Consider the following 56,523-nt stretch of genomic DNA (forward strand, 5'->3'; position numbering starts at 1 on the left):
CGCTGACCGCCTATGCCCGCCTGTCACCCATGGTCCGGCAATCGGGTGTCTCGCTCGACAAGCGGCGAGGCACCAGCCCGCAAGGGCACAGCGCCCTCAAACATTGCCTGTACTTCCCAGCCATGGTGGCAGGGAAGCACAACCCGTTGATTGCGAGGTTCTGGCAGCGTCTAAAGGCTCAGAACAAACCCGGTAAGCTGATCGTCGAGGCCTGCATGCACAAGCTGCTGGCCATCGTCTACGGCGTGCTCAAGTCCAAGCAGCCCTTCAACCCCCACCAAATCTCGATCGAAGAGACTTGACGCTTAGAACGGTGTCTTGACTTCCGCAAATACCCCCCGGACCGTCACTTTCCGCACCGATGACCATCCCGGAACCACGCCTGCAACGTGGCAGGACGATCAACGGGGGCGCCGCGGATTGCAGCGCGCCCTGCATTGCAACGATCGAATCGTCTCAGCCCAGGCCGGTAACGAACTGACAGGGCAGTGCGCTGGCTGCAACGTGCAGGGGTCACACCGCCTGCGTCTCCCGCGCAAGGTACTGGTGAATGCTCGCCACCACCTGGGCGCCCTCGCCAATCGCACCCCCCACACGCTTGACGGATCCCGCTCGTACGTCACCCACCGCAAATACGCCTGGGACGCTGGATTCCAGCAAGGTGGGTTCATAAGTGGTTAGCGAACATTCGCAGGCGCGGCCGGTGATGATGAAGCCGGACTTGTCCAGCTCCAGCCCGCAATCCACCACACAGTCCGTCTCGGGTTCGGCACCAATGAAGAGGAAAAGGTGCTGGGTGGCCAGGCGGCGTTCCTGACCACTGCGGCGGTCGCGCCAGGTGACCGCCTCCAGGGTGCTGCCCCCTTCAAGCCGGCAGATTTCCTGGTGAGGAATGAGCTCGATGTTGGAGGTGCTCTTGATGCGGTCAATCAGGTAGCGGGACATGGTCTCCGCCAACCCGGGACCACGCACCAGAATGATGACCTTCGAGGCGTGGTTGGCCAGATAGACCGCTGCTTGGCCCGCCGAGTTGCCGCCCCCCACCAACACCACCGTCTGCCGCTGGCAGACACGCGCTTCGATGGGCGAGGCCCAGTAGAAGATGCCGCGCCCCTCGAAGCGGGGCAGGTCGTCAATGGCCGGGCGGCGGTAACGCGCGCCCGTGGCAATGACCGCCGTCCGGGTGCGGATGGTGCGGCCATCCTCCAGCGACAGCCGCAACTCGCGCTGGTCCCCATCGCGCTGGCAGCTCATGCGGGTGACCTTGGCCGGGATGAGCATGTCCGCCCCGAATTTCTGGGCCTGGACAAAGGCACGGCCCGCCAGGGCCTGCCCGGAGATGCCGGTAGGAAAGCCGAGGTAGTTCTCGATGCGGGAGCTGGCGCCCGCCTGCCCACCGTAGGCCCTGCAGTCCACCACCAGGACAGACAGGCCTTCAGACGCCGCATACACCGCCGCCGAGAGACCGCCCGGACCGGCACCAATGATCACCACGTCGAAAAGGTCGGGCCGCTCGCGGGAATCGACCATGCCAAAGCAGCGGGCCACTTCGTCGTCCGTCGGGTTGACCAGCACCGCACCATCCGGACAGAGCACCACCAGCTCCGTACCGTCCTGCATGTATTGCGCGGCAACCGTGCGGGCGTCCTCACTCTCGTTCGGGTCCAGCAACTGGTACGGAAAGCCGTTGCGGCCCAGGAAGTTGCGCAGCCGAAGCACCGGCCCCGCGCCCGGATGCCCAATGAGCGTGGCACCGCTGGCGCCCGTCTCGATGAGACCGACCCGCCGCAGGATGAAGGCCCGCGTGAGGCGCTCGCCCAGGTCCGCCTCGGCAATCAGCAATGCCCTCAATTGGGGCGGCGACACCTCCACCGCTTCCACTTCACTTTGCGCCTGCGCATCCACCAGTGCCGGCCGCCCGCTGAGCTGCCCCACCTCCCCCATGAACTGGCCAGGGCCGTGGATGACGATGGGCGTGCGGTGACCCAGGCTGTCTCGCTGGGTGATGGCGACTTCGCCGGTCAGCACCAGCAACATGCCCATGCCGGCCTCGCCGGTGCGGACCACCCATTCGCCGGCCGAGTAACGCCGCAACTGCCCAAAACGAGCCACCCGTGCCATGTCTGCCATGGTCAAGGTGGGGAACATCTGGTCGCGCCGGTTATCCAGGTGATTGGACTGAGCCATCAAAACCTCCTGCACCCACCCTAACCGAGCTGTCGGATAGCGGCAAGCACCGTTGGAGAGAGGCAAGGGAGGTTCCGAAGAGGGCCTGCTGTGATGCCATGCGCCCGAAGCACCGCCTTCCCCCCCCAACCATCACCTGTGCAAGCACCTGTGTTTGAGCGGGACGAACACGTATCGTCCGGAAGTTGGTGAGGAACTCTGGCAGGATGGCGGCCGCCTTGCATGGCCGGCCTCGCTCGCGACCGCCACCCCGTGGCCCCCACGCCGCGACCGCTACCCGTGGCCATGCCTGACCGCTCTCTCGACTTAGCCTTTCCGCCAGGAGTCTTTATGGATATGCCTTCCCACCAGCTCACGATGACGGTGCTGATGACGCCCGACATGGCCAATTTCTCGGGCAATGTCCACGGCGGCACCATCCTGAAGCTGTTGGACCAGGCCGCCTACGCCTGCGCCAGCCGCTATGCGGCCCGCTACGTGGTGACGCTGTCGGTGGATCAGGTGATGTTCCGCCAGCCTATCCATGTCGGGGAGCTGGTGAGCTTCCTGGCGTCGGTGAACTACACCGGCACGTCGTCGATGGAGATCGGCATCAAGGTGGTGACGGAGAACATCCGCGAGCAGGCCGTGCGGCACGCCAACAGCTGCTTTTTCACCATGGTGGCCGTGGACGACGAGGGTCGCCCGGTGGCCGTGCCACCATTGCAGCCCGCCACGCCCGATGAAAAACGCCGCTTCGAGGCGGCCAAGGAACGCAAGAAGCTGCGGCTGGAACTGCAGCAGCGTCAGGATCAACTGCGCAGCTCCATCCTCTGAACGCTCGGGGGGCTGGCCCCCCGGCGATTCACCGCAGGTGCGACGGGTCCAGGTATTGCTGCCGGAAGCTCTCAAAGTCCAGCGTGTCCGCCGCTTCGATGGCAGCCTGCGTGTCCAGCGACTTGCGGACCGACGCCTCGAAGCGCTCCATCAGCCCCTCCGGTGCCGGCTGGGCCAGCACCAATTGGCGCGCCCATTCGGACTGCGCGGCAATGAACTGGAGATGGGAAGACGCGTAGTGCGCCCGCATCGACGCCAGCACCCGAGCCGATGGCAGTTGCTCCGGCGCGCTCCAGCGCTGGCGGGCTTGCGCGAGGGCTTCGGCGTACAACGTGCCGCCCAGTTCGGCATCCAGCCTTGCGGCGATGGGCCCGAAGGCCTCCAGCAGCTCTCGGCCCCAGTCCCACAAGGTCACGGTGCTGTCGCCCCGCTCCAGGCGCAGTCCGGGCTCGCGGCCGGATGAGGCGGTACGCTGCTGGTTGCGCGCCAGCGCGGCCAGCTCATCGGGCGTGTCGTCAGCGCTGTCGGTGAGCCAGCAATGCAGCAGGAAGATGTCCAGGAAACGCATCGTGCTGGCGGAAATACCGACCGGCTCGAACGGATCCAGATCCATGCAGCGCACTTCCACATACTCCACACCGCGCTCGCGCAGGGCATGCAGCGGGCGCTCGCCCGAGCGGATGGTGCGCTTGGGGCGAATGGTGCCGTAGAACTCGTTTTCGATCTGCAGCAGCGTTGTGGAGAGCTGGTTGTACTCACCACCCGGGTTGACGATGCCAATCTGCTCATAGGCCGGATAGGGGCGGGTCAACGCCTCCTGCAGCGAGCCGGCATAACCTTCCAGGCTGTTGTAGCTGACCGAGAGGGTGGATTGCGCGTCGCTCTGGTAACCCAGGCGGCCCATGCGCAGGGAGGTGGCATGGGGCAGGTGCAGCGCACCCTCCGCGCAGCCTTCGCCGGAACGGCCCATGGGCTGAAGACCATGCTCACGGCCCGCCACGAAGCTGCCGCACAGCGCGGGCGAGGCGCCAAACAGCGTCAGCAGCAGGAAGGAGTGGCGGCGGAAGTTGCGGATGAGGCCGAAGTAATCTTCATTGCCCAAGCCCGGCAGCGACCAGTTGTAGTGGATGCCGGAGATGGTCTGCATGCGCCGGCCATAACGGTGGCCCAGCCCCATGCGGTAGACGCTCTTGGCCCGGCCGATGTTGGATGCGCCATAACGCCCGATGGGAATGGTCTCATCCGCCGGCAGCAGACAGGGCATGCTGGAGGACCACATCAGCTCCTCGCCCAGGCTGCGGTAGACCGCCTGGTGGATCTCGGTGAGCTGGTCCACGCAGGCCTGCGCGGTGGGGTGCACCCCGGTGATCAGTTCCAGCTGGGATTCGCTGAAGTCGGTGGTGACCGTTTCATGGGTCAGCGCGGCGCCCAGGGCGATCGGATGCGGGGTCAGCGCCAGGCTGGCCTGTCCGGGCAGCGCACGCAGGCTCTCCTTCTCGACACCGCGGCGCATACCCGCCAGGCGTGCCGGATCCAAGGCCTTCCATCGCTGCAACCAATCGCTCAAAACCCGCTCCTTATTCGTCGTGGGCGCGCAAGTTAACAGAAGTAAGCGAAACCCGCTTGACTTGGATTAATGCCCGTTGTTAATGCCCGTTGTGACAGGCCGAAGCACCTGACAACTCGCCGGCCGACGCTCAGGACATGGTGGACACGCTGGTGCCCCCGGGGCTTCTCAGTCGTTCTGCGGTGTCGAACCGGGAGCGTGCGGCCCCACGTCCAATGCCGCCCAGCCCTTCAGGCCGATGCGGCGCAGGGTGTCGATATTGGCTTCGTAGATCGCATCCGTGTCCGCCATCGTGTCCATCGCACGCTCGATGCTTTCCTCCCGCAGCAGGTGCAGGGTGGGGTAGGGCGAGCGGTTGCTGAAGTTGTCGACGTCGTCGGGTTCGGTGCCTTCGAACTGGTAGTCCGGGTGGAAGCTCGCCACCTGCAGCACGCCGTCCAGTTCCAGGTCTTCCACCAGCGCGTCGGCGGCACCGAGGAAGTCGTTGAAGTCCAGGAAGTCGTTCAGCACGCCGGGGTGGACCAGCAGGGTGGTTTCGGTTTCCTCGGGGTCGGCACGGCGCAGGGCCAGCAGCTCGCGGGCCAGATCCTGGAGCAGCGCTTCCGGCGTGTCGGCCGCGCTCACCACGATGCGCAGGCGCTGGTTCACCTCCACGCTCTTGGCAAACGGGCACAGGTTCAGGCCGATGACGGCCCGCTGCACCCAGCGGTGGGTGTCGTCACGGACGGTGGTTTCCTGGGCGTCGGTCATCGTGCTTGCTTGAACCAGGCGTCCACCAGGCGGACCCACATCGAACCGCCCAGCGGGATCAATTCGTCGTTGAAGTCGTAGCTGGGGTTGTGCAGCATGCAGGGGCCCAGGCCATGGCCGCCTTCGCGGTGGGCGCCGTCGCCGTTGCCGATCAGGAAGTAGCAGCCTGGCACGTTCTGCAGGTAATAGCTGAAGTCTTCGGCGCCCATGGTGGGCTCGAACTCCTGCACGTTGGCGGCCCCCACCATCTCGGTGACCACGCTGCGGGCGAAGTCGGTCTCGGCGGCGTGGTTGATGGTGGGCGGATAGTTGCGGTGGAACGAGAACTCGCAGCTCAGTTCGAAGGCGGCACCGGTGGCTTCGGTGATGGTCCGCATGCGTTGTTCGATCAGGTCCAGCGTTTCCAGTGTGAAGGTGCGCACCGTGCCCTGCATCTCGCAGCTTTCGGGGATCACGTTGGTGGCTTCACCGGCATGGATCATGGTGACCGAGATCACCCCGGCGTCGATCGGACGCTTGTTGCGGGTGATGATGGTCTGGAACGCCTGCACCAGGTGAGAGGCCACGATCACCGGGTCGTTGCCCAGGTGGGGCATGGCGCCATGGGCACCCTTGCCCTTGATGGTGATCTTGAACTCGCTGCTGGAGGCAAAAACGGGGCCGGTCTTGAGCGCGAACTGGCCGGCGGCCATGCCGGGCCAGTTGTGGACGCCAAACATGGCCTCCATCGGGAATTTGTCGAACAGGCCGTCCTTGATCATCTCCCGGGCGCCACCGCCACCTTCCTCGGCGGGCTGGAACACCAGGTAGACCGTGCCTTCGAAATCGCGGTGCTGGGCCAGGTGCTTGGCGGCAGACAGCAGCATGGCCGTATGGCCGTCATGGCCGCACGCGTGCATCTTGCCCGGATGCTTGCTGGCATGGGCGAAGGTGTTGTGTTCGGTGATGGGCAGTGCGTCGATATCGGCTCGCAGGCCCAGCGTGCGCGGGCCGTCGCGGCCCTTGAGAATGCCGACCACCCCGGTCTTGCCCAGGCCGCGGTGCACCGGAATGCCCCACTCGGTCAGCGTCTTGGCGATCAGGTCGGAGGTGCGGTCCTCATGGAAGCACAGTTCCGGATGCGCATGCAGGTCTCGCCGCAGGGCGGCGATGGCCGGGGCGTCGGCCAGGATCGGTTCGATCAGCTTCATAAACGGGCACTCCAGTAGCGAGGCCGCACGCCTACCGTTGGTGAGCGGCAGCCGCTGATGCGCTGAAGTGTACCCGGGTGGCGGGATCGCCCCGCGGCAGTCTGACGGATCGGGTGAGGCTGGCCCGCGCTGGCGCGGGGCCGACCCGATCCGTGCCGGGCTGGTCCGCCTTATCGGCTGGAGCCGCCGGTTGGTTGCGCGTCCCCGCGCAACCGGTGCTCAAGGAATCAACGCTTGACGCGGCCGTCGCTGGTCAGCATGGAGAGTTCAACGAAGCCCGAGCCCACATGCTTGTTGGGGCGGAAGCCGACGTTGAAGCCGCCGGCGTTGTAGGCCGCCATGCTCTCCAGCGCGGCCACCAGGCCTTCACGCGTCGGGCGGGCCATGCGGCGAATGGCTTCACTGATCACCTTGGCGGCGATGTAGCCTTCCATGGCGGTGTAGTTGAACTTCTGGCCCGCCTTGGTGGCAGCGGCCTGGTATTCACCCACCACGCCGATGCCGGCGCCGAACGGGTAGGGCATGACCTGGCTGACCACCACGCCCATGGCTTCCGGGCCCAGCTCGTCCAGCAGGGCCTGCGTGCCGACGAAGGACACGTTGTAGAACACACCGCCGTAGCCGGCCTTGCGGGCGGCACGGATGAAGGCGGCGCAGCTCTTGTAGGCGCCGATCATGACGATGGCTTCGGGCGGTGTGCCGGTCTGGACCAGGTCCTTCACGGCCTTGGCCACGTCCACGCTGTTACGTTCGACCGTGGAGATGGCTTGCGGCTGGATGGCCAGCGGCTTCATGGCGCGTGTGACGCCGTCCAGGCCAGCCTTGCCGTAGGCATCGTTCTGGTGGAAGACGGAGATGCGCATCAGGCCCAGATGGGTCAGCTGCTTCACGATCAGTGCGGTCTCGTCGTAGTACGAGGCACGGATGTGGAACACCCAGGGGCTGGCCGGGTCGCGCAGGGATTCGGCACCCGTCAGCGGGGCGAAGAACGGAATCTTGCTCTGGTTGACCAGCGGCAGCGCGGCCAGCGAGGTGGGGGTGCCCACGTAGCCGAACAACGCAAACACGTCGTCGGCGATCAGCTTCTCGGTGTTGGCCTTGCAGCGGTCCGGCTCATAGCCGTCGTCCAGCGAGCGCAGCTCGATGGTGGTGCCGTTGATGCCGCCAGCAGCGTTTTGCGCGTCAAAGAACAGCTTGGCGCCGGCCTGCATCTGCAGGCCCAGCTGGGCTGCCGGGCCGGTCAGCGGTGCCGACTGGCCCAGGACCAGACGGCGACGATCCTGGGCGGCCACGCCGGTGCTGAACGGGACGGTGGCCAGCGCACCCAGGGCGCTGATGGAGGCTAGAACGTGACGGCGATGCAAGTGGGACTCCCGGATATATGGCTGTAGCGGACTGTCAGGCGGGACAACAGACCGGGCGACAGGTCGACTTTTGCGGTCGACGCCATTGTCCGGAAAACAGACTGACAAAAAAGGCCTTAATTGGCACGAGCTTAGCTGCTTGTGAAGGGCAAGTTCGGTAAGAAAACGAAAGCGCGTGGCGGCTGTGCAATAGTTCGCGCATGTCCGCCGTACTTCCAGGGTCTCCCGTGAACCTCACGCCACAGCTCGCACCACTGCCAGCCACTGAATCCTCACCGGACATTCGTATCGTCAAGGGGGCTTGCCCGCATGACTGTCCGGACACCTGTGCCCTGCGGGTGACGGTGCAGGACGGCCGGGTGACCAAGGTTCAGGGGCAGGCGGACCATCCGAGCACCCATGGCGCGCTGTGTACCAAAGTCTCGCGCTACCCGGAGCGTACCTACCATCCGGACCGGGTGCTACACCCCCTGAAGCGGGTCAGCGCCAAGCACGACGCGCCCCGATTCGAGCGCATCACCTGGGAACAGGCCCTGAGCGAGATCGGCGGGCGCCTGCGGGCCATTGCGGCGCGGGACCCGCAGGCCATCCTGCCCTACAGCTACGCCGGCACCATGGGCCAGTTGCAGGGGGAGGCCATGGCGGGCCGCTTCTTCAACCAGCTCGGGGCCTCGTGCCTGGACCGGACCATCTGTGCCTCCGCCGGTGGGGCCGGCCTGGCGGCCACCTATGGCCACAAGGTGGGCATGCACCTGCCTTTCTTCGCCGAATCGCGGCTGATCCTGATCTGGGGCAGCAACTCGATTGCCTCCAACCTGCACTTCTGGACCTTTGCCAACCAGGCCAAGCGCCAGGGGGCGCGGTTGATCTGCATCGACCCGCGCAAGACCGAGACGGCGGACAAGTGCCACCAGCATGTGGCCCTGTTGCCGGGCACGGACGGTGCTTTGGCCCTGGGGCTCATCCACGAACTGATCGCGCACGACTGGCTGGACCTTGACTACATTGCCCGCCATGTGGAGGGCTGGGACGAGTTGCGCAGCCGGAGCCAGGCCTGGACGCCGGAGCGCACGGCCGAGGAATGTGGCCTCACGGCCGACGAGGTGCGCGGACTGGCGCGTGAGTACGCCACCACGGCGCCGGCGGCGATTCGGCTGAATTACGGCATGCAACGGGTACGTGGCGGCGGCAATGCGGTGCGCCTGATTGCGCTGCTGCCCTGCCTGACGGGCGCCTGGCGCCACCGTGCTGGTGGGCTGCTGCTCTCCAGTTCCGGCTGGTTCGCGCCTTTCCGCAATCCGCGCCTGGAGCGGCCGGACCTGCGTGCGGGCCGGCCTTCCCGCACCATCAACATGAGCACCATTGGTGACGATCTGCTCCATCCGGGCTCGCCGGACTTTGGTCCGCAGATCGAGGCCTTGATCGTCTACAACAGCAACCCGGTGGCAGTGGCGCCGGAATCGCCCAAGGTGGTGGCCGGGTTCCAGCGTCCGGACCTGCTGACGGTAGTGCTGGAGCACTTCATGACGGACACGGCCGACCTGGCCGACTACGTTCTGCCGGCCACTACCCAGCTGGAGCACCTGGACATCCACACCAGCTACGGCCACACCGATGTGCTGATCAACGAACCGGCCGTGGCCCCGTTGGGCGAGGCCCGGTCCAACACCCAGATCTTCCGTGACCTGGCCTGCGCCATGGGTTTTGACGACCCGGCCTTCCGTGAGGACGACAACACCTTGCTGCGCCAGGCCTTTGGCCCGGCGGTGGACGTGGACCAGTTGCGGGAGCGCGGCTGGTTCAAGCTGCCGTTGGCGGACGCGCCGTTTGCGGAAGGCGGCTTCCCTTCGGCCACTGGCAAGGTCAACGCCAGCGGGGCGGACTACGTGCCCAACTACGAAAGCCGGCGCAGCACGCCGGACCTGGCCGCGCGTTACCCACTGGCGATGATTTCGCCGCCGGCGCGCAACTTTCTCAACAGCTCCTTCGTCAACGTCACCAGCTTGCGTGACATCGAAGGGGAGCAGTTGCTGGAGATGAACACCGAAGATGCCCAGGCTCGCGGGCTTGCTGATGGCCAGACGGTGCGTGTCTTCAACGACCGGGGCAGCTACCGTTGCCGGTTGGCGGTCAGTGTTCGCGCCCGGCCGGGTGTGGTTCATGGCCTGGGCATCTGGTGGCGCAAGCTGGGCCTGGACGGACGCAATGTGAATGAAGTGACTCATCAGCAACTGACCGACATGGGCCGGGCGCCGTGCTTCTACGACTGCCTGGTGGAGGTGTCCGCCGCGTGACTGGACTGACTGCGTCGAGGGCTGTGGCCCGGGATGGCTTCATGCGCCTGTGGCTGTGGGTGCCCCTGCTGCTGCTGGGCTGGGCACTGGGTGGTTGTGCGCAACTGGGCTATTACGGTCAGTCCCTGTCGGGGCATCTGTCGCTGGTTCGGTCGGCCAAGCCGGTGGATGACTGGCTGGCGCAGCCGGATCTGGATGCGACGCTCAAGCGCCAGCTGGAGCTCTCCAAGGCTTTGCGGGACTTTGCCTCTGCGCAGCTCCATCTGCCGGACAACGACAGTTACCGGCGTTATGCCGATCTGCACCGTGGGGCGGCGGTCTGGAACGTCGTGGCCACGCCGCCGCTGAGCTTGCAGCTCACGACCTGGTGCTATCCCATCATGGGTTGTGCGGGTTATCGGGGCTACTTCAAGCGTGATGACGCGGTGGCCTTGGCGGCGGCACTGAAGGCGGAGGGACTGGAGGCCTATGTCTATGGCGTGCCGGCTTATTCCTCGCTGGGCTGGAGCAACTGGTTCGGGGGCGACCCTTTGCTCAACACCTTCATCCAGTATCCGGAAGGTCAGCTGGCGCGGATGATCTTCCATGAGTTGGCCCATCAGGTGGCTTATGCCGCCGATGACACCACCTTCAACGAAAGCTTTGCCACGGCGGTGGAGCAGATCGGTGTGGCGCAATGGTTGGCTGGGCGGCCGGAGGCGCTCAAGGCGGACGAAGTGTCCCGTCAGCGCCAGGACCAGGTGCAGGGCTTGCTGCGCGGCAGCCGCGATCAATTGCGTGAGGTTTTCCAGAGCACGGCCAGCGACGATGAAAAGCGTGCGGGCAAGGCCGAAGTGTTTGCGCACCTGCGGCGCGACTATGAGGCGCTCAAGCGTGAGCAGTGGAATGGAGACGACCGGTTTGACCGATGGTTCTCCACCCTCAACACACCGGCGCTGGCCATTCAGGGCAGCTACACCGACCTGGTGCCGGACTTCATCCGGCTCTATGACCGGCAGGGCCGGGATTGGGACCGGTTCTATTCCGAGGTGAAGCGTCTCGCAAAATTGCCCAAGGATGAGCGGCGAGCGCAACTCGGAACATTCTAAAAACCTGTCTTGATGACGAATATGGATTGGCTATGGATATGGCCATAGCTATGGAAGCCAGGTTACCCACGGCCACCAACGCCAACGCTGAGATCACTGCAGTGAGGCATTTGACTGTGCAGTAAGCGGTGTCGGGAAGTGGCGGGGCGGGGCCTGTTTGCGTAAATCAAGGAAGGAATGGCCGGCGGAGCCGGACAGGAGGGACATGGAGCAAACAGGCCCCGCCCCGCCGCTTCCCAGCGCGGGCCACGAAGACTGTCACTCAAGCCCCAGCGTGGGCCACGAAGGCCCTCACTCCAGCCCTAGCGCGGGCCACGAAGACCCTTACTCCAGCCCCACCGCACCCACAACCTCCCTCAACACCAGCAGCCCCCGCCGCAGGTCAGCGCCTGCGCCGCGGTTTCTCCACCGCCGGACTGTCAGTCTTCCCGGCCACTTTGCCGCCAGACTTCACCTTGGTCACCTGCACCTTGGCCGCCGCCCCGGACGCCTTGGCCAGCAGCGCATCCAGCACCCGTCCCACCTCGGTCTCGATCTGCTTGCGAAACGCGCTCAGCAGGAAGCCCAGCTTGGCCTGCAGCTCGAAACTGCTGCCGGTCACTTCCAGGCTGCCATTCACCCCATCCCGCACGAACGTGACGGTATCGCTATCGTCCCCTTCATGGATGGTGCATTCCATCCCGTAGCGCTCTTCCAGCTCTTCCGCCCACGACAGCGCAATCGCGCGTGCGCGGGTCAGCCCGAAGGCGTGGGTGCGATGGACCTGAATGTCAGCCATGGGGTTGAATTATTTCAGGCCTTCAACCAGATCGATGTACTGTTGCATCGCTTCTTCCTGGCTCGTGCCCTCCAGGCCCTTCCACGCATCGAATTTTGCGCGGTTCACCATATCCGTGAAACCGGGGCGTTCACCCTCCACGTCGCCCGTGCTGGCCTGCTTGAACAGCGCATACAGCTTCAACAGCGTCATGTTGTCCGGACGCTCCGGCAGTTGCTTGGAGTCCGCGACAGCGGCGTCGAATTGTTCCTTGAGGCTCATGGTGTCTCCCAGAATGTTGACCGGGTCCCCATTGAGGACAATGGGGCTCTCGTGCCGAATGTTAACCAGCCCGCCGCTGCAGTTTGCCTGGGGCGCCCACTCTAGTTCAGTTCATGAAGAAAAGTCGGGATTCCGAGCGCATGACCGCCATGGACGCCGCCTGGCTGCGGCTGGACACGCCGTCCAGCCGCATGGCCATCCTGGGCGTGTGGCTGCTGCGCCCCGCCATCACGCTGGAGGCCCTGCGTGAGCGCGTGGCGGAGCGGTTGCTGCGCCATGACCGCTTCCGCCAGCGTGTGGTGGATGATGCCCAGGGGCCCCGCTGGGTCGAGGACGAGAACTTCGATCTGGCCCGGCATGTGGTGCCCGAGACCTTGCCGCGCAAGCGTGGCCAGCCTCCCGATGCCGCCCTGCAGCAGCGCGTGGCCGCCCTCGCGGCCCAGCCGCTCGCGCCGGCGCATCCGCTGTGGCAACTGCACCTGGTCGAGGCGCACGACGGCGGCAGCGCCCTGCTGGCGCGGGTGCATCATTGCATTGCGGATGGCATGGCCCTCGTCGCCGTGATCCTTTCCATCACCGATGGCGGCCCGATGCCTGCCCGACCCACCGGCCGCAGGGCCGGCGACGCGGATGCGCAGACCGATGCCGCGGCCGACACCGATGCCTGGGCCGAAGCCTTCCTCAAGCCGATCAACGACTGGACCGTCCGGGCGATGCAAAAACAGGCGGAGCAGCCCGCCGGCCGCGCCCGGCCGGCCCGCGCTCCCGCAACCACCCCGTCCGCCGACGCCGCCGAATTCCTGAGTGCCCGGATGGCCAGCGACATCGCCGCCCTGGCCTTCAGCGGTGACGATGCGCCCACCCGGCTCAAGGGCCGCCCCGGTGTGGCCAAGCGAGTGGCCTGGGGCCAGGGTGTCCCGCTGGACGCCGTGAAGGCCGTGGGCAAGTCCCTCGGGGTCTCGGTCAACGACGTGCTGATGAGTTGCGTGGCGGGCGCCATCGGTGCCTACCTGCGTGGCCATGGTGACGACACGCAGGGCCAGGAGATTCGCGCCATGGTGCCGGTGAACCTGCGGCCGATGGAGGAGGCCTGGCAACTCGGCAACCGCTTCGGTGTGGTGCCCCTGGTGTTGCCCATCGGCATCAGCAATCCGGTCCAGCGGCTCTATGCGGTGCACACCCGCATGAACGAGCTCAAGTCCAGCCTGCAGCCCGTGCTCGCCTTTGGCCTGATGGCGGCCGCGGGCCTGCTCAAGCCCGAGCAGCAAGCCCTGCTGAACGATTTCCAGCGCAAGGCCACGGCGGTCATGACCAATGTGCCGGGGCCGGCGCAACCCTTGCGCTTCTGCGGAGCCATGGTGGAGCGGGTGATGTTCTGGGTGCCGCAGTCGGGCGATGTGGGCGTGGGCGTCAGCTTGCTGACCTATGCGGGACACGTGCAGTTCGGGCTGCTGACCGACGCGGGGCTGTGCCCCGATCCTCAGGCCATCATCGACGCCTTTGTGCCGGAGTTCCAGCAGTTGCTGACCCTGGCACTGATGTTGCCCTGGGAAGCGGCGTCCTGATTCGACCGTCAGCCACCGGGATCTGACGGGCAGTCACTGCGCGTGATGGGCATTGACGGGCCTTGACGGGGGCCCCTCATTGGCCGTCACCGCGTTTTCCACGTGCACCCCTGAGCGGCGAAGAGGGGGGTGCCCATGACCCGTAAGGAGTAGGGCGCTCACTGGCGAGCGCGGGAAGCGCTGGCGCGACCGGCTTCGAATAATCCTGTTCATGCCTCCCGAAGTCCGGCGGCCTGTACCGCCGGATCCATTGGCATCAAAAGGAGCCTCAGGTGTCCACACCTTCCCCGTTGAGCGCTGCGGAATTTTCGCGTCGCGACCTTCTGTTAAGCGGCGCTGGTCTGGCGGCGTCCCTGGCGTTGCCGGGCGCTGCCCAGGCGGCTTCCAGCACTTCCAAGACCCAACCCCATCATCCGCAAGGAGTTCCACCCATGAGCAGCAGCTTCGTCACCACCAAGGACGGCGTCCAGATCTTCTACAAGGACTGGGGCGACAAGTCGGCCCAGCCCGTGGTGTTCTCCCACGGCTGGCCGCTGAGCTCGGACGACTGGGACACGCAGATGCTGTACTTCCTCCAGAAGGGCTTCCGCGTCATCGCCCACGACCGCCGCGGCCACGGCCGTTCCAGCCAGGTGGCCACCGGCCACGACATGGATCACTACGCCGATGACCTGGCCGCCGTGACCGAACATCTGGACCTGAAGCGCGCCATCCACGTGGGCCACTCCACCGGTGGTGGCGAAGTGGCGCACTACATTGCCCGCCATGGCAGCAAGCGCGTGGCCAAGGCCGTGCTGATCGGCGCCGTGCCCCCCATCATGCTGAAAACCGCCGCCAACCCCGGTGGCCTGCCGATGGACGTGTTTGACGGCATCCGTGCCGGCGTGGCCAACAACCGTTCGCAGTTCTACAAGGACCTGACGATCCCGTTCTACGGCTACAACCGTCCGAACGCCAAGGTCTCGGAAGGCATCCGCGAACACTGGTGGCTGCAAGGCATGGCGGGTTCCATCGTGGCCCACTATGAAGGCGTGAAGGCCTTCTCCGAAACCGACTTCACCGAAGACCTGAAGAAGATCGACGTGCCCACGCTGATCCTGCACGGCGACGACGACCAGATCGTCCCGGTGGCGGACTCGGCGCTGTTGTCGGCCAAGCTGGTCAAGGGCGCTCAGCTGAAGGTGTACCCGGGTCTGCCGCACGGCATGTGCTCCACGCACCCGGAACTGATCAATCCGGATCTGCTGGCCTTCTTCAAGGCCTGATGACCCGGGCCTGATACCCCAGGCCTGACCCTGCACCAGCGCTCCGCTTCCCCCTCGTGGCGGGGCGCCTGCAAACGAGTCTGACCGACTCCGTGTTTCCCCGCGCTCCCTGCTCGCAAGGCAGGGAGTGGCGGGGTTTTTGTCTTGTGGCCCCGGGGATCGTTCCGGACGGCCGTTTGATCGATCGGACCAGTGGCTGATTAGCTTATTGGCTTATTGGCCTGCAGGGGGTTGCCACAGTTCCACCGTGTTGCCTTCCGGATCGATCACCCAGCCGAACTTGCCGAACTCGGAATCGTCCGTTTTGTCCAGGACCTTGCAGCCCTCGGCGCGCAGGGCCTCCAGCAGGGCGGTCAGGTCTTCCACGCGGTAGTTGATGGTGAAGCCGGGTTTGCCAGCAGGGAAGCTGTCGCCGCCGGCGGTGCCAATGGACCAGATGGTGGAGCCGTTGATGGGTTGGCCGGCTGCATCGGCCCAGGTGAAGGCCGTGCCACCCCAGGATTGAACGTCGATGCCCAGATGGGTCTGGTACCAGGCTCCCAAGGTGGCCGGGTCCTTGGCGGCGAAGAAGATGCCGCCGATGCCAGTGACTCGCTTCATTTTCCGGGCTCCCGTCGTGAAGGCTGCGATGGCGCAGCGTAACTGGGTTTTCAGCAGCTGTCGCGGCCGCGCAACCCGCTAGCATCCCGAGGCATCAGAACAAAGCCAACGGAGACGCGCATGGAATGCTTCACCCTGAACGAAGACGCGGGCGTGGCCCACCTGGTTCTCAACCGGCCGGCGGAGATGAACACCATGTCGCCGCAGATGTGGCGGGAGCTGGAGGATCTGCTCAGCCAGCTGCATCGCAGCGCCACCGTGCGGGCCGTGGTGATTTCTTCCACAGGCAAACACTTCAGCGCCGGCATGGCGCTGGACACCTTCAAGAACGGCGCCATCCAGCTCGACGACCGCAGCGCCGAAGGCCGTGCCGGTATCGTGGATCAACTGGCCGACATGCAAAAGGCGTTCAACCAGCTGGATGAACTTCGTGTGCCCACCATCGCCGCGATCCATGGCGGCTGCATCGGGGGGGCGGTGGACATGGTCGCCGCCTGCGACATCCGTCTGGCCAGCGCCGACGCCTTTTTCTGCATCCAGGAAATCAACATCGGCATGACGGCTGACCTGGGCACGCTGCAACGCCTGCCCAAGCTGATGCCCCTGGGCCTGGTCAAGGAGCTGGCTTACACCGGGCGGCGCTTGCCCGCCTCACGCGCGCTGTCGGCGGGGCTGGTCAATGAGGTCTTCGAGACCCATGAGGCATGTGTGGCGGCGGCGCTGCAGTGTGCTGGCGAGATCGCGCAGAAGCCGCCCGTGGCGGTGTGGGGCAGCAAACAGGCAATTCACTACGCGCGCGACCATGGCGTGAAGGACAGCCTGCAGCAGATGGGCTGGCTGCAGGCCGCCATCTGGCAGAACGGCAATCTGATGGAGGCCTTTGCAGCCGCGCAGGCCAAGCGCCCCACCGCGTTCCCGGACCTGGCGCCGCTGAAGTTCTTCCGGGAAAGCTGAACGCCACGCGTCGCGGCATCCCGCACCCACAAACGCAGACGCCGCCCGGAGGCGGCGTCGTCCAGCGGGCAGCGGCCCGGCTTACTTGCTGGCGGCCTTGGCACCCACCTTCGCACGGCCGGCGGCTGTCGGATAGGCGTCCATCACCCGAACCGGGTCGGCGCTGGCCAGGAACTGGGTGTATTGCGAGGCGCTGCAGGCCAGGGTCTTGCCTTCCTGCGCCTCACCACGGTACTGGCCCTTGGTGTAGACGAAGCGATATTCGTTGCCGGCGGCGGGCGCGTCGAACTTCACGTCGTTCTTGGCGGCGCATTCGGCGCGCAGGGCCTTGGCTTCGGTGGACTCCGGCGTGGCCGCTTGAGCCAGCGATGCCAGCGAGGACGACAGGGCCAGAACGACAACAGCGGCGGTGCTCAGCGTGCGCTTCATGCGAATGCTCCAGGAAGAAATCAGTGACAACATCCCCAAGGGAACCTCTGCATAACTCCCGCGAGGAGTTATGCAGAGATTCCCCTAGCTTATAGGCTTGACTTTGCCTCTGCCAACCATGACTCGGGGGTCAGGTCGCGCACATGTTCAGGGTTTGTTCCGAGCCGCTGCCCGTCACTTGCTGCTAGTAAAGCGCTGCCTCACTCCACCGCACCGAAGCGGCGTCACCTCGGCTCGCGGGAGTTATGCAGAGGTTCCCGGACGCCTTCGGCCTGGTCGTATTGCCCTGCCAGTTGGAACAGATGCTCGCGGGAGGCGGGCTCCAGATAGGGCAGCAACAATCCCAACACATGGAAGGCGCCGCGCATCAGCGCTTCACCCGCGCGCTCGGGTTCCAGCGCGTTGCGCGGGTCCCGCACATATTCATAGCTGAGCCAGTAACTCAGCAGCACCACCATCGCATTGGCAGTCGGCACGGCCTCGCGCACCTGCATGGTCAGCGCGCCGCCTTGCTTGAGCCCGCTCAGGATGCTGACCATGGCCTGGTTCTTCTGCGTCAGCACATTCTGGAAATGGGTTTCCAGCTTGCGGTTCTTGGACAGCAGATCGTTGAGGTCGCGGTACAGGAAGCGGTGCTGCCAGATCAGTTCGAACAGCATGTGGAAGAACAGCCAGGCGTCTTCCACATTGCGCACATTCTCCGTGGCCGTCAGCAGCTCCGAGAGCGACCGCTCATAGCGGCCGAACAGGGCGTTGATCAGCTCGTCCTTGGCAGGGTAGTGGTAGTAGAGGTTGCCAGGCGAAATCCCAAGCTCGGCGGAAATCAGCGTGGTCGACACGTTCGGCTCGCCAAAGCGATTGAACAGGTCGAGCGTGACTTCAAGGATGCGTTCGGCGGTGCGGCGCGGCTTCTTGGTGGCCATGGGATGAGATGCAGATTTGCGGCGATTCTGTCATCAAGCTGACCCGTCTGACGCGTAGAGGCCCCATCTTCGTGGCCCAATTCCCCAAATCAGCGCGTTCTTGAGGGCCTGCCTACAATCGCCGCCCATGCTCGTAAGCTCCCCTCCCACGCCGGCGCCCCTGGCGCCGTCGGCCGGCGGCCCGCCCGCCCTCCGCTTCCATTCGGTCAGCAAGACCTACCGCGCCGGCCAGGTCAAGGCCCTGGACCAGGTCAGCTTTGATATCCAGCCCGGTGAATTCTTTGGCCTGCTCGGCCCCAACGGCGCCGGCAAGACCAGCCTGATCAGCATCCTGGCCGGCCTCTCCCGCGCCAGTGGGGGTTCGGTGTCGGTGCTGGGGCACGATGTGGTGAACGACTACGCCGAAGCCCGCAAGCGGCTGGGCATCGTGCCGCAGGAGTTGGTCTTCGACCCGTTCTTCAGCGTTCGCGAGACGCTGCGCATCCAGAGTGGCTACTTCGGTGTGCGCAACAACGACGACTGGGTGGATGAGCTGCTGCTCAACCTTGGCCTGGCGGACAAGGCCCACTTCAACATGCGCCAGCTGTCCGGCGGCATGAAGCGCCGGGTGCTGGTGGCCCAGGCGCTGGTGCACCGGCCGCCGGTCATCGTGTTGGACGAGCCGACCGCCGGTGTCGACGTGGAACTGCGCCAGACCCTGTGGCAGTTCATCGCCCGCCTGAACCGGGAGGGCCACACCGTGCTGCTGACCACGCACTACCTGGAAGAGGCGGAGGCCCTGTGCCACCGCATCGCCATGTTGAAGCAGGGCCGCGTGGTGGCGCTGGACCGCACCACCGAGCTGCTGGCCGGCCGTGCCTCCACCATGCTGCAGTTCAAGACGGATGCCGCCTTGCCCGCCTCGTTGCGAGACCAATCCCGCATCACCGGCCGCATTGTGCAGATCAAGGCGCATGACGCGGCCGAGGTGGAACGCATCCTCGCCACGCTGCGCGAGGCCGCCTGCCCGGTGGAAGACCTGGAGATCGGCCGAGCCGACCTGGAGGACGTGTTCCTCGAAATCATGCAAGGAGCGCACGCATGAGCGGCGGCACTTTTGGTGGCATCCAACTCGCGGGTGCCCGCACCCTTTTCTACAAGGAAGTGCTGCGCTTCTGGAAGGTCGGCTTCCAGACCGTGGGCGCGCCTGTGCTGACGGCGGTCCTGTACCTGCTGATCTTCGGCCATGTGCTGGAAGACCATGTCAAGGTCTACGGAACGGTGGGCTACACCAGCTTCCTGATTCCCGGGCTGGTGATGATGAGCGTGCTGCAGAATGCCTTTGCCAACAGCTCCTCCTCGCTGATCCAGAGCAAGATCACCGGCAACCTGGTGTTCCTGCTGGTGACCCCGCTGTCGCACTGGGCCTGGTATCTGGCCTATGCGGGCGCCTCCGTGGTGCGCGGCCTGATGGTGGGGGTGGGCGTGTTTGCGGTGACCTGCTGGTTCGCGCCGCCCGGGTTGGCCCAGCCGGGCTGGATCCTGGTGTTTGCGGTGCTGGGCGCCGGCATGCTGGGCTCCCTGGGGTTGATCGCCGGGTTGTGGGCGGAGAAGTTCGACCAGATGGCGGCCTTCCAGAACTTCATCATCATGCCCATGACCTTCCTGTCGGGCGTGTTCTATTCGGTGCATTCGCTGCCGCCCTTCTGGCAGGGCGTGAGCCACCTGAACCCATTCTTCTACATGATCGACGGCTTCCGGCACGGCTTCTTCGGCGTGAGCGACGTCTCGCCCTGGACCAGCCTGGCGGTGGTCGGCCTGAGCTTCTGCGTGGTGGCCGGCACCGCCCTGGAGCTGCTGCGCCGGGGCTACAAGATTCGCGGGTGAAGTAAACTCACGTCCATGGCTGACCCGACCCCCCACGAAGTGCAAAGCTACATCGCCCAGGGCCTTCCCTGCACCGAACTGCAGGTGGAAGGCGATGGGCGCCATTTCTTTGCCACCATCGTGTCGGCCGAATTCGAGGGCCTCAGCCGGGTGCGCCGCCATCAGCGCGTGTACCAGGCCTTGGGCGACCGCATGCGCGAGCAGATCCACGCGCTGTCGATGAAGACCCTGACTCCCGCAGAATGGGCCCAGCAGGGCACCGTCCTGCATCACCATTCCTGACAGCCACCCTGCCGAACAGCGGGTGGCGGTGTGGCGCCGTCCGGTGATCCCGCTGCCGTCCCGCTGAACTGAACGTTCAACGAGGACACCGCATGATCACCCTGGCGCTTTCCAAGGGCCGCATCTTCGAAGAGACCCTGCCGCTGCTGGCGAGCGCCGGCATCCGGGTACTGGAAGACCCGGAGAGTTCCCGCAAGCTCATCCTCCCGACCAACCATGCCGATGTGCGCGTGGTGCTGGTGCGGGCCACCGATGTCCCCACCTACGTGCAGTACGGTGGCGCGGACATCGGCGTGGCCGGGCGTGACGTGCTCATTGAGCATGGTGGCGCCGGGCTGTACCAGCCGCTGGATCTGCAGATCGCCACCTGCCGCATGAGCGTGGCCGTGCGGGACGACTTCGATTACGCCGGTGTGGTGCAGCAGGGCTCACGCCTGCGCGTGGCCACCAAGTACACCAGCATTGCGAGCCAGCATTTCGCCGACAAAGGCGTGCACGTCGACCTGATCAAACTCTATGGCTCCATGGAGCTGGCCCCGCTGACCGGGCTGGCGGACGCCATCGTGGATCTGGTCTCCACCGGCAGCACACTCAAGGCGAATCGGCTGATCGAGGTGGAGCGCATCATGGACATCTCTTCCCGTCTGGTGGTGAACCAGGCCGCACTCAAGCTCAAGCGCGAGGCCCTGAAGCCGTTGATCGATGCCATTGCGGCGGCGGTGTCCGCCGGTGCCGCTGCCTGAGCCGCGGAGCCCCACCATGCTGAACCTGCGTACCCTGCACACCACTGACGCCGATTTCGAGGCGGCATTCCAACGCGTGCTGCATTGGTCGGCCGAGACGGACGCCGAGATCGAGACCCGGGTGGCCGACATCCTGGCCAGCGTGCGCCACCACGGCGACGCGGCGGTGCTGGATTACACCGCGCGGTTCGACCATCTGGAGGCCGCATCGGTGGGCCAGCTGGAATTGACCCGTGAAGAGCTGAAGGCTGCGTTTGAAGGGCTGCCGCCCGCGCAGGCCCAGGCGCTGACCCAGGCGGCCGAGCGGGTTCGCCTCTATCACGAACGTCAGAAGAAGGCCTGCGGCGAAAGTTGGAGCTATCGGGACGAGGACGGCACGCTGCTGGGCCAGAAGGTGACGCCGCTGGACCGGGTGGGTATCTATGTGCCGGGGGGCAAGGCGGCCTATCCGTCCAGCGTGTTGATGAACGCGATTCCGGCGCAGGTGGCCGGTGTGCCTGAGATCGTGATGGTGGTGCCGACACCGCGCGGGGAAAAGAACCCGCTGGTGCTGGCTGCCGCCTATGTGGCGGGGGTGCACCGGGCCTTCACCGTGGGGGGCGCACAGGCCGTGGCCGCATTGGCCTACGGAACGGCGACGATCCCGCGGGTGGACAAGATCACCGGCCCTGGCAACGCGTATGTGGCCAGTGCGAAGAAGCATGTGTTCGGGCAGGTGGGCATCGACATGATCGCCGGACCGAGCGAAATTCTGGTGCTGGCTGATGGGACAACGCCGCCGGACTGGGTGGCGATGGACCTGTTTAGCCAGGCGGAACATGATGAGCTGGCGCAGAGCATCCTGCTGTGCCCCGATCTGGCGTATATCGGCGAGGTGCGCGCGGCGATTGAGCGGCTGCTGCCAGGGATGCCACGGCAGGCCGTGATCCGGGCCTCGCTGGAAGGCCGCGGGGCGCTGATTCACACGCGCTCGATGGAGGAGGCCTGCGAGATCAGCAACCGGATCGCGCCGGAGCACCTGGAGGTGTCCAGCAGCGACCCGCATCGCTGGGAGCCGCTGTTGCGGCATGCGGGGGCGATCTTCCTGGGGGCGTATACGAGTGAGTCGCTGGGGGACTACTGCGCAGGGCCTAACCATGTGCTGCCAACCTCTGGGACGGCGCGGTTTTCGTCGCCGCTGGGGGTGTATGACTTCCAGAAGCGGTCGAGCTTGATCGAGGTGAGCGAGGCGGGCGCCCAGGTGCTGGGGCCGATCGCGGCCACGCTGGCCTATGGGGAAGGGCTTCAGGCCCATGCGCAGGCGGCGGAGTTCAGGCTCAGGAAGCCTACGGGGGGGTGAGAGGAGCCTTGCGCTTGGAGCTCCGCTTCCCTATTGGGAGCTCCGCTTCCCTGCTGAGAGCTCCGTTCCCGGGCTGAGAGCCCCCGCTGCCGCGCTGCGAGCCTCTGCCTTTGCGCTGAGAGCCTCTGCCTTTGCGCTGAGAGCCCCGCCGTGCCCGCGCCCCGCCGTGCCCCTGCCCCCCGCCAGAAGGAGAAGGCCAGGGGCCTGTTGACTCCATGTCATTCCTGTCCGGCTCCGCCGGCCATTCCCTTCTTTACTTACGTCAACAGGCCCCTGGCCTCCTCCTTCCGAACCGAGGACCCCCTCAAGCCCCCAAGCCGCTCAAGCCGCTCGAGCTGCTCTAGCCGCACGAGTTGCACGACTTCCACGGTTTCGGCAGTGGCTGAGTCGGGGCATGTCGGCTGCCCGGCGTGGCGTGGGGCTTCCCTTGATATGGGGGCAGGCGTCATCCGCACAAAAGCGCTGAACTGGCATAGCATGTCCCCGGAGACACAAGCCAGAAGGACGTCGTATGAAGTTCTCGGATCTTCGCTTGGGCATGCGCATCTCGCTGGGCTTCGCCGCCGTGCTGCTGGCCACGCTGGTGGTTGGCGTGGTCGCCATCACGCGGTTGCACGTCATCCAGGGCAACGTGCAGGAGATGGCCAATAACTGGATCCCATCCATCAACGCCATCAACGCGTATCGGGGCCAGATCAACGAACTCAGGCGCGCAGAACTGGGCGTGGCGCTGCAGGAGTCGCAGCCGGGGCTGGACCAGGAACTGGACCGCATCCGCACCCTTCGTGACAAGACGCTGCCGGACCTGGCCAAGAAGTACGAGGACTTGATCTCCTCCGCCGATGAACGCGCGCTGTGGAAGGAATCCCAGACGCGTTATGCCGAGTTCATCGCGCTGCAGGACAAGCTCATCGCGGATCGCAAGGCCGGTGACCGCGCCCAGTATGTGGCGCAGGCCGTGGGCCGTTCCAAGGACGCGTTCAGTAGCCTGGTGGGCAGTATCCAGAAACTGGTGGAGATCAACACCCAAGGCGCGCAGGAAGGTTATGCGGAGTCCCAGCGGGTGTTCAGCACCGTGCTCACCACCATGGTGGTGCTGATCGCCTTGGCCATCGCCGCAGGCATCGCGCTGGCCTGGTACCTCACACGCAGCACCGTGCGGCCACTGACGCAGATGGTGGGTGTGGCGCAACGCGTGGCCGAAGGTGATCTCGCCGTGCAGGTGGATGTCTCGCGGCGCGACGAACTGGGCCAGTTGGCTCGCGCCCTCTCCGACATGCGCGACTCACTCAACGGCTCCATCACGGCTGTACGTACCAGCGCTGACAGCATCGCCCTGTCCAGCAGCGAGGTGGCCGCCGGCAGCAGCGATTTGTCCGCCCGCACCGAACAAATGGCTTCCAGCCTGGAAGAGACTTCGGCCACCATGCAGGCACTCACCGACACCGTTCGGCAGAACGCCGACGCCACTCGGCAGGCCAGCCAGCTGGCACAAAGTGCCAGCGAGGTGGCCGGCCGGGGCGGCACCGTGGTGTCCGAGGTGGTGAACACCATGGACGAGATCAATGCGTCCTCCCGCAAGATTGCCGACATCATCGGCACCATCGATGGCATCGCTTTCCAGACCAACATCCTCGCGCTGAACGCCGCTGTGGAAGCCGCCCGTGCCGGTGAGCAGGGCCGTGGCTTCGCCGTGGTGGCCGGCGAGGTGCGCTCGCTCGCGCAACGCAGTGCGGAAGCGGCCCGGGAGATCAAGGGCCTGATCGGTTCCTCCGTGGAACGGGTGGAGACAGGCGCACGGCTGGTGGGCGACGCAGGCGAGACCATGCGTGAGATCGTCTCGGCCGTTCAGCGCGTCACGGACATCATCCAGGAGATTTCCAGCGCCACGCAGGAACAGAGCACCAGCCTGATGGAAGTGGGGCAGGCGGTGCAGCGGCTGGACGAAGTGACGCAGCAGAACGCGGCATTGGTGGAGGAATCCAGCGCGGCGTCTGAGTCGTTGCGTGAGCAGGCAGGTAGCTTGAAGCAGGTGGTGGCGCAGTTCAGGTTGCAGGGGTGAGTGAGAGAGCCGCTGCACCATTCCTCGCCACAGCGCCCGCTATGGCTGTGATTGACTGGCATGCCATCGTGCTCCCCAATTGCCGAACCAAACAGCCAGGCACGCGGTCAAGGCGAGGACCGCTGATTTGAAGATAAAAGGCATATTGACACCATGGCCCGCCGCGTAGAGGCCAATGGCGCCGAGCGCCCAGCCAATAGCGGCCAGTACCGCACCATGCCGGATATTTCCGGAACGTGTGCTGGCAATCACGAGAAGCGAACATCCAAGAAAAATGAGAATTTGCATCGGAGACTACGTTGCGCTGTGGAATTGGCCATCGCCGCCATTCATGCATCGGTGACGATGGCAATGACCTGCCTGCAAAGAGTTCCAAAAGTCCCATTGATCGCCAATAGCAAATGCTCGTGCCCTTGATTGGGACAAGTCCTGAGGAACTGTTGTTTGGGCGGCGGCCGCGCGGTCATCCGGCCGGCGGCATCCACCACGGCAGAAAGCCGTGCGGTTTCTGCACTAAGCTGCGAAACAGCCCTTCGGGCGTCGGCGCGCAGCAGCGAGCGACGTTGAAGCGACCCCTGGACCCCGACAACACCGCGCGCAGCCCATGCAATTGCCTATCCACGTCGTCGACGCCTTCACCTCGCAACGCTTCCGAGGAAACCAGGCGGCAGTCGTTCCCCTGGACCAGTGGCTGCCCGATGCCACCTTGCAGGCCATCGCTGCAGAGAACAACCTGTCCGAGACATCGTTCCTGGTCTTCAACGCCGCCAGAAACACCTTCGAGATCCGCTGGTTCTCGCCGCTCAAGGAAATCGCCTTCTGCGGCCACGCAACGCTGGCGAGTGCCTTTGTGCTGTTCGAGGCCGACCCCCAACGGCAGAGCCTCATCTTCAGCGCCGCGGCGGTGGGTGATGTCATCGCAACGCAGACCGGGGGCGGGCGGATCCGCATGACCTTCCCACGGCGCGACGCTCATGCCGTGGACGAACCGCCTGCGGCCCTTCGCAACGGCCTGGTGCCGGCGCCAACACACTACCTCGTCAACCAACAGGCCTATGTGGCGGTCTACGCGTCTGAGGCCGAAGTGCTTGCGGTCAGGCCGGATCTGGAGCGCCTCAAGTCCCTCGGCCCGCTCGATGTGGTGGTCACTGCACCCGCAAGGCCTGGCGCCGACTACGATTTCGTCAGCCGCTACTTCTGGCCAGCCAACGGGGGTGAGGAGGACCCCGTCACGGGGTCGATCCACGCCGCTCTTGCGCCATATTGGGCCGACCGACTGGGCCGGAACATCCTGGTGGGACACCAGGCGTCACAGCGCACTGGCACCCTTTACTGCGAGGTCCATCAGGACCGGGTCGAGGTCTCAGGCCATTGCACCCGCTACCTGAGCGGGACCATCACGGTCTGACGGCGGGCGAAGGAACGCGCCATGCAGGAGATCTACATCAGTACCGACATCGAAACCGATGGCCCGATCCCCGGGCCGCATTCGATGCTCAGCCTCGGGGCCGCCGCCTACACGGCAGACAAGCAGCTGCTGGCCACCTTCTCCGCGAATCTGGAGACCCTGCCCGGTGCCAGCGCCCATCCGGAAACCGCCGCCTGGTGGGCCACCCAACCGGAGGCCTGGGCCGCCTGCCGTACCCGCCTGGAAGCCCCCGAGGTCGCCATGCGCCGCTATGCGGACTGGATCGCCACGCTGGCGGGCAAACCGGTCTTTGTCGGCTATCCGGCCGGCTTTGATTTCCTCTTCGTCTACTGGTATCTGATCCGCTTCACCGGCAAGAGCCCATTCAGTTTCTCGGCGCTGGACATCAAGAGCTACGCCATGGCGGTCCTGGGCACCGACTTTCGCGCCACCACCAAGCGCCGCATGCCCAGCCACTGGTTCGACCCGTTGCCGCATACCCATGTGGCCCTGGATGACGCGATCGAGCAAGGCGCCATGTTCTGCAACATCCTGCAGGACACCCCGGCCCGCAACAACAGCAAGAACACGGCCCACAGCGGCTCTGCAGCCAGCCGCGATGAGGACCGCGAAGGCTGACACGTTCCGGGCGCTGAGCACACGCCAGCACCGGCTTCATTGGCGCGGCCGGTGGCCTGACGCTGTTCATTGGTGGTGTCGAATGGGTCTCGCATGACATCGGCCGCGCCCAGGGGCATCTGGCCTCGGTGCTGTGCGTGCTGGCGGGCCTGGCCACGCTGGTCTGGACTGTGGGCCACCTGCGCCGGGCCACCCATCCGGTCGTGAGCCTCTCGCCCTTTGAACACCGCAGCTTCGTGGTCTCTACGGTGGGCGGCACGCTGGCGGCCACCGCCATCCAGTCCACACCGTTCCTGCTGCCCTTGCTGTTCCAGCTCGGCATGGGCAGGGACGCGGTGAGCGCGGGTGCCATGCTGCTGCCGTATTTCGCGGCCAACCTCGGCATGAAGACGGTGACCACGCCCATCCTGCAGCGCTTCGGGTTCCGGACGGTGATGATTGCCTCGGGGCTGATCAGTGCGCTGAGCATTGCCGCCTTTGCCCTGGTGGATGCCCAGACGCCCTGGGTGCTGCTGATCAGCCTGCTGATCGTGAGCGGGGCGTCGCGATCCATGTCGATGACGGCCATCAACACCCTGGCCGTGGCCGACCTGCCGCAGCACAAACTGGGCGCCAGCTCCACGCTGGCCGCCATCTCCAGCCAGGTGGCGGGCGCGATGGGCGTGGCGGTCGGCGCGTTGGTGCTGGCGGCCATGGCCCATCTGGGCGGCCGGGAGCATTTGGCGGTCGGCGACTTCTCGGCTGCGTTCCTGGTCGTGGCAGTCTTCAATGCCTTGGCGGTGGTGCAGTTCTGGCGCATGCCGCATCAGGCCGGCGCGGAGATCCTGCGGCCGCGCGAATCACGCGGCTGAGGGGCTCATTCCTCGGACTGGAGCGCCTGTTCCCAGACAGACAGCGCAGCCTCGAAGATCGAGCCCTTGCCCAGCGCCGCCGGGTCGCTGGCTCAGGGCAATGTGTCGGAGATGGCCAATTCCTCACCCTGCAGGACAAGCTGATTGCCGATCTCAAGGCTGGTGACCGCGCTCAATACGTGGCACCGGCCGTGGGCCGCTCCAAGGAGGCGTTCAGCAGCGTGGTGGGCAATATCCAGAAGCTGGTGGATATCAACACCCAGGGCGCGCAGGACAGTTATGTGGAGTCCCAGCGCGTGGCACAGAGTGCGAGCGAGGTGGCCGGCGAGGTGCGTTCGCTCGCACAACGCAGCGCCGAAGCAGCCCGGGAGATCAAGGGCCTGATCGGCTCCTCGGTGGAACGGGTGGAAACCGGTGCGCGGCTGGTGGGCGACGCCGGCGAGACCATGCGAGAGATCGTCTCCGCCGTGCAGCGCGTCACGGACATCATCCAGGAGATATCCAGCGCCACGCAGGAATAAAGCACCAGCCTGATGGAGGTCGGCCAGGCCGTGCAACGCCTGGATGAGGTCACCCAGCAGAACGCCGCGCTCGTGGAAGAATCCAGCGCCTCGGAGTCGTTGCGTGAACAGGCGGGCAGCCTGAAGCAGGTGGTCGCGCAGTTCCGGTTGCAGGAGTGAACGGCATGACGTGAGACAGAACGGACTTGCGGTCGTCTAGTCCGTCTGTCCGGCTGGATGTCACGTCAGTTGATGACTATCCAACTGAATCCTTCCATGACGGTCCACGGTTGAGCTGCCTTGCACGACGCAACCGTGGAACTGTTGGAATTGATGCTGACCTGCCTGCCTTCCGCGTGTGCGGTCAGCAACGTGGCATACACCAGGCGACAAGCTTCCGGGCTGACACCGTTGGGAGCGGTGATTCGCAAGTTGCAGATTCTTGGCCAACTTAGCTCGCCGACGCTCCCTACGAGTACATCAGCTGTTATTGGGTCCACCGCCGGTGCAACGACCGCACCGGTGCAGGAATAAGCAGCAATCGCAGAGGTGGAAATTGACGCCGAAATTATTGGAGCGAGTATGTGCTTTGAAATGTTCATTTGTGAATGAATTGTCCTGTTGCCTTAGATGTCGTGGCTAGAAAAAAACCACCCCCAGAAGCTTTGAGATAAAGGATGGAGAGTTGCTGGATAATTTCGTTGAACGGAACTTTGCCGCTTGATGTCCGGTGCTATTCAGGACAAGGACGGTATTGGATTGTTCATTGCCAAAATGAACGTCTACACGGCCAGCCGGACTTCCATAAGAAAAAGCGACTCTTTTGGGGTCCGACCAGGCATTGACTCGACTGTCCCCGGCACACGCTTGAGGATAGGCCATGATGTCGTGGTAGCAGTCCCCTGTGGCCCGTTCATGTAATTGATAACCGTGCCCATATCGGAAGGGGGTTGGCGTAGGATCATGTGCGACGTCGTGCCTGGCCCCCAACAAGTGTCCGATTTCATGAGCCAGACTGTAGTTGCCGACAAAGCAATCAGCAGCTATCGACGCGAATGCTGTTTCCGGTGTTGCTAATATCTGTTTTGAAACACCGCAGTCTGTTTCGATCGTGTCAACAATGATGACGATGTCAGCTTCGGATTCGTTTCTCGCCTTGATGATTGCGTTGGAGCGCATTGCCGCATCCCGAGCTTTCACCGAATTTCCGTAGTTTTTTGGCGTAGAGGTGATCCCTACTAGTCTGGCCCGCAGATTTATATTGCTATATAGAAATGAGTCATTGAGGGACCCGACGGCAGTCTGGCTTGCGGCCTGGATATTTCCGACGTAACGCTCGGCATTCGGAGTAAATGCAATAAAAACGTTCAGTGTGCTGGGCGCGTTTGATGACGTTGCTCGCGTGGCCGTGGATCCGTGCACGAGATTGGCGGTTGTGCTCATTCCACCTTCGCTTGCTGATTCGGCGCCAGCCGGTGCGGATGGAGGGTGCTCCGGCTGGAATCCAGAAGGGTTAATCTCAATGAATGCATGTAACGAATCGCTCAATGATCTAATGATGTATCTATGGCTAGGTGTTTGAAGCGAGCCATAGATCTGAGTTCCTTGCACTGTGACGACCGCTTTTCCGCCAGCATCTATATCTCCGAACCAGGTGATGCTTCCATCGGTGTGATGCTCTTCCTTTGTCCTTCTAAGGCTTAAACGCATGCCGTCGGGCATTTGAATAGCCACTATCGTTGAGGAGAATGCCCTCGTATCGATGAATGCGGCTATCGCTGTACGTGTAGATGGATTTCGCCGTATTTCGACTAGGCGGTCTCGAGCAGCCTGCGGTAGAGCTATGGATTCCTGCTCTCTTTTTATGATTCCGCTGGAGGCTAAAAGAGAAGCCCCTTGTGCGTGTACTTGTGCATGGGCGCCCGCGATCAGAAGGAAGGTTAGAACTATGAGTGCAATATTCTTCATGAGAAGTCCTGATTCCCGACATACGGTGCCGGCCGTGTATGAAAGCTCCAGCGCCACGCACCGTCGCCGTTAACTGGCGAGTGACAAGAGTCTATCTGTGTCGAAATTGGAATGAATAAGGACTTTCTCTTGGTGAATAATAGGGATGGAATGGCTGATTGTTATTAATTGGAGTGATGCATTTTATAAATATTGATTAAATGCTGAGGTCGGATATTTGGTAGTTGCACAGACCCAGGCCCGGCGCTGCACAATCGCTCCGATGAACGAGATCTACCTCAGCACCGACATCGAAACCGACGGCCCCATTCCCGGCCCGCATTCGATGCTGAGCTTCGCCTCAGCCGCCTACACCGCCGACAAGCAACTGGTCGCCACCTTCTCCGCCAATCTGGAGACCCTGCCTGGTGCCAGCGCGCATCCGGAAACCGCCGCCTGGTGGGCCACCCAGCCTGAGGCCTGGGCCGCTTGTCTCACCCACCTGGAAACGCCTGAGTCCGCCATGCGCCGATATGTGGACTGGATCACCACGCTGCCCGGCAAGCCCGTGTTTGTCGGCTACCAGGCCGGGTTCGACTTGCTGTTCGTCTACTGGTACCTGATCCGCTTCACCGGCAAGAGCCCGTTCAGCTTCTCGGCCCTGGACATCAAGAGCTACGGCATGGCCGTGCTGGGCACCGACTTTCGCGCCACCACCAAGCGCCAGATGCCCAAGCACTGGTTCGATGCGCTGCCCCACACCCACGTGGCCCTGGACGACCCCATCGAGCAGGGCGCCATGTTCTGCAACATCCTGCAGGACACCCCCGCCCGGACAGGCCGCAAGAACGGATCCGGCGCTGGAGCCACGGCCAGCCGCGACAACGACCGCGAAGACTGACACGTTCAGGGCGCTGAGCACACGCCGGCACTAGGGAGTTGATTGACATTGTCAACTTTCGTGCCTAAGCTGCCGGCATTGCTGTATCCCGCTGGCACGCGCTGCCGGCCGCCCCACAATGTCCCTTGCTCCCCAAAGCCGCCGCGTGACGTTGGCCATCGCCGCCGTGATGTTCATGCTGGTGCTGGATGGTTCCATCCTGAACACATCCCTGCCGGCCATTGCCGCGTCCCAAGGTGTGCCACCGCTGGCGCTGAGCGCCGTGGTCACGGCCTATCTGCTTGCCGCCTCTGCCGTGCTGCCCTTGTCCTCCTGGCTCGGAGAGCGCCATGGCATGCGCAAGATCTTTCTGGTCGGCGTGGGGCTCTTCACACTCGCCTCGCTGCTCTGCGGCCTGGCCCAGACCCCCGGCCAACTGGTGCTGGCCCGCGTGCTGCAGGGCGCTGGTGGCGGTCTGCTGCTGCCCATTGGCCGCACGATTGCCTTGCGTGGCGCACGCAAGGAAGACATTGTCGGCATCCAGGCACTGCTGGTCTGGCCGGCCCTGTTCGGCCCGGTGTTGGGTCCGCCGCTCGGTGGCTTCCTGAGCACCTATGCCACGTGGCGCTGGAACTTCCTGCTGAACGTGCCGATCGGCCTCATCGGCATGGCGCTGCTGGCCCGCTGGGTGCCCCGCGACGAACCCGGCCCGGCCCGCCCGTTCGACATGGTCGGCTTCATTGGCGCGGCCGGTGGCCTGACGCTGTTCATTGGCGGTGTCGAATGGGTCTCGCATGACATTGGCCGCGCCCAGGGGCATCTGGCCTCGGTGCTGTGCGTGCTGGCGGGCCTGGCCACGCTGGTCTGGACGGTCGGCCACCTGCGCCGGGCCACCCATCCGGTCGTGAGCCTCTCGCCCTTTGAACACCGCAGCTTCGTGGTCTCCACGGTGGGCGGCACGCTGGCGGCCACCGCCATCCAGTCCACCCCGTTCCTGCTGCCCTTGCTGTTCCAGCTCGGCATGGGCAGGGACGCGGTGAGCGCGGGTGCCATGCTGCTGCCGTATTTCGCGGCCAACCTCGGCATGAAGACGGTGACCACGCCTATCCTGCAGCGCTTCGGGTTCCGGACGGTGATGATTGCCTCGGGGCTGATCAGTGCGCTGAGCATTGCCGCCTTTGCCCTGGTGGATGCCCAGACGCCCTGGGTGCTGCTGATCAGCCTGCTGATGGTGAGCGGGGCGTCGCGATCCATGTCGATGACGGCCATCAACACCCTGGCCGTGGCCGACCTGCCGCAACACAAACTGGGCGCCAGCTCCACGCTGGCAGCCATCTCCAGCCAGGTGGCGGGCGCGATGGGTGTGGCGGTTGGCGCACTGGTGCTGGCGGCCATGGCCCATCTGGGCGGCCGTGAGCATCTGGCGGTCGGCGACTTCTCGGCCGCCTTCCTGGTAGTGGCGGTTTTCAACGCGCTGGCAGTCGTGCAGTTCTGGCGCATGCCGCATCAGGCCGGCGCGGAGATCCTGCGGCCGCGCGAATCACGCGGCTGAGGGGCTCATTCCTCGGACTGGAGCGCCTGTTCCCAGACAGACAGCGCAGCCTCGAAGATCGAGCCCTTGCCCAGCGCCGCCGGGTCGCTGGCCAGTCGCAGCCAGGCGAGAGTGTCGTGATGGTCGCCGGGGATGTAGTCCCGGCTGCGCTCGGACACCAGCCACGCATGCAGTTGGCCATACAGGCTGGCATGCTGCTGTTGCGTCCATGCCAGTGCGACCAGGTCGCCATAACCTTCCTCGCGGCGGGTGGACTTCATCGAGAGGTAGGCCTGCTTCAGCTCCGGGCTCAGGCCCTCGGGGATGCGGCTGGCGGCGAAGCCTGCGGGCAGGCCGAACCAGGCACCGTCCAGGTACCGGCGGCAGTGCCCCAATTCATGCGCAGCCATCAGTTCCAGAGCGGCGCTTTCCAGGCCTTGCGGGATGCGCGCCAGTGTGGCCTCCCCTTCCGGATTGCCGCGCAGGCTGAGCACCAGCTTGCAGCGCCCGTTCACAAAACCCAGCGCCACCGGTGCCGCGTCGGGTGCGTCTTCCGGGCGCACCGCCACGTCCAGTGGCAGGCCGCTTTGTCGGGCCTGCACGATGACCGGTGCCATGCCGTTCACCCAGCGCTGCTCCAGCGGGCTCAGGCCGGCGGCTTGCGCCGGCAGCACCGTGGACAGGCACGCGGCCAGCCCCAGGCCCAGGGCGGACAGGGTACGGAACAGGGGGGGACGGACTGACTTCATCGCGGCTCGACCTGAAAGACGTGGTTCGAGCCTTGATGGTGATGGGACCAGCGCGATTTGGCGCAGGTGGCCCGGCCACAACAGCCGGGGTGGTGTGAAGTGCTGCGCGCTGTCGGCGCTTGGTTTGAAGACGAGCGCCGGGTGGTGGCCCGTCGTGAGGAGACGTCCGACAGCGAACACGGCAGGACCGCACAAGCGGCCCAGCCAATGTCCCTCAACCGAGCGCCGTGTCCAGCACCATCATCAGCGCAAAGCCCAGCATGAGCCCTTGCGTGGCCCAGCGTTCATGGCCCTTGCGGTGTGATTCCGGAATGATTTCATGGCTGATGACAAACAGCATCGCGCCGGCTGCGAACCCCAGCGCCCACGGCAGCAGCAAGGGCCAATGCGACACCACCCAGGCGCCCAGCACGGCGCCCACCGGTTCCACCAGCCCGGAGGCCGCACCCAGCGCCAGCGCCTTGCCGCGTGGGTAACCCACGCTCATGAGCGCCACGGCGATCACAAAACCTTCGGGCAGGTCCTGGATGGCAATGGCCAGGCTCAGGCCTGCCGCCGCGACCGGATCGTTGGCCGCAAAGGCCACACCCATGGCCAGCCCCTCGGGCAGGTTGTGCAGCGTGACGGCGATCACGAACAGCGTGGTGCGGCGCAGCCGCTTGCCATCGATGCCTTCACGCCCCTTGATGAAATGCTCATGCGGCAGCCAGCGGTCCATGGCCATCAGCGCCCACGCGCCAATCAGGACGGCCAGGGCCATCAGGAGAGCGGCTGATGTGGCCCCACCCCCGGATGACGCCACCGCTTCTCGCGCCGCTGCCAGCCCGGGCAGGATCAGCGAGAAGGAGCAGGCCGCCAGCATCACGCCGGCGCCAAACCCCATCAGCCCATCCTGCGCCCGGTCGCTGAGGCTGTGGGTACCCAGCGCGGGCAGGGTGCCCAGCGCAGTGGCGGCGGCGGCCAACAGGCCCGCCTGCAGCGCCAGGCCGATGACCGAGCCGCCGGCGCCCGGCCGCAAGGCCAGCCATCCCTCGCGGAACAGCAGCCACGCGCCACCCAGGAGGATGACGGCGCCCAGCACCCGCCTGAGCTGCGGCAGCCGGCCCGGCGGTCTTGGCGTTTCCATCGTGGTGTCAGAGTCCGCCATCGGTCAGTTTGGAGGGGTCCAGCATCTGCTGGAGCGTGCTGCGGTCGATCTCGGTCATCTCGGCCGCCACGTCCAGGATTGGACGGTTCTCGGCATAGGCGCGCTTGGCGATGGCCGCCGCCTTCAGATAGCCGATCTCGCGGTTGAGCGCCGTCACCAGGATGGGATTGCGGGCCAGTGCGTCCTGCAGGCTGGTGGTGTTGACGCGGAAGTCCTTGATCGCCTGGTCAGCCAACGCACGTGAAGCGGTGGCGAGCAGGGCCAGGCTGTCCAGCAGGTTCAGCGCGATCAGCGGCAGCATCACGTTGAGCTGGAAGTTGCCGGACTGGCCGGCAATGGTGATGGCGGTGTCGTGGCCGATCACCTGCGCACACACCATCGTCACCGCCTCCGGGATCACCGGGTTCACCTTGCCCGGCATGATGCTGGAGCCAGGCTGCAGCGCATGCAGCTCGATCTCGGCCAGGCCGGCCAGAGGGCCGGAATTCATCCAGCGCAGATCGTTGGCAATCTTCATCAGCGTCACGGCCACGCCCTTGAGCGCGCCGGAGAGCGCCACCGCCGTGTCTTGCGCAGACAGGGCGGCGAAGAAGTCGGGCGCCGGGCGGAAGGTCAGGCCGGTGAGGCCCGACAGCTCCTCGCAGAAGCGCTGCGCAAACTGCGGGTGGGCATTGATGCCGGTGCCGACCGCCGTGCCGCCTTGTGCCAGCTCGCAGACGCTGGGCAGCAGGGCGCGCAGTTGGGCCCGGCGTGCATCGATCTGCGCGCACCAGCCACCCAGTTCCTGGCCCAGGCGCAAAGGCATGGCGTCCATCAAGTGGGTGCGGCCGGTCTTCACATGATGGCCGTCGCTGGCGATCTTGTCCTGCAGCGTCTGCGCCAGGTGGTCCAGTGCCGGCAGCAGCTCACCCTGCAGGGTCTGGGCCGCACTGATGTGCAGCACGGTCGGGATGCTGTCGTTGCTGCTCTGGCCGGCATTGACGTGATCGTTGGGGCTGACGGTGGTGCTGTTGGCCAGCAGGCGCGTGGCCAGCGTGGCCAGCACCTCGTTGGCATTCATGTTGCTGCTGGTGCCCGAGCCGGTCTGGAAGACCTCCACCGGGAAGTGGCTCATCAGGTCCGGCGATTGCAGCAATTGCGCGCTGGCGCGGTCAATGGCCTGCGCAATGTCCTCGGGCAGTTGCTCCAGGCTCAGATTGGCGCGCGCCGCCGCCGCCTTCTGCTGCAGCAGGGCACGCACAAATCGTTCCGGCATCGGCTGGCGGCTGATGGCGAAGTTGTTGACCGCGCGTTGGGTCTGGGCGCCGTACAGGGCATCGACCGGGACGTCGATCTCGCCCATGCTGTCACGTTCGGTGCGGGTGGCTTGCTTCATCAGGATTCCTTCAAGGGACTTTGGCTGAGGCACCACTGGAAGCGCTGCACGCGCGCCGCCAGCGCGTCATCGGTGCGGGCGAGTGCAACCAGCGCCGCCAGCGGACGCTGGAGCTGATCAAGGCAGGCCCAGCGCCAGTGCCAGGGTAGCAGGGGGTTGTGCGCCGCGCTGTACAGCAACCGCAAGGCCTGTTCCTGGGCGGGGACAGGCGCCAGCACGCCGGCACCGATCAGCTGTTCCGTCGTCAATTGATGGCGGCGCAGCAACACGGGGTCGTCGGGCGTCAGGCCGCAGGCGATCTTGAGGCCCATCCAGCGCAGGCATTCAACGCCCGGATGGTCGGCCGCGCTGCAGGCGCTGTCATCCGTCCGCGGGCTGGCAGGAAAACCTCCCGAACGGAAGAGGGGCACGGAAGCACGGGCAGACATGGACGGCATGGCAACTCCTGACGAAGCGGGCCGGAAGGTTCCGGTGGGCACGGGCTGGCAGGGTGCTTGCTGGCGGAGGCCGCCAGACCGGGATGGGCGGGGATCAGCTCAGGGGCAGACGGCGCGCCCGCCCGGAAGCGGCGGAGGAGTACATCCTAGATGAGAATTGCTCTCATCTGCAAGCCTGAAAATCGCAAGCTTTTGCGTCGGGGACGGTCGGCGCCCCGGCGTACGGTGTCAGACCAAGGCCAGGTCGCGGGGTGTTGCCGAGGGGAACACGCGGGCCAGCGCGGCGTTGGAGAGGCCGAACTGGCGCTGCCACAGGCCGCCGAGCACGGCGCGGTAGTCGTTGAGCACCGGATAGTCGCGGTTCTGGAACAGCGTGGTGGCGGAGAGCGCCACCTGATCACCCGCGACGGGGCCGCCCTGGCTGGCCAGGCCACCGCCCAGCAGCCAGTAGACGCTGCCGTGGCCGTGATCGGTGCCGCGGTTGCCGTTCTCGCGGAAGGTGCGGCCGAATTCGCTGATCACCATGACGGTGGTCTGGCGCCACAGTTGGGGGCCCAGTTCGTCGGCGATGGCCGCCAGGCCCCGCCCCAGTTCCTCGAAGCGGGTGGCGAGTGCGCCAGTGGCGCCGCCCTGGTTGACGTGGGTGTCCCAACCACCCACATCGATGAAGCCCAGGCTGAACCGGCCCCGCATCAGTGCGGCAATGCGGCGCGCCTCCAGCTCGAAACCCTTGGCCGGGATGGCATTGCGGCCTGCCGCATCCATCTCCTGCTTCAGACGTTCCGGGGCCAGATCCCGCGCGAGTTCCTCGCGCAGCATCAGCCCTTCCTCGACATTGGCACCCAACGGCTGGCCCTGGTACATGCGGCTGATCAATGCGCGGTTGCGTGCATCCACCACGGGGCGCGCGGTGTCCCGCAGGGCGGCATTGGCAATACGCGCCGGGCCACGGAAGGCGATGGGCAACTGATCGGTGAAGGAGAGCGCCTGCTGGGCGTCCAGTTCCGAGGCGAGGCGGTTGAGGAAGCCGGAGCCGTAGTCGCGCGAGCCCACCAGCGGTTGGCCCATTTCGATGCTGTCCTGTGTCTCGAAGTGGCTGCGGGTCAGGTCGTCGGTGCCGGCAAAGGGGATGAAACGGGCCTGGCCGGCCAGCATCAACGGATGGATGCTTTTGCGAAGCGCGGGGTGCAGGCCCCAGTCCGCATTGACGGCCAGGGCGGTGTCGGCGCCCTCGCCGGGGCGGGCGATGGCAATGCGGGGCCGCTGCTCGTAATAGAAGCTGCTGGAGACGGGCACCAGCAGATGGGTGGCGTCATAGCCGCCACGCAGGAACACCAGCAGGAAACGCGGGCGGTCGGCGCCAGCGGCGAACAGGCGTGCACTGGAGAGCCCCAGCGCACCTGCGGCGGCGGCGTGCAGGACCTGGCGGCGATGAAGCATGGACATCAGGGCGCTCCAACTGTGCAAATCGGGTCTGGGGTGGTGGCTCGGACGAAGCCCGTAGACATGTCCGTGCCGACACCTGTGAGATGAGCATGAGCTGTCAGGGCGCGGTTCATGTGGGCCTCATCGGTACATGAAGTCAGGGCTGGACAACCACAGGCTCAGCCATTGCTGCGGTGTACCCGCCTGCGCCAGCGCCTCCCGCGTGGCGGGCGCCAGGCTGGCATCGACACGGGCCTTCAGGGGTTGCAGGTCCGGCAGGGGGACGGGTGTGTTGGTGCCATCAGGACGGAACAGCGCGGGAGCACCCCCACCGATCTGCCGGGCGATCTCGAAGCGGGCGGTCATCTGCCCGGCGCTGTTCCAGGCCTCGGCCGTGAGCGGGTAGCCGTCCGGGGTCTGCTTGTCGTAGAGCCCCTGGCCCAGGCGCCGCAGCCAGTTCTGCAAGGGTTGGCTGTTCTGCAGCGGGCGGGATTCGAAGCTGGCGCGCAGGCCGGAGAGCAGGTAGTGCTGCGGGTCCTTGAACTTGGGCGAGGCGCCAGGCGCGACGAAGGCGGGCGACAGCAGCAGCGGGCGGAGCGTGGCGCGGATATCCCCGCGGCTGCGCTCGAAGGCTCGTGCCATGTCGTCCACCAGGGCTGGCGGGGGCTGGTCGCTCAGGAAGAAGACGGCCAGCTTGTGGCTGACGTGGCGGGCGGTGGCGGGCTGGGCGACCAGCAGGTCCAGCACCTCGTCCAGTTCGTCGGCACCCCGGCCCTTGATGGTGCGGCCCAGCACCTGCTTGTCGCCGAAGTCATGGCGGCCCGGGTGGAACTCGAAAAAGCCGTCCCGCTGGTACTGCGCGGCCACCTTTTGGGCCATGCGCGGCGCGTCTTGGTCGATGCGCACGCCAAAGCCGGTCAGCACGCGGGCCAGTTCCTGTACGTCGTGCTGGGTGTAGCCGCTGTCCACGCCCATGGTGTGCAGCTCCAGCAGTTCGCGGGCGTAGTTCTCGTTGATGGCGCGGGCGGCGTTCTGGTCGTTGTCCAGGTAGCGCAGCATCGCCGGATGGCGGGCCACCGCGCCCAGCATGAGGCGGAAGGAACCCAGCGCCTGGGGGCGCAGCGCGCGGTCTTCATAGTCGGCCACCAGCAGCCGCACGTCGCGTTTGCCCTGGTGCACGTTGAAATGGTTGAACCAGAACCAGGCCATCTGCTCCAGCAACTGCTGCTCGGAATAGAGCTGCCGCAACACCTGGCGCTCACCCGCCTCTCGCACGGCGCGTTGCTGCGCCGCCTGGTAGGCCTGCCGCATGGCCGTGCGGTCTGCTTCGGTGGCGGCCTTGTCGCCATTGCGGCGCAAGGCCTCGGCATCGCGCACACGAACCAGTGGGTCCAGCAGCGTGATGTCCATGGTGTCGATACGGGCCTGGATCGGTGCAGGCAATGGCGCCGCGGGATTGGCCTTGAGCTGGTTGTCCACGTAGGTGGGCCAGCCCTGCTGCTCGATGGCGGCCAACTGGGCCTGGGTGGCGCCCCAGCCAATACGGTCGGCCGCCCGCTGGCGCTGCCGGGCATCCAGCGGCGGCGTCGGCGCCAGGCCGGCGCAACCGGAGAGCAGCAACGCCGGGGGCAGGCTGACGGCAGCGGTGCCGATCAGCCAGTCACGACGGGTCAGTGTCAGGCTTGACATGCCCCAAGCATGCCAAGGGGGAAGGCGGGCTGTCCAATGCCTTTGCGCTATTTCACAGTCGCAACAGGGCCTCCTTGCAGATGGTCTCCCTGCAAATGGACTCCCTACAGCTCCGCCACGCCCTTCACCCGCACGGCCGAGACCGGCACGACCGCCACCGGCGTTTCCACAGCGCGGCCATGGAAGCGGTCCAGCAGGTCCTTCCACTGCGCACGCACGGTGGCGACATTGGCCAGCTTCACGTGGCCATAACCCCGGATGCCTTCCGGCAGGCGGGCCAGGCGCACGGCCAGGTCCAGCCTTTCGTTGCTCCGGTCGGCGCCGGTGTCGGTGCTGAGGTGCGCGAGCAATTCATCCACCAGCGATTCGTAATCCGCAATCAGCTGGCGCTCCATGCGCCGTTCCGACGTCTTGCCAAAGAGATCCAGTGCAGTGCCGCGCAAGCCCTTGAACCGGGCCAGCACCTTCATCGCCTTGAAGGTCCAGCCGCCCAGCGTGAGCTTGCGCACACGGCCGTCCGAAGCCGGACGTGCCAGCAGAGGCGGCGCCATGTGGAAGCTGAGCTGCTCCCAGTCTTCGAACTGGGCCTTCAGTGCGGTTTCGAAGCGGCCGTCGGTGTAGAGCCGCGCCACCTCGTATTCATCCTTGATGGCCAGCAGCTTGGCGTAATAACGCGCCACGGCACGCGTCAGGCGCAGGCCCTTGCCGGCGCTGCCCAGGGCAGTTTCGGCTACACGCACACGCTGCACCAGCTGTTCATAACGCTGCGCATAGGCGCTGTCCTGGTAGTCCGTGAGGAAGGCCTTGCGGCGCGCCACGAGGCCGCTGTCACCCTCGAGCTGATCGAAGTTGAACCATTGCACGGTGGCCGGCGTGGCGCCCGCCAGTCGTTGCAGTGCCTGCGGCGCACCGATGGCCAGCCGCCCCAGCGCAAAGGCCGTCTTGTTGTTCTCCACCGCCACGCCATTGAGCTCGATGGCGCGCATCAGCGCCTCCAGGCTGAGTGGCACCAGGCCGCGCTGCCAGCAGGCACCCAGCATGATGATGTTGCTGGGCATGGTGTCGCCCATCAGGCGCTGGGCGATGTCCTGCGCGTCGATACTGTTGATCAGCGCGGCCTGGCCGCCCACGGCGTGCTGCATCTTGGCCAGCAGGGCGTCCGCCTGCAGCGAGGCGTCGGGCTGGCGGACGAAGGCGGCGGTGGGCAGTTCATGGGTGTTGGCCAGGATCACGGTGCGGCCCGGCTTCACGGTGGCCAGGGCATCGGCACTGGCGCCCACCACCATGTCGCAGGCCAGCAGCACATCGGCCTGCTGGGTGTCGATGCGGACCTGATTGAGCAGGTCCTGCGTCGGCGCCACGCGCACGAAGGACAGCACCGCGCCGCCCTTCTGCGCAAAGCCCATGAAGTCCAGCACCGAGCCCTGCTTGCCTTCCAGGTGGGCCGCCATGGTGACCAGCGCGCCGACCGTGACCACACCCGTGCCGCCCACGCCGGTGACCAGCATGTCGAACGGGCCGGTCCACGGCCATGCGGCCGGCGTGGGCAGCGCCTGGATTTCCCGGGCCAGGTCCTGCGGGCCGAAGGACGCCCCCGCACGCTTCTTCAGCTTGGCCCCATGCACCGACACAAAGCTCGGGCAGAAGCCGTTCACGCAGCTGAAGTCCTTGTTGCAACTGCTCTGCTCAATGGCGCGCTTGCGCCCCCAGTCGGTTTCCACCGGTACGACGGAGAGGCAGTTGCTGGCCTGGCCGCAATCGCCGCAACCCTCGCAGACGGCCTCGTTGATGAAGATGCGGCGCGGCGGGTCGGGGAACTCACCCTTCTTGCGGCGGCGGCGCTTTTCTGCGGCGCAGGTCTGGTCATAGATCAGGACGGTGACGCCTTCGATCTCGCGCAGCTCGCGCTGAACCTGGTCCAGCGCGGACCGGTCGTGGAAGGTGGTGCCGGCCGGGAACAGGCCCTCATGGCCCTGGTACTTGCCGATCTCATCGGAGACCACCACCAGCCGCTTCACGCCTTCCGCCTCCACCTGCCGGGCAATCTGCGGCACGCTGGTCTGGCCGTCCACCGGTTGGCCACCGGTCATCGCCACCGCGTCGTTGTAGAGAATCTTGTAGGTGATGTTGGTGCGCGCAGCGATGGCCTGGCGGATGGCCAGGTATCCGGAGTGGTAGTAGGTGCCGTCGCCCAGATTCTGGAAGACATGGCGCTCGGTGGTGAAGCGCGAGTGCGCGGCCCAGTCCACCCCCTCGGCACCCATCTGGATGAGGCCGGAGGTGCCGCGCTCCATCCAGCTGGCCATGAAGTGACAGCCGATGCCAGCCAGCGCCCGTGAGCCCTCGGGCAGCTTGGTGGAGGTGTTGTGCGGGCAGCCCGAGCAGAAGTAGGGCTGGCGGCGCACGCCGTCCGCGCTGTTGGACAGCAGGCAGGGAGTGAGGAAATCCACCACCAGGTGGCGGCGGTCCAGCGCCGGGTTCAGGCGGGCCAGCCAGTCCGCCACGGTGGGCATGATGCGCGACGGGCGCAGTTCACCCAGCGCGCTGAGCACCGGCTGCCCGTGTCCATCGGTCTTGCCGACCACCCGGGGCCGTTGGCTGTCGGGCAGGTGGAACAGCAACTCCTTGATTTGGCGCTCGACTACCGGTGCCTTCTCTTCGATGACCAGCATGTCGGTCAAGCCCTGTGCAAATTCGCGCAGGCGCGTGGGCTCCAGCGGATAGACCAGGCCCACCTTGTAGACCCGCACACCGGCGGCGGCCAGGGCGTTGGGGTCCAGGTCCAGGCGGCGCAGGACTTCCATGAAGTCGTAATGCGCCTTGCCAACCGTGACGATGCCCAGCGTCGCGCGCGGGCTGACCACCACGTGCTTGTCGATAGCGTTGAGGCGGGCAAATGCCAGCACCGCGTCGATCTTGTGGGCCAGGCGAGATTCGAGCTCCAGCGAGGGCAGGTCCACCGCGCGGATGTGCAGTGACGTGGGCGGCGTGTGCGGCACGGGCTGTTCAAAGTCCAGCGGCACGGCGTCCAGGTCCACCGTCATGCCGGATTCGACCACCTCGGAGATGGCCTTGAAGCCGACCCAGGCGCCGGAGAAACGCGACAGCGCCCAGCCGTAGAGGCCGAACTCCAGATATTCCGCCACGTTGCCCGGATGCACCAACGGCATGGACCACGCCTGCAGGGCCAGGTCGCTCTGGTGTGGCGTGCTGGAGGAGACGCAGCCATGGTCGTCCCCGCAGACCACCAGCACACCGCCTTGCGGCGAGCTGCCGTAGACGTTGCCGTGCTTGAGCGCGTCCCCGGAGCGGTCCACGCCCGGGCCCTTGCCGTACCACATGGCGTAGACGCCATCGACGGTCCGCTTCGGGTCCAGCGCCACCCGCTGCACACCCAGGCAGGCGGTGGCGGCCAGGTCCTCGTTGATGGCGGGCAGGAAGTTGACCTGCGCCGCATCCAGGAATTTCTTCGCTTTCCAGAGCTGTTGGTCCACCATGCCCAGCGGACTGCCGCGATAACCGGAGACAAAGCCGGCCGTCTTCAGGCCATGGCGTTCGTCCTGGCGCTTTTGCATCAGCAGCAGGCGCACCAGCGCCTGGGTACCGGTGAGGAAGACCTGCCCGCTGGTGGCGGCCAGATTGTCGGAAAGCTTGTAGGGGCGCAGTGCCGAGGCGGTGGAGGGGGGGGCCGAATTCGTCTCCACGTCCATTGCCGGTGCGGATGGGGTTGGGGTGGGGGGCGTCGTGGGGACGTCTTGTTCGTGCATGGCCTGCCTCCGGGCCGGGTGGCCGTCTGATGGGGAGAAGGGCATTCTTTACGAGCGAGTCGCGTCAAACTTGCTCGGTTCACTCTGCGGGCCTACGATCGTGAGTGAAAAAAACTCATGAAACCAAGAAATGGGAAATGAAGCGTTTGATCGTGCCACGCGCCTCATCCTGGAGGCCCTCCAGCAGGACGCCAGCCTCAGCACCCAGCAATTGGCCGAACGTGTCGGGCTCTCCGCCACACCGGTCTGGCGGCGCGTCCGGGAGCTGGAAGAGCGGGGGGTGATTCGCCGGCAGGTGGTGCTGGTGGACCGGGAGCAACTCGGGCTTTCCATCTGCGTGCTGGCCAATGTCAGCCTGGTGCGGCACAGCGAGGGCGCGGTGGAGGCCTTCGAGGCGATGGTGGCGGCCAGCCCCGAAATCATCGAATGCCAGGCCATCACCGGCGAGGCCGACTACGTGATCAAGGTCGTGGCACCCGACATGAAGGCCTATGACCACTTCCTGCAGACCAAGATCTTCAAGGTGGCCGGGGTGCACAGCGTGCGCAGCAACGTGGTGCTGCGCGAGGTGAAATACGAGACGGCGATGCCGGTGCCGTGAAGCGCCACACCGCACCTCCAGCCGCTGACTCGGGCATGGCCCGCATTGTGCGAGCGGGCGGGCTTGTGTCATGCTTTCCCGCATGTTTACGGTCTACGGCACCTCGGGAAAGATCTATACCGGTGCACTGGAGCAGGTCAGAGACCTCGCCCCGGTGCAGGCGGTGGCGCGTACACGGTCGGTGGCCCCCATCGCCCGTCAGGAGCCCGACGAGCAGGCCTCGGTCGCCGTTCAACTGGGCCAGCACGGCGGCGGCAAGGGCGCCTTGCCCAGCCCCGCCCATCCCTCGCAGACCTATGTGGCGCATGAAGCGTTGGCGGCCTATGGGCCGGCGCCCGCCCGGCAGGCACTGTCCCAGGTGCATCAACTCATGAGCCGTCGGCTGGTGAGCGTTCGCTCCGGCGTGACGCTGCGGCAGGCCTGGGGCGTGCTGGCGCGTGCCGGGGTCGGCCAGGCGCCGGTGCTGGGCGCGGCAGGGCAGGTGATGGGGCTGATCACCCGGGCGGACCTGCTGCGCGGCCTCTCGGACGATCTGGCCCAGATCGGCGAAGTGACGCTGAGGCTGGACCAACAGGTGGATGAGGTGATGTGGACGCCGGTGCCTGCCGCCAGCGGGGAGACCCCGGTGCGGCAGGCGGCACAACTCATGATGGACCTGGGGCTACCCGGCTTGCCGGTGGTGGACGATGCGGGCCACGCCGTGGCCTTTGTGTCCCGCAGCGACCTGCTGCGCGCGTTGACGCACGAGCCGCCGCTGGATCTTTGGTCTTGATGGGGGGCGCGCAACAACGCGCTTAATGACGCCTCAACAACGCGTTCAATAGTTGGTTCAATAGTTGGTTCAATAGTTCGCTCAATAGCGCGTCAACAACGCGTTCAATAACGCTTGGTGTACTTCTGTGCGGCTTCCAGCTCCAGCGCTTGCTGCGTTCGCCAGTCGGTACAAATGAAGACACCGTCTTCGAAGACGAAGTCCGGGATGGACCCGTCGCCATGCGCCATGCGGCCGTCCTTGCAAACCATGCTGCTCTGGCCGGTGGATTGTTCGGAGAGCGCCTTGCCCACGGCCATGCTGTCCCGGGTGAAGAACCCCAGGCAGATCATGCCGACCACCAGTCCGAACAGCAGGGTCACGCCGCCCGCGATGTCCATTACATCGCGCATCACCGACGGCGGCTGCGGGGTGTTGGGCGAGAAGCGCTGCCCCGCCGCAAAGCTCACCGCTTCGACCGTACCGGCGGCTGCGGAGGCGCCTCCCCGTGCAGGGGTGCGGGCGGCGCTGGAGTAACTGGGCGAAGACCGGGTGTAAGCCATGTTCATCGAGGGTTCGAGGCATCAAAGGCGTGGTCGTCAGCACGACAGTGGCAAATCGCCACCATGTCGAACGGACGGCACAAGACTACAGGGCGACCGGTCTGTGCAATCACTTAAATGCGGGGCGGACCCCCAAAAATGCACGCAGTCCAAAGTCCCTTTCCGTTGGTTACATCGGTTGCAGAATTAAGATTTCGCCGCTCCTGAACCGCGTTTTTTGATGCGCCACCATGTCCCAATCCGAAGCCTCATCCACAGCCAGGGCCCATGACGCCCTGCACAAGCTGTCGCAGGAACTGCCGGATGCCTGCGAGCGTCTGGACTACGTCAAGCGCATGACCGACCAGGCCGCCAGCAAAGTGCTGAACCTGGTGGACAGCGCCCAGGACGATGCTGAAGGCGTCCGCCGCCAGGGCAGCGAACTGTCGGAGTCCCTGCAGCGGCTGGCGGTGGCGCCGGATCTCAGCGTCGAACGCGCCCGCGCCATGATGCGTCTGTGTGCTGCTTATGCCGCCAGTGCCGCCGCTTTTGCCGAACGTGTGAAGGGCCTGCAGACCGAGATCATGATGGCGCAGGACTTCCAGGATTTGTCCGGCCAGGTGATCAACAAGGTCTTGGGCATGCTGCGCCCGGCCGAAGCGCCACTGCAGGAACTGCTGGCCCAATTCGAGGCTGCCGCACCGGCGGTCGAGGAACAACTCGCCGGTGTTCAAACGCCGGACAAGGCGCTGCAACAAGACGACGTCGACGCGCTGCTGGCCGAGATGGGATTCTGATCGACCGGGCGTCCCTCGGGCGCGCTGCGTGTCAGCGCCGTCGGCCCTGCGGCAGTGCCTTAAGGAACCTCCGCACAACTCCTCGGGGTTGTGCCGAGGTTCGTTAATTCCAGAGCAGGGGATCGACCTCGTAGAAGCGGCTGAGCTCGGCGTAGACGGCGGGATGGGCCTGGGCGAGGGCGCCGGGCTGGCAGAAGAAGCGCTCGCTGGCGACTGCAAAGAACTCGGCGGGTTCGGTCGAGGCGTAATCGCCCAGCGGATCCGATTCACCGGCTTCCAGGCGCGCCCGCAGCAGCCCGAAGCTGTTCTGCATGACCTGCGCCCAGCGTGCCTGCCGGCCCCGATGGCCCAGCAGCGGCGCACCGTTGGCAAAGCCCTTGTCCTGGTCCAGTTGGTGGGCGAATTCGTGCACCACCACGTTATGCCCCGCCTCGGGCAGTGCCGCATCACGCAGCACGTTGTCCCAGGAGAGTACCACCTGCCCTTCGCCCCAGCTCTCGCCACTGAGCACCTGGCGTTGATGCATCTGCAAGGGGCCCTGCTGCCGCACCCGGTCCACGATGAAGGGGCCTGGATACACCAGCACACTGTGCAGGCGCGGGTAATAGCCACGCGAACGCCCGAGCAGCGGCAGGCACGCCAGCGCAGCCACCGTCACCCGCACCTCGTCGGTCATGGCCTGGCCGGCGCAGCCGATGAACTGTTTCTCCGCCAGGAAGACCTGCATCTGGCGCTTGAGCCGCAATTGCATGTCGGTGGGCAGACGCGCCACCTGCGGCACGTTGCGGCGCAGGATGGCCCGCCACGCCGCCGGGAACGCCCGGGCCCTCAGCCGCGAGCGGCGCCACACCACGCGCCACGGCTGGCTGGCCCACCAGCCGCACAGCAGCACGGCCACCAGCACCAGCAGGATCAAACCCATGACATCCGCCTCATGACCGCAGCCCCTTGAGCAGCGTCCGGCCACCCCACCCGACGGGGGCAGAGACAGGCGGGGCGCCATTCAGCCTACATGAGTCAGGCGGGCGACGATTTCAAGATCGATGGTCGGGTGGTGTTTGCGTCGGCGTCGGCGTCGTCATGGCGACCGTTACACCGGCCGTGCCGGGTTTGCGCAATGTGACCAGGTCGAGGGCGATCAGCGCCCTGATTGGGCGAACTCAGCGCAGGGGCAAGACCCGGCCCCGGACAATCTGTTTATCGGCACCGGGCCAGGATTCTTGAGCGTCAGCGTCGCCTTGAACCTGGACAAGACCACCACACACCATCGAGAGGGAGCCGGACGGCGCACCTGCGCCGCCGCGGACTGGATTGACGCTGACGGACATCATGGCCACGCCCCTGCGGACCTCACCCTTTGATGTGAGCCCTCTGCAGCAATACCGGGCACAACAGCAGCAGGCGATTCTGGACGGCCCCCAGCCTTCCGTGGTGCTGAAGTTGTCTCCGTATATCGGCAGCACGCCCCAGCAGACCTATACCGCGCAACAGTGGGCGGACGTCACCAGCGGTGACCACCCCATCGCGGCCCCTCAGGCGCCGGTCAGTTCAGTGAGCACGCCCGCCTATTCCCGGGGCACCTACACGCCGGTCAGCGGCCACGACATCGCCGTGACGGTAGATCTCGGTCCCATGCTCTGGAACCACGTCGAGCGTGGTGGTGTCGGGCAACTGTTGAACGTCACGGCCTGAAGGCCGCCGGTGTTCGGTGGCGGCGGTGACGCGGGTGTCGTTTGCGGCTGCAGCAAACATGGTGGGTGCGACCGGCACAGGGAACGATGTGGTGAGGTCGCCGCACTAGGGGGTATCTGTCGTTTGACCACCTGGCCCCTTCATGCTGAACCCATGCGAACCCGCCCTGTCCGCCCTCTGCGGCGACTCTCTTCCTGCCGACTTCCCCGCGCCACCCGCGTGGGATGTTGCGTTGAACGAATTCGAGCGCAAATATCAATATCTGGACGGGATTGTGGACCTCACCGCCAAGGTCAGAAATGCCCTCCTCAGCCAGTCTGATCGGCTGGACCTGAAGGATGTTCCCGGTGGGGCAATGGCTGTGTATCTGCCTGCCGAAGTGCGGGATTTACTTCGGGTTCAGATGGCTTGGCTCTCGCTGCCCGGCGAGCTGGACGAAGCCACGGCCAAGGAATGGTTGGCTGTGATGCCGCAGGCGCAGGACGCGGGCAGTCCGACTTCGACAAAGGCGGAACCGATGAAACTGTCGCCACCGCGTGCCCGGCTGGAAGTCATCCCCTACAAGCCTGATTCGGCCACCTTGGCCGACAACCCGCCCAGTCTTTCGCCGGGGAAGATGGCTGATCCCGCTCAATGGTGGCCACCTCGCGTGGCATCCGGCCTATCGCCAGCCACTATGAAAGACACCCCTGAACGCTCAGGCGTGTACCACGCGAAACGCATTTTTCTGAAGCCTCCCGCTCAGTCGCCGCTGCCATCGCGCGCCCCGCACGCTTTCGAGAGCGACTGGGATGCATGCGCCCATATGCTGGCGCAACTGGAGGACACGGCCGCGCAGACCCAAAAGACGCTGGATGAGCACGATGTGCAGCGGCTATTGGCGGTGATCAACGCCCCGGGTTCCGTATGGGCACCGCCGTCATGCCAGGCCCGACGTGCCCAGTGGCAGCAGCGGCTCGAACCACTGAATCAGAGGCGTTCGACCTCGGCGCAGACCTTCGAGGTGCCGGTCGCAGACTTGCCTGACTTGGCGGCCTTGTTGAAGGACCGGCTGATCACCAGCTGCAATCGTGATGCGCAAGGTGGCTGGCACCCAAAGAGCCCGGACCAACTGCGTCTGGTCCAAGCCCTAGCCTGCTGGATGAGGGAAGGCACAGGGGATGACGGTGTTGCGGGGCGTGAAGCGGTAGGGCGCCTGTTGCTGGCGCATCAGGCGGGATTGAACCAGGAGATCAAGCTGGTCCACGGGAGCACGCCCCTGGAGTTGCCATCTGCCGAACTGTTGGATGAATTGATGTCCCCGATGGCCCAGGTGCATCTGTGCATCAAGGGTGGTGCCGCTGAGGTGGATCGATGGGGCAGATCTCTGCAGGCGCTCCCCATGCGTACCTGGCAGCTGGACAGCACAGAGACGCTGGCGAGGCTGATGCAGGAGCAGCAAACCAGTGTCCGTGTGCTCGACCTCTCCAGCATCGGCCCAACTCTGGACGCCCGAGACTTGCAGGTGCTGGAACAGGCACGGGAGCGTCTGACCAACCTCGCCATCATCCGTTTGCCAGTCGGGGCCCCTGCCGATGTGCTCGGGTCGGATTGGGAGTCTGTGGAGGACGGCACCGGACTCGAGTTCAAACCCAAAGGGCGGCTCGACGGCCTCGAAGCCCTGGACGAAGCTGTGGCAGCCTGGAAGGGAAACTTTTTAGGGTCCAGGATGGCGATGCGCCGCAAGGCGAGCCAGCCGGAGGGTTACATGTTGCTGCGCTTTGCGGCACTGCTGGCGCTGGAAGCGAAGGAGGCGCCGGAGGTCGGCCGCCAGTTGCGGTATCTGCTGAACCGATGTGCCGACGACGACCTGATGCTGAAGGCCGCCGCAGACGTCATGGCGGATGGCGAGTTGGTTGGAGAAGCCCTGCCAGACGTGCTGGCGCGGGCGCACCAGGTGGCGGTGAATGCTGACCAAGCAGGCGGGAGGAACGGCGCTGCGGCAGCGGTCATTGGCCCACGGGCCGTTGAAACGGATGAGCAGGACAGCCGCCTGGACAGCTCGGTCTGAGCTGGTGCAGGCAGGGGTCAGGCAGAGCATCAGGCCCTGGGGGCGGCCGCTGTCAATCGGCTTGTGCCGGTGAGAGGGCTGTCTGGGGCGGGGGCAGATCGCACAGCCTGTGCGGCATTCCCCTGCTGCCTTGGCCTATCGATTCCGGGGCGCGGAGTCCTCGTCGGCGCCAGCGTCCGGTTCTTCGCCCCCGGCTTTTTCTTCGTACTCGTCTTCGTCGTCAGCGTCGGCGCTTTCTTCTTCTTCTTCTTCCTCGTCACCTTCGGCAGCGGCCTCCAGACGCTGACGCTCCGCATCACGCGTGCCGCGCTGGGCGAGCGCTTTCTGTGCCTCGCGTTCGGCCTGGCGGGCCGCCTCGACGGCTTGTGCCTCGTCGACCCAGGCCGCAAATTCCTCGGGCGTCTCCAGCGTGATGCGCCCCAGTTGCCCCTGGCGCAGGTCGTACAGCAGCACCTCGGCGGCCTTTTGCGTGTTGATGCGTCCGCCCGACAGCACGGCGCCGCGCCGCTTGCCGATGGCCTCGAGCAGCTCGTTCTCGCTCAACTCGTCCTTGATCGTGATCTGGTAGCGCGCCTGCAGCGACTGGGGATAGTGGCGCCGCAGGTAGGCCAGTACATCCAGCGCCACGATCTCCTCTTCGAAGGCGTTGCGGCCCACGGCACCGCTGGCCGCGAGGTTGATGCCGGCTTGCGGCACCTGGATCTTGGGCCAGAGCATCCCGGGCGTGTCGAACAGATAGACATCCTTGTCCAGCACGATCTTCTGCTCGGTCTTGGTGATGCCGGGTTCGTCGCCCGTCTTGGCCATGCGCTTGCCCACCAGGGTGTTGATGAGGGTGGACTTGCCGACATTGGGAATGCCGCACACCAGCACGCGCAACGGCTTGTTCAGCCCGCCCCGGTTCGGTGCGGCGGCGCGGCACTCCTGGGCCAGCGCGCGGGCCAGGCCGGACATGCCCTGATGGATGGCGATGGCACGAGTGTCCGGCTGGGCGCGGTAATGCGCCAGCCAGGCCTCGGTGCGGGCCGCATCGGCCAAGTCCTGCTTGTTGAGCAGCTTGAGCGCGGCGCGTCCGGCGGTGAGCTGGGCCAGCAGCGGGTTCGCGCTGCTGGCGGGCACGCGCGCGTCCAGCAGTTCGATCACCACGTCGATTCCGCTTTTCATGCGCTCACGGATTGCGCCCCGGGTCTTGTGCATGTGCCCGGGAAACCATTGGATAGCCATGGCGCGATTGTCCGCGATCGCGGAGGCGCCGCGTCGGGACCCCGCGCAACACGAGTTGGGGGGCCTTGCGGCCGCGCGGTTCCCGGCCTGCTTTCAGTGGTGATGTTCGTGGGTGGCGGGCGGCGAATCTGACGCCACCGGCGCACTGTCAGCACGGCCTGCCGGCTTGGCCAACGGCCGCCGCAGCGCGGTCACGGTGAGTTGCCCCTGCGGGGCCTCCGCCTGGAATTCGACCTTGTCGCCGGGTTGCATCGCCCTGAGCTGCGCCGGGCTCAGCACACCGGGCTGGACCCGGAACACCATGGTCATTGCCTGCATTTCCAGGTGAGGGATGTCGGCATGGCGAATGGTGAGTCGGCCCAAGGGGATGTCGATGCGGCGGATCTCGCCGGCCACCCAGGACTGGGGCTTGGGAGCTGCATCGACGGATGCGGCCGCGGCCTGCGTCGCAGCAGATGCAGGCGCAGGTGCGGATGCAGGTGCGGATGCGGATGCGACGCCGGTCTGAGCCATGACAGCGGGCGCCAGGGCCATGGACGCCGCTGCCAGGAGCAAGGTGCAGGCGCGGCCACGCAGGGCATGCAAGGCGGTGAAGGACAGCAGATGTTGGAAGGTCATGATGGGTCTGGATAAAAACAGGCGCACGCCCGCTGGGGCATGGTCGGGAGTGTTCAATGCTCGTGGCCTTCGTGCATGCCGGGCTTGCGCACACGCAGCGGCGGTGCGGAGGAGGCCGGGGCCGACGGGGCTGGTGCGGCCGCAGGCGCGGGCGCTTCCGGTGCGGCCACCCGATGCGCCACGGTGCCTGCCGGTGCGCGGTACCAGCCCGGATCGCTGTAGTCGCCAGGGCGCTGGTCCGGCCGCACCTTGATGACGCTGAACATGCCGCCCATCTCCAACGAGCCGTGCGGGCCGGTGCCCGTCATCATGGGGGCCGTGTTCTCGGGCAATGGCATGGCCATGGCCCCCATGTCCGCCATGCCCTTGTCGCCCATGACCATGTAGTCCGGGATGATGCGATTGATGCGGCTGGCCAGCCCCTGGTGGTCCACGCCGATCAGGGTGTCCACGTTGTGGCCCATGGCGTTCATGGTGTGGTGGCTCTTGTGGCAATGGATGGCCCAGTCACCGGGCTCGTCGGCGACGAACTCGATCTGCCGCATCTGGCCCACTGCGATATCCGTGGTCACTTCCGGCCAGCGTGCCGACGGCGGTACCGGCCCGCCATCGGTGCCGGTGACCTGGAACTCGTGGCCGTGCAGGTGGATCGGGTGGTTGGTCATCGTGAGGTTGCCCACGCGGATGCGCACCCGGTCCCCCTGGCGCACGTTCAGCGTGTCGATGCCGGGGAAGGCCCGGCTGTTCCAGGTCCAAAGGTTGAAGTCGGTCATCGTCATGATGCGCGGGGTGTAGCTGCCGGGGTCGATGTCGTAGCTGGCCAGCAGGAAGCAGAAGTCGCGCTGCACCGTGGCGATGTGCGGATGCCTGCCCTTGGGGTGTGTGATCCACATGCCCATCATGCCCATGGCCATCTGCGTCATTTCATCGGCATGCGGGTGATACATGAAGGTGCCGGGGCGGCGGGCCTCGAACTCATACACAAAGGTCTCGCCGGGTTTGATGGCGGGCTGTGTCAGTCCCGAGACACCGTCCATGCCGTTGGGCAGGCGCTGCCCATGCCAGTGCACGCTGGTGTGCTCCGGCAGGCGGTTGGTGACGTAGATGCGGACGCGGTCGCCTTCGACCACTTCGATCGTGGGCCCGGGGGACTGGCCGTTGTAGCCCCACAGGCGCGCCGTGCAGTCCGGCGCGATCTCGCGCTGCACCGGCTCGGCGACCAGGTGGAATTCCTTGATGCCGTTGCGCATGCGCCAGGGCAGGGTCCAGCCGTTGAGGGTGACCACCGGCTGATAGGGGCGGCCGTCTGGCGGCAGCAGGGGGGCGGCCGTACCGGCGGTGGTGCGGATGACTGGTTCCGGCAGGCCGGCCAAAGCGGCGCGGGCGACGCCGGTGGCGCTCACGGCGGCCATGCCGGCGAAGAGATGACGTCTTGAGATCATGGGTGTTCCTTGCGGCACGGTGTTCAATGGCCGGTGCTGCTGCTGCGGACGGACGGCGAGGCAGGGCCGGCTGTTGGCTCGGTGGTGGGGGTGGAGGTGCCACCTTCCAGGGGGCCGAGCAGCGATTGAGACAGGTCCGCTTCGGCCAGCCAGAAGTCGCGCTCTGCGGACAGGCTGGCGGCCATCACCCGGGCCTGGTCGCGCGCATCGGCCAGCAGGTCCGTCACGCCGACCAGCATCCCGTTGTAGCGAAGCAGGGTCTCATCCGAGATCTGGCGTGCCAGCGGCAGCACGTCGTCCCGATAACGACGGGCGGCACGCCAGGCCTGGTCCGCGCGCAACTGGGCGTCACGGATCTCGGCGCGGGCATCCAGGGCCACCTGTGCGGTGCGTTCCAGCGCCTGCTCATAGGATTGGCGAGCCCGTGCGGTGCGGGCCTGGCCCCAGTCGAACAAGGGCAGCTCCAGGCTGAGGCTCGGGCCGTGCTCCGTCGCTTGCGTGTTGCTGCGATTGCTCTCGTAGCCCAGGGTCAGCACGTTGATCAGACGGGTCTGGCGCGTCAGCCCGAGCTCGGCGGCCAACAGGGCGGTCTGGCGCCGGGCGGACTGAATGTCCAGCCGCTCGGCCATGGCCTGCTGTTCCAGGTCCTGCCGATCACGCGGCTGGGCGGGCAGGTCGGGCAACTGCTCCGGCAGGCGCAGCGCGGCGGCCTGGTCGCCCCACAGGCCGAGGGCGCGTTGCAGGGCCACCCGGTCCCGGGCGGCCTGCAACTGGGCCTGGTCCAGCGCCAGGCTGGCATCGGCCTGCACCGTGCGTTCACGGGCGAGGCGCAGTGCGCTGATATTGCCGGCCTTGTGCATGCGGCTGGCCAGCTCCGCACCGGCCTGCGCCGAATCCAGCACGGTTTGCGCGTGGCGAAGCTGGGCCTGCGAGGCAACGGCCACGATCCAGCTGCGGCGAGCCTGGGCTGCGATGGCCAGCAGTTGCTGCGCGGCCTCTGCCTGCTGGCGCGCCAGCGCCTGGGAGGCGGCCTGCTGGCGGGCGCCACGGCCCAGCAGCGCGGCAAGGTTGAATGACAGCCCGCGCTCGATCTCGCGCTCATCGCCACGGACCAGACGGCCCAGGCTCAGCACCGGGTTGGGCCAGAGCAGGGCCTGGACACGGTCGGCTTCGGCCATGCCGAGGCCGTAGAGGCTGGCTTGCAGGCCACGGTGGTTCAGCAGCGCCAGTTGCACGGCGGCCTGGGCATCAACAGGCTGGGCGAGCAGGGCATGCGTGCGGCGGGCTGCCGCATCGCGTTCCTGGTCGGTGCGCTGCCAGGGCAGGTCGGCCTGCCACTGTTGTTGGCTCAGGGCCTGGACGGGCGCGACCGCCTGTTCCGGCCGGAGGCTGGTGCACCCGGCCAGGGCCAGTGCGCCGGCCAGGCCGAGCGCGCTTGGCAGGAAGGAAAAAAGACGTAGGGGAAATGACATGACATCCTCGCGGGCATTGCACGCCCGGGGGGGGCGTACAGGGACGGCCGTCACCCGCTCAGGGGTGCACGGTCGTGTCCGGGCTCAGGCGAGGAAGGATTTGGGCGGTCGGTCGAGCGCCTGAGGCAGACGCTCCAGGATGGGGGCAGGCCCGGCGACAGGGTGATCAGTGGCGGGCAGGGCGCTGGCCACCGTCAGTGAAGCCACCGGCAGTGCCGCGCCAATGCAGCATTGGGCGCAGAAGCTGCAGCCATGGTGGCTGTCATGCTGTGCGTCGTGCGAGCCTTCGGCTGGCAGGTCTTGTGCATGACCTGGCGAGTGCACGGGCTGGGCAAGGTGCTCGGTGTCAGCGCTGGCGTGCATGGTGGCATGGCCCGCATGGGCGGCCACATCATGTACGGTGAGGCCAGCGGCCATGCCTGCCATTCGCTCGCCAGGCGTTTGTCCGTCAGGCATTTGTGCGTCAGGCGTGTGTCCGTCAGGGGTTTGTGCCTCAGCCACCCAGTGGGAGGCGGCTACCGCATCCGGGTGCGCAGGCATCCCGTGATGTTCATGATGACCATGACCATGACCATGACCATGGGCGGGGGCACGCAGCAGAAGGCGTTGTTGGACAGGCGCAGCGCTGTGGCTGGCCTGGCCCGATGTGCCCTCGGCGGTTGCCATGCTGATCTGCATGGTCACGGCCAGCACGCCTTGCAAGGGCATGCACAGGCCCATCAGGGCGAGCACCAGCCAGCGGCTCCAGGAGAGCCGGCGCGCGGAGAAGGCGGGCAGGAGGCGCATGACGCGTCGAGTGTAGACCACCCGCGCCTGTCATCGCAGCCGCGCGACGGCTGAGGGTCGCGTGGACAGTGCGATGTTGACTGTCAGTCCTCGTTCTTGAAGACCAGCTTCACTTCGTGGGTCTGCTTTTCGCCGCTGGGTTCGAAGCGCCAGTCCATCAAGGCGCGGGTCACGGCCTTGTCGAACACCTTGCGCGGTTCGGCTTCCAGGATTTCCACGCCGGAGACCTTGCCGTCCGGGTCGATATTCATCTTGGCGCGCACCGAACCCGAGCTGATCGACTGGCGGGCGGCCTCGGCCGGGAACTCCGGCGGCACTTTCTTCACAATCTTGGGGGTGGCGTGGGCGGCGGTGGCCAGCAGCATGGCGGCGGCCAGACCCAGCAGGCCGCGGGTCAGGGTCTTGGTGGTCAGGGTGTTGCTCATCTTGAGACCTCGTATGTCCTGGAAGCTTCGGATCGGGACTTCGAATCGATCCGAAGGGGGTTGAATGTTTCGGGGTGGATCAGGCGCGGAAGAACCCGACGGCATTCACCAGCCGTGTGGAGCTGTCGCGCAGCGAGTCGGTCGACTTGGAGAGGGCTTCCACCAGCGTGGTGTTCTGCTGCGTGGTGCGGTCCAGTTCGTTCATGGCGTTGTTCACCACGCCCACGCCAGCGGCCTGTTCCTGGGCCGAGTGCGAGATTTCCTCGATCAGTTGGCCCATGTTGTTGACCTCGTCCACCACCGAGCGGATGGTGGCACCGGCGTTGTTCACCAGGGCGGTGCCGTTCTCGACCTTCACCGACGATTCCTGGATCAGCACCTTGATTTCCTTGGCGGCCTGGGCGCTGCGGGAAGCCAGCGCGCGCACTTCGGACGCCACCACGGCGAAGCCCTTGCCGTGCTCGCCGGCACGGGCGGCTTCCACGGCGGCGTTCAGTGCCAGGATGTTGGTCTGGAACGCGATGCCGTCGATCACGCCGATGATGTCGCCGATCTTGCGCGAGCTGGCACTGATCTCTTCCATCGTGGAGACGACCTGGCTGACCACGTTGCCACCGGCAGAGGCCGACTGGCGCGCCTTGGAGGCGATGTTGGAGGCCTTGCGGGTCAGCTCGCTGGCACCGTTCAGGTTGGAGGCGATCTGCTCCACCGACGAGGCAGTGTTCTGCAGGCTGGCCGCGGAGCGGGCGGTGCGGTCCGACAGATCGACGTTGTTGCCGGCGATCTCGTTGGAGTTGTGCGCCACTTCGCTGGCGGCGGCGCTCACGCTGGCCACAACGCCGGAGAGGGCCTGCTGCATGTCGCGCATGGCGTGCAGCATCTGGGCCAGCTCGTCGCTGCCATGGACTTCGATGTTCTGCGACAGGTCCCCGGCGCTGATGGCTTGTGCGGCATCCTTGGCCTTGCGGGCCGGCACGATGATGGAGCGGGCGATGGTCAGCCCGCCCACGCCGCCGATCAGCACGGCTACCAGCACCAGGGCGCCGGTCACGAGGATCGATTGGTTGGCCAGCTTGGCGCCGGATTCGGCCAGCGAGCGTGCATTGGTGAACTGCAGTTCCACCAGGCCCTTGATGTTTTCCTGGTAGGCCTGCTGGGCCGGGCGCACGTCGGTGATCAGGCTTTCGCGGGCCTCGTCGGGGCTGCCGTCCTGCTGCACCTTGAGGAACTTGGACACGGCGGCGAAGAACTTGCCCTGGTTGTCATGCACTTGGCCAACGACTTCCTTGTCCTTGGCGTCCGCGACCTTGCCTTCCAGGTCGGCCAGCTGCTTTTCGCTGTCGGCCAGCGCTTCGGCAATGGCGGCCTTCTGCTTCTTGATCTGGCGGGCTTCGTCCAGCAGCAGCAGGTCGCGCGCCGCGCGGGCGATCACATTGACGTTGCCTTCCAGCGCAT

At 65.8% G+C, this 56,523-nt stretch carries 52 protein-coding genes (1 of these 52 only partly in view); 25 read left to right on the forward strand and 27 right to left on the reverse strand.

Going from position 1 to position 56,523, the window contains the following annotated elements; translation table 11 throughout:
• On the forward strand, nt 1-302 hold a 302-nt coding region (locus BMY53_RS21400; RefSeq protein ID WP_143074177.1), incomplete at its 5' end, for a transposase.
• A 211-nt stretch (nt 303-513) separates the two neighbouring features.
• Here the strand turns inward: BMY53_RS21400 and BMY53_RS21405 are convergent.
• Nucleotides 514-2,187: an FAD-dependent oxidoreductase gene (locus BMY53_RS21405; RefSeq protein ID WP_092948529.1), complete on the reverse strand. Its 1,674-nt coding sequence runs from the start codon at nt 2,185-2,187 to the stop codon at nt 514-516.
• Between the two features lie 330 nt (nt 2,188-2,517).
• Here BMY53_RS21405 and BMY53_RS21410 point away from each other — a divergent pair, with 330 nt between their 5' ends.
• The gene (locus tag BMY53_RS21410) at nt 2,518-3,003 is read left to right on the forward strand and encodes an acyl-CoA thioesterase (protein WP_092948530.1); all 486 of its coding nucleotides are present in this window, start codon (nt 2,518-2,520) and stop codon (nt 3,001-3,003) included.
• Between the two features lie 28 nt (nt 3,004-3,031).
• On the opposite strand, the gene gshA is transcribed toward BMY53_RS21410, so the two are convergent.
• From gshA to BMY53_RS21430, 4 genes are all read right to left on the reverse strand, one after another.
• Nucleotides 3,032-4,570 (reverse strand): glutamate--cysteine ligase, encoded by a 1,539-nt coding sequence (gene gshA, locus BMY53_RS21415; RefSeq protein ID WP_092948531.1) that lies wholly within the window; start codon nt 4,568-4,570, stop codon nt 3,032-3,034.
• 168 nt (nt 4,571-4,738) lie between these two features.
• A complete protein-coding gene (locus BMY53_RS21420; RefSeq protein ID WP_092948532.1) occupies nt 4,739-5,320 on the reverse strand; it encodes a DUF1415 domain-containing protein in 582 nt (193 codons plus the stop codon).
• Nucleotides 5,317-6,510, reverse strand: coding sequence for a M20 aminoacylase family protein (locus BMY53_RS21425; protein ID WP_092948533.1), 1,194 nt, complete (start codon nt 6,508-6,510; stop codon nt 5,317-5,319). Before BMY53_RS21425 ends, BMY53_RS21420 begins: the two co-directional genes overlap by 4 nt.
• 227 nt (nt 6,511-6,737) lie before the next feature.
• Nucleotides 6,738-7,874 (reverse strand): ABC transporter substrate-binding protein, encoded by a 1,137-nt coding sequence (locus BMY53_RS21430; RefSeq protein WP_092948534.1) that lies wholly within the window; start codon nt 7,872-7,874, stop codon nt 6,738-6,740.
• Nucleotides 7,875-8,074: 200 nt separating this feature from the next.
• Here BMY53_RS21430 and BMY53_RS21435 point away from each other — a divergent pair, with 200 nt between their 5' ends.
• The gene (locus BMY53_RS21435; protein WP_092948535.1) at nt 8,075-10,168 is read left to right on the forward strand and encodes a molybdopterin-containing oxidoreductase family protein; all 2,094 of its coding nucleotides are present in this window, start codon (nt 8,075-8,077) and stop codon (nt 10,166-10,168) included.
• Nucleotides 10,165-11,256 (forward strand): aminopeptidase, encoded by a 1,092-nt coding sequence (locus tag BMY53_RS21440; RefSeq protein ID WP_255370317.1) that lies wholly within the window; start codon nt 10,165-10,167, stop codon nt 11,254-11,256. The genes BMY53_RS21435 and BMY53_RS21440 overlap by 4 nt, the downstream gene beginning before the upstream one ends.
• 382 nt (nt 11,257-11,638) lie before the next feature.
• On the opposite strand, the gene BMY53_RS21445 is transcribed toward BMY53_RS21440, so the two are convergent.
• Together BMY53_RS21445 and BMY53_RS21450 are read right to left on the reverse strand one after the other, a co-directional pair.
• Complete coding sequence (locus tag BMY53_RS21445; RefSeq protein ID WP_092948536.1) at nt 11,639-12,034, reverse strand: polyhydroxyalkanoic acid system family protein; 396 nt, start codon at nt 12,032-12,034, stop codon at nt 11,639-11,641.
• Between the two features lie 9 nt (nt 12,035-12,043).
• The gene (locus BMY53_RS21450; RefSeq protein ID WP_092948537.1) at nt 12,044-12,295 is read right to left on the reverse strand and encodes an acyl-CoA-binding protein; all 252 of its coding nucleotides are present in this window, start codon (nt 12,293-12,295) and stop codon (nt 12,044-12,046) included.
• 140 nt (nt 12,296-12,435) lie between these two features.
• Between BMY53_RS21450 and BMY53_RS21455 the strand changes: the two genes are divergently transcribed.
• Together BMY53_RS21455 and BMY53_RS21460 are read left to right on the forward strand one after the other, a co-directional pair.
• Nucleotides 12,436-13,860 carry a wax ester/triacylglycerol synthase family O-acyltransferase gene (locus BMY53_RS21455; RefSeq protein ID WP_092948538.1) on the forward strand — a complete coding sequence of 475 codons (1,425 nt, stop codon included), beginning with the start codon at nt 12,436-12,438 and terminating at the stop codon, nt 13,858-13,860.
• Between the two features lie 431 nt (nt 13,861-14,291).
• Entirely contained in the window at nt 14,292-15,125 is an 834-nt protein-coding gene (locus tag BMY53_RS21460; protein WP_255370318.1) for an alpha/beta fold hydrolase, read from the forward strand.
• A 213-nt stretch (nt 15,126-15,338) separates the two neighbouring features.
• Here the strand turns inward: BMY53_RS21460 and BMY53_RS21465 are convergent, their stop codons facing one another.
• The gene (locus tag BMY53_RS21465; protein ID WP_092948540.1) at nt 15,339-15,725 is read right to left on the reverse strand and encodes a VOC family protein; all 387 of its coding nucleotides are present in this window, start codon (nt 15,723-15,725) and stop codon (nt 15,339-15,341) included.
• Nucleotides 15,726-15,845: 120 nt separating this feature from the next.
• Between BMY53_RS21465 and BMY53_RS21470 the strand changes: the two genes are divergently transcribed.
• Nucleotides 15,846-16,679 (forward strand): enoyl-CoA hydratase-related protein, encoded by an 834-nt coding sequence (locus tag BMY53_RS21470; RefSeq protein WP_092948541.1) that lies wholly within the window; start codon nt 15,846-15,848, stop codon nt 16,677-16,679.
• 81 nt (nt 16,680-16,760) lie between these two features.
• Here the strand turns inward: BMY53_RS21470 and BMY53_RS21475 are convergent, their stop codons facing one another.
• Both BMY53_RS21475 and BMY53_RS21480 read right to left on the reverse strand, forming a co-directional pair.
• Complete coding sequence (locus BMY53_RS21475) at nt 16,761-17,108, reverse strand: hypothetical protein (RefSeq protein WP_092948542.1); 348 nt, start codon at nt 17,106-17,108, stop codon at nt 16,761-16,763.
• A 224-nt stretch (nt 17,109-17,332) separates the two neighbouring features.
• Entirely contained in the window at nt 17,333-18,031 is a 699-nt protein-coding gene (locus BMY53_RS21480; protein WP_092948543.1) for a TetR/AcrR family transcriptional regulator, read from the reverse strand.
• 127 nt (nt 18,032-18,158) lie between these two features.
• Here BMY53_RS21480 and BMY53_RS21485 point away from each other — a divergent pair, with 127 nt between their 5' ends.
• The 11 genes from BMY53_RS21485 (at nt 18,159) to BMY53_RS26835 (ending at nt 27,901) form a co-directional block, all read left to right on the forward strand.
• The gene (locus BMY53_RS21485; protein ID WP_092948544.1) at nt 18,159-19,115 is read left to right on the forward strand and encodes an ABC transporter ATP-binding protein; all 957 of its coding nucleotides are present in this window, start codon (nt 18,159-18,161) and stop codon (nt 19,113-19,115) included.
• The gene (locus tag BMY53_RS21490; protein ID WP_092948545.1) at nt 19,112-19,897 is read left to right on the forward strand and encodes an ABC transporter permease; all 786 of its coding nucleotides are present in this window, start codon (nt 19,112-19,114) and stop codon (nt 19,895-19,897) included. The genes BMY53_RS21485 and BMY53_RS21490 overlap by 4 nt, the downstream gene beginning before the upstream one ends.
• Nucleotides 19,898-19,912: 15 nt before the next feature.
• A complete protein-coding gene (locus BMY53_RS21495) occupies nt 19,913-20,179 on the forward strand; it encodes a BolA family protein (protein ID WP_092948546.1) in 267 nt (88 codons plus the stop codon).
• A gap of 92 nt (nt 20,180-20,271) precedes the next feature.
• The gene (hisG, locus tag BMY53_RS21500) at nt 20,272-20,922 is read left to right on the forward strand and encodes an ATP phosphoribosyltransferase (RefSeq protein ID WP_092948547.1); all 651 of its coding nucleotides are present in this window, start codon (nt 20,272-20,274) and stop codon (nt 20,920-20,922) included.
• Nucleotides 20,923-20,938: 16 nt separating this feature from the next.
• A complete protein-coding gene (gene hisD, locus BMY53_RS21505; protein WP_092948687.1) occupies nt 20,939-22,261 on the forward strand; it encodes a histidinol dehydrogenase in 1,323 nt (440 codons plus the stop codon).
• Nucleotides 22,262-22,772: 511 nt separating this feature from the next.
• Complete coding sequence (locus tag BMY53_RS21515) at nt 22,773-24,323, forward strand: methyl-accepting chemotaxis protein (protein WP_092948549.1); 1,551 nt, start codon at nt 22,773-22,775, stop codon at nt 24,321-24,323.
• Between the two features lie 604 nt (nt 24,324-24,927).
• Entirely contained in the window at nt 24,928-25,731 is an 804-nt protein-coding gene (locus BMY53_RS21520; RefSeq protein WP_092948550.1) for a PhzF family phenazine biosynthesis protein, read from the forward strand.
• Between the two features lie 21 nt (nt 25,732-25,752).
• Entirely contained in the window at nt 25,753-26,370 is a 618-nt protein-coding gene (locus BMY53_RS21525) for a 3'-5' exonuclease family protein (RefSeq protein WP_255370319.1), read from the forward strand.
• A gap of 98 nt (nt 26,371-26,468) precedes the next feature.
• Nucleotides 26,469-27,221, forward strand: coding sequence for an MFS transporter (locus tag BMY53_RS21530; RefSeq protein WP_404947902.1), 753 nt, complete (start codon nt 26,469-26,471; stop codon nt 27,219-27,221).
• Nucleotides 27,222-27,400: 179 nt separating this feature from the next.
• On the forward strand, nt 27,401-27,742 hold the full coding sequence (locus tag BMY53_RS26830; protein ID WP_404947898.1) for a methyl-accepting chemotaxis protein: 342 nt from the start codon (nt 27,401-27,403) through the stop codon (nt 27,740-27,742).
• 12 nt (nt 27,743-27,754) lie between these two features.
• Complete coding sequence (locus tag BMY53_RS26835) at nt 27,755-27,901, forward strand: hypothetical protein (protein ID WP_404947899.1); 147 nt, start codon at nt 27,755-27,757, stop codon at nt 27,899-27,901.
• A gap of 459 nt (nt 27,902-28,360) precedes the next feature.
• Here the strand turns inward: BMY53_RS26835 and BMY53_RS21540 are convergent, their stop codons facing one another.
• Nucleotides 28,361-29,689, reverse strand: a complete 1,329-nt coding sequence (locus BMY53_RS21540) for a M12 family metallo-peptidase (protein WP_092948552.1) — start codon at nt 29,687-29,689, stop codon at nt 28,361-28,363.
• A gap of 262 nt (nt 29,690-29,951) precedes the next feature.
• Between BMY53_RS21540 and BMY53_RS21545 the strand changes: the two genes are divergently transcribed.
• Both BMY53_RS21545 and BMY53_RS21550 read left to right on the forward strand, forming a co-directional pair.
• Complete coding sequence (locus BMY53_RS21545) at nt 29,952-30,569, forward strand: 3'-5' exonuclease family protein (RefSeq protein WP_092948553.1); 618 nt, start codon at nt 29,952-29,954, stop codon at nt 30,567-30,569.
• Nucleotides 30,570-30,714: 145 nt separating this feature from the next.
• A complete protein-coding gene (locus BMY53_RS21550) occupies nt 30,715-32,100 on the forward strand; it encodes an MFS transporter (RefSeq protein ID WP_218151285.1) in 1,386 nt (461 codons plus the stop codon).
• A gap of 5 nt (nt 32,101-32,105) precedes the next feature.
• Here the strand turns inward: BMY53_RS21550 and BMY53_RS21555 are convergent, their stop codons facing one another.
• The 7 genes from BMY53_RS21555 to BMY53_RS21585 form a co-directional block, all read right to left on the reverse strand.
• On the reverse strand, nt 32,106-32,828 hold the full coding sequence (locus BMY53_RS21555; RefSeq protein ID WP_092948555.1) for a hypothetical protein: 723 nt from the start codon (nt 32,826-32,828) through the stop codon (nt 32,106-32,108).
• Nucleotides 32,829-33,042: 214 nt separating this feature from the next.
• Nucleotides 33,043-33,975, reverse strand: a complete 933-nt coding sequence (locus BMY53_RS21560) for a ZIP family metal transporter (protein ID WP_255370320.1) — start codon at nt 33,973-33,975, stop codon at nt 33,043-33,045.
• On the reverse strand, nt 33,962-35,350 hold the full coding sequence (locus tag BMY53_RS21565; RefSeq protein ID WP_092948556.1) for a class II fumarate hydratase: 1,389 nt from the start codon (nt 35,348-35,350) through the stop codon (nt 33,962-33,964). Before BMY53_RS21565 ends, BMY53_RS21560 begins: the two co-directional genes overlap by 14 nt.
• Nucleotides 35,350-35,787, reverse strand: a complete 438-nt coding sequence (locus BMY53_RS21570; RefSeq protein WP_092948557.1) for a hypothetical protein — start codon at nt 35,785-35,787, stop codon at nt 35,350-35,352. Before BMY53_RS21570 ends, BMY53_RS21565 begins: the two co-directional genes overlap by 1 nt.
• A gap of 228 nt (nt 35,788-36,015) precedes the next feature.
• Nucleotides 36,016-37,233 (reverse strand): DUF1501 domain-containing protein, encoded by a 1,218-nt coding sequence (locus BMY53_RS21575; protein WP_404947900.1) that lies wholly within the window; start codon nt 37,231-37,233, stop codon nt 36,016-36,018.
• Between the two features lie 120 nt (nt 37,234-37,353).
• Nucleotides 37,354-38,901, reverse strand: coding sequence for a DUF1800 domain-containing protein (locus BMY53_RS21580; protein WP_255370321.1), 1,548 nt, complete (start codon nt 38,899-38,901; stop codon nt 37,354-37,356).
• A gap of 104 nt (nt 38,902-39,005) precedes the next feature.
• On the reverse strand, nt 39,006-42,611 hold the full coding sequence (locus tag BMY53_RS21585) for an indolepyruvate ferredoxin oxidoreductase family protein (protein ID WP_092948558.1): 3,606 nt from the start codon (nt 42,609-42,611) through the stop codon (nt 39,006-39,008).
• A gap of 187 nt (nt 42,612-42,798) precedes the next feature.
• On the opposite strand from BMY53_RS21585, the gene BMY53_RS21590 reads away from it, so the two are divergent.
• Both BMY53_RS21590 and BMY53_RS21595 read left to right on the forward strand, forming a co-directional pair.
• Complete coding sequence (locus BMY53_RS21590) at nt 42,799-43,269, forward strand: Lrp/AsnC family transcriptional regulator (protein WP_092948559.1); 471 nt, start codon at nt 42,799-42,801, stop codon at nt 43,267-43,269.
• Nucleotides 43,270-43,339: 70 nt separating this feature from the next.
• Nucleotides 43,340-44,041: a CBS domain-containing protein gene (locus BMY53_RS21595; RefSeq protein WP_092948560.1), complete on the forward strand. Its 702-nt coding sequence runs from the start codon at nt 43,340-43,342 to the stop codon at nt 44,039-44,041.
• A gap of 104 nt (nt 44,042-44,145) precedes the next feature.
• Here BMY53_RS21595 and BMY53_RS21600 read toward each other — a convergent pair whose 3' ends face one another.
• Nucleotides 44,146-44,589, reverse strand: coding sequence for a hypothetical protein (locus tag BMY53_RS21600; RefSeq protein ID WP_092948561.1), 444 nt, complete (start codon nt 44,587-44,589; stop codon nt 44,146-44,148).
• Between the two features lie 224 nt (nt 44,590-44,813).
• Between BMY53_RS21600 and BMY53_RS21605 the strand changes: the two genes are divergently transcribed.
• Entirely contained in the window at nt 44,814-45,359 is a 546-nt protein-coding gene (locus BMY53_RS21605; protein WP_092948562.1) for a protein phosphatase CheZ, read from the forward strand.
• Nucleotides 45,360-45,462: 103 nt separating this feature from the next.
• Here BMY53_RS21605 and BMY53_RS21610 read toward each other — a convergent pair whose 3' ends face one another.
• Nucleotides 45,463-46,281 carry a M90 family metallopeptidase gene (locus BMY53_RS21610; protein WP_092948563.1) on the reverse strand — a complete coding sequence of 273 codons (819 nt, stop codon included), beginning with the start codon at nt 46,279-46,281 and terminating at the stop codon, nt 45,463-45,465.
• A gap of 407 nt (nt 46,282-46,688) precedes the next feature.
• Between BMY53_RS21610 and BMY53_RS21615 the strand changes: the two genes are divergently transcribed.
• A complete protein-coding gene (locus BMY53_RS21615; protein WP_143074178.1) occupies nt 46,689-47,051 on the forward strand; it encodes a hypothetical protein in 363 nt (120 codons plus the stop codon).
• A 232-nt stretch (nt 47,052-47,283) separates the two neighbouring features.
• Entirely contained in the window at nt 47,284-49,101 is a 1,818-nt protein-coding gene (locus tag BMY53_RS21620) for a hypothetical protein (RefSeq protein ID WP_092948567.1), read from the forward strand.
• Nucleotides 49,102-49,236: 135 nt separating this feature from the next.
• Here the strand turns inward: BMY53_RS21620 and ylqF are convergent, their stop codons facing one another.
• The 7 genes from ylqF to BMY53_RS21655 all read right to left on the reverse strand — a co-directional run.
• Entirely contained in the window at nt 49,237-50,325 is a 1,089-nt protein-coding gene (gene ylqF, locus BMY53_RS21625) for a ribosome biogenesis GTPase YlqF (protein ID WP_092948569.1), read from the reverse strand.
• Between the two features lie 93 nt (nt 50,326-50,418).
• On the reverse strand, nt 50,419-50,943 hold the full coding sequence (locus BMY53_RS21630; RefSeq protein WP_092948571.1) for a copper-binding protein: 525 nt from the start codon (nt 50,941-50,943) through the stop codon (nt 50,419-50,421).
• A 53-nt stretch (nt 50,944-50,996) separates the two neighbouring features.
• Nucleotides 50,997-52,385 (reverse strand): multicopper oxidase family protein, encoded by a 1,389-nt coding sequence (locus tag BMY53_RS21635; RefSeq protein ID WP_092948573.1) that lies wholly within the window; start codon nt 52,383-52,385, stop codon nt 50,997-50,999.
• A 23-nt stretch (nt 52,386-52,408) separates the two neighbouring features.
• Nucleotides 52,409-53,857, reverse strand: coding sequence for a TolC family protein (locus tag BMY53_RS21640; protein WP_092948575.1), 1,449 nt, complete (start codon nt 53,855-53,857; stop codon nt 52,409-52,411).
• An 84-nt stretch (nt 53,858-53,941) separates the two neighbouring features.
• Nucleotides 53,942-54,643, reverse strand: a complete 702-nt coding sequence (locus BMY53_RS21645) for a hypothetical protein (RefSeq protein WP_092948577.1) — start codon at nt 54,641-54,643, stop codon at nt 53,942-53,944.
• 83 nt (nt 54,644-54,726) lie between these two features.
• On the reverse strand, nt 54,727-55,068 hold the full coding sequence (locus BMY53_RS21650; protein WP_177200993.1) for an energy transducer TonB: 342 nt from the start codon (nt 55,066-55,068) through the stop codon (nt 54,727-54,729).
• A 79-nt stretch (nt 55,069-55,147) separates the two neighbouring features.
• Nucleotides 55,148-56,523, reverse strand: partial view of a methyl-accepting chemotaxis protein gene (locus BMY53_RS21655; RefSeq protein WP_092948581.1) — the 3' portion only. Its footprint extends 169 nt past the window's final position; 1,376 of the gene's 1,545 nt are visible here — the last part of the coding sequence; its start codon lies beyond the right edge, outside the window; its stop codon occupies nt 55,148-55,150.

It is taken from the genome of Roseateles sp. YR242 (assembly GCF_900109745.1).
Lineage (GTDB): Bacteria > Pseudomonadota > Gammaproteobacteria > Burkholderiales > Burkholderiaceae_C > Roseateles.

What these genes read in the sequence shown, in the direction of transcription:
- BMY53_RS21540 (WP_092948552.1), bottom strand. Translation starts at nt 29,689, where the DNA reads ATGAAGAATATTGCACTCATAGTTCTAACCTTCCTTCTGATCGCGGGC.
- BMY53_RS21565 (WP_092948556.1), bottom strand. Translation starts at nt 35,350, where the DNA reads ATGAAGCAAGCCACCCGCACCGAACGTGACAGCATGGGCGAGATCGAC.
- BMY53_RS21405 (WP_092948529.1), bottom strand. Translation starts at nt 2,187, where the DNA reads ATGGCTCAGTCCAATCACCTGGATAACCGGCGCGACCAGATGTTCCCC.
- BMY53_RS21435 (WP_092948535.1), top strand. Translation starts at nt 8,075, where the DNA reads ATGTCCGCCGTACTTCCAGGGTCTCCCGTGAACCTCACGCCACAGCTC.
- BMY53_RS21560 (WP_255370320.1), bottom strand. Translation starts at nt 33,975, where the DNA reads ATGGCGGACTCTGACACCACGATGGAAACGCCAAGACCGCCGGGCCGG.
- BMY53_RS21445 (WP_092948536.1), bottom strand. Translation starts at nt 12,034, where the DNA reads ATGGCTGACATTCAGGTCCATCGCACCCACGCCTTCGGGCTGACCCGC.
- BMY53_RS21645 (WP_092948577.1), bottom strand. Translation starts at nt 54,643, where the DNA reads ATGCGCCTCCTGCCCGCCTTCTCCGCGCGCCGGCTCTCCTGGAGCCGC.
- BMY53_RS21605 (WP_092948562.1), top strand. Translation starts at nt 44,814, where the DNA reads ATGTCCCAATCCGAAGCCTCATCCACAGCCAGGGCCCATGACGCCCTG.
- BMY53_RS21615 (WP_143074178.1), top strand. Translation starts at nt 46,689, where the DNA reads ATGGCCACGCCCCTGCGGACCTCACCCTTTGATGTGAGCCCTCTGCAG.
- BMY53_RS21520 (WP_092948550.1), top strand. Translation starts at nt 24,928, where the DNA reads ATGCAATTGCCTATCCACGTCGTCGACGCCTTCACCTCGCAACGCTTC.
- BMY53_RS21640 (WP_092948575.1), bottom strand. Translation starts at nt 53,857, where the DNA reads ATGTCATTTCCCCTACGTCTTTTTTCCTTCCTGCCAAGCGCGCTCGGC.
- BMY53_RS21555 (WP_092948555.1), bottom strand. Translation starts at nt 32,828, where the DNA reads ATGAAGTCAGTCCGTCCCCCCCTGTTCCGTACCCTGTCCGCCCTGGGC.
- BMY53_RS21610 (WP_092948563.1), bottom strand. Translation starts at nt 46,281, where the DNA reads ATGGGTTTGATCCTGCTGGTGCTGGTGGCCGTGCTGCTGTGCGGCTGG.
- BMY53_RS26835 (WP_404947899.1), top strand. Translation starts at nt 27,755, where the DNA reads ATGGAGGTCGGCCAGGCCGTGCAACGCCTGGATGAGGTCACCCAGCAG.
- BMY53_RS21630 (WP_092948571.1), bottom strand. Translation starts at nt 50,943, where the DNA reads ATGACCTTCCAACATCTGCTGTCCTTCACCGCCTTGCATGCCCTGCGT.
- BMY53_RS21515 (WP_092948549.1), top strand. Translation starts at nt 22,773, where the DNA reads ATGAAGTTCTCGGATCTTCGCTTGGGCATGCGCATCTCGCTGGGCTTC.
- BMY53_RS21635 (WP_092948573.1), bottom strand. Translation starts at nt 52,385, where the DNA reads ATGATCTCAAGACGTCATCTCTTCGCCGGCATGGCCGCCGTGAGCGCC.
- BMY53_RS21460 (WP_255370318.1), top strand. Translation starts at nt 14,292, where the DNA reads ATGAGCAGCAGCTTCGTCACCACCAAGGACGGCGTCCAGATCTTCTAC.
- hisG (WP_092948547.1), top strand. Translation starts at nt 20,272, where the DNA reads ATGATCACCCTGGCGCTTTCCAAGGGCCGCATCTTCGAAGAGACCCTG.
- BMY53_RS21590 (WP_092948559.1), top strand. Translation starts at nt 42,799, where the DNA reads ATGGGAAATGAAGCGTTTGATCGTGCCACGCGCCTCATCCTGGAGGCC.
- BMY53_RS21465 (WP_092948540.1), bottom strand. Translation starts at nt 15,725, where the DNA reads ATGAAGCGAGTCACTGGCATCGGCGGCATCTTCTTCGCCGCCAAGGAC.
- ylqF (WP_092948569.1), bottom strand. Translation starts at nt 50,325, where the DNA reads ATGGCTATCCAATGGTTTCCCGGGCACATGCACAAGACCCGGGGCGCA.
- BMY53_RS21570 (WP_092948557.1), bottom strand. Translation starts at nt 35,787, where the DNA reads ATGCCGTCCATGTCTGCCCGTGCTTCCGTGCCCCTCTTCCGTTCGGGA.
- BMY53_RS21425 (WP_092948533.1), bottom strand. Translation starts at nt 6,510, where the DNA reads ATGAAGCTGATCGAACCGATCCTGGCCGACGCCCCGGCCATCGCCGCC.
- BMY53_RS21470 (WP_092948541.1), top strand. Translation starts at nt 15,846, where the DNA reads ATGGAATGCTTCACCCTGAACGAAGACGCGGGCGTGGCCCACCTGGTT.
- BMY53_RS21580 (WP_255370321.1), bottom strand. Translation starts at nt 38,901, where the DNA reads ATGTCAAGCCTGACACTGACCCGTCGTGACTGGCTGATCGGCACCGCT.
- BMY53_RS21595 (WP_092948560.1), top strand. Translation starts at nt 43,340, where the DNA reads ATGCTTTCCCGCATGTTTACGGTCTACGGCACCTCGGGAAAGATCTAT.
- BMY53_RS21420 (WP_092948532.1), bottom strand. Translation starts at nt 5,320, where the DNA reads ATGACCGACGCCCAGGAAACCACCGTCCGTGACGACACCCACCGCTGG.
- BMY53_RS21600 (WP_092948561.1), bottom strand. Translation starts at nt 44,589, where the DNA reads ATGAACATGGCTTACACCCGGTCTTCGCCCAGTTACTCCAGCGCCGCC.
- BMY53_RS21545 (WP_092948553.1), top strand. Translation starts at nt 29,952, where the DNA reads ATGAACGAGATCTACCTCAGCACCGACATCGAAACCGACGGCCCCATT.
- BMY53_RS21650 (WP_177200993.1), bottom strand. Translation starts at nt 55,068, where the DNA reads ATGAGCAACACCCTGACCACCAAGACCCTGACCCGCGGCCTGCTGGGT.
- BMY53_RS21575 (WP_404947900.1), bottom strand. Translation starts at nt 37,233, where the DNA reads ATGTCCATGCTTCATCGCCGCCAGGTCCTGCACGCCGCCGCCGCAGGT.
- BMY53_RS21410 (WP_092948530.1), top strand. Translation starts at nt 2,518, where the DNA reads ATGGATATGCCTTCCCACCAGCTCACGATGACGGTGCTGATGACGCCC.
- BMY53_RS21475 (WP_092948542.1), bottom strand. Translation starts at nt 17,108, where the DNA reads ATGAAGCGCACGCTGAGCACCGCCGCTGTTGTCGTTCTGGCCCTGTCG.
- BMY53_RS21485 (WP_092948544.1), top strand. Translation starts at nt 18,159, where the DNA reads ATGCTCGTAAGCTCCCCTCCCACGCCGGCGCCCCTGGCGCCGTCGGCC.
- BMY53_RS21480 (WP_092948543.1), bottom strand. Translation starts at nt 18,031, where the DNA reads ATGGCCACCAAGAAGCCGCGCCGCACCGCCGAACGCATCCTTGAAGTC.
- BMY53_RS21585 (WP_092948558.1), bottom strand. Translation starts at nt 42,611, where the DNA reads ATGGACGTGGAGACGAATTCGGCCCCCCCCTCCACCGCCTCGGCACTG.
- hisD (WP_092948687.1), top strand. Translation starts at nt 20,939, where the DNA reads ATGCTGAACCTGCGTACCCTGCACACCACTGACGCCGATTTCGAGGCG.
- BMY53_RS21525 (WP_255370319.1), top strand. Translation starts at nt 25,753, where the DNA reads ATGCAGGAGATCTACATCAGTACCGACATCGAAACCGATGGCCCGATC.
- BMY53_RS21455 (WP_092948538.1), top strand. Translation starts at nt 12,436, where the DNA reads ATGACCGCCATGGACGCCGCCTGGCTGCGGCTGGACACGCCGTCCAGC.
- BMY53_RS21490 (WP_092948545.1), top strand. Translation starts at nt 19,112, where the DNA reads ATGAGCGGCGGCACTTTTGGTGGCATCCAACTCGCGGGTGCCCGCACC.
- BMY53_RS21495 (WP_092948546.1), top strand. Translation starts at nt 19,913, where the DNA reads ATGGCTGACCCGACCCCCCACGAAGTGCAAAGCTACATCGCCCAGGGC.
- BMY53_RS21450 (WP_092948537.1), bottom strand. Translation starts at nt 12,295, where the DNA reads ATGAGCCTCAAGGAACAATTCGACGCCGCTGTCGCGGACTCCAAGCAA.